The sequence below is a fragment of the Paraburkholderia sp. BL27I4N3 genome (assembly GCF_003386115.1).
Classification (GTDB): Bacteria; Pseudomonadota; Gammaproteobacteria; order Burkholderiales; family Burkholderiaceae; genus Paraburkholderia.
In genome coordinates this window covers 458,385-516,055 of sequence record NZ_QREJ01000002.1, presented here as the reverse complement: position 1 = coordinate 516,055, position 57,671 = coordinate 458,385, and the positions used below count along the sequence as shown (strand labels likewise).

Here is a 57,671-nt window from a genome sequence, read left to right as displayed (position 1 = left end):
TGCAAGCGCCGCCGATATCGACGAGGGAATGAAGCTGGGGGCGAACCATCCCATTGGTCCGCTGGCCCTCGCGGACTTAGTTGGACTCGACACCGTGCTCGCAATTATGGCCGTCCTTCATGATGAGTTCGGCGACCAGAAGTATCGGCCGGCCCTGTTGCTGCGCGAGATGGTTGCGGCGGGCGCCCTCGGCCGCAAGTCCGGCAGCGGGTTCCATAAATATTGAGGCGAAGGGCTGTCGTAGCCCTGTTCCAAACAGGAGAGCAAACGTGAAGGTTGCCTTCGCCCTTTTTCTTGCCGTTGGAAATGCGCTTGCTGTCCACGCAGCGGCAATAGGAGCTGAAATGGCCGACGCTGGCGAAGCGTGCGATGGTGCCGGTTTCGAGCATGATGGTGACGGCAAAGCTCTTTCTTGTCACATTCGAGACCTCTCGAAATGTGACCTGCTGTACGACCAGCAGTTGCCTATTCGGACGTGCGCGATTGGTAACGATCGGGTGCGAAGCTTCGGAGACAACGTACCCTTCAGTAGACGGTTCACCGTGGCGACACGGCAGGAATCGACACTGCCAGCAGCCGTGCGGTGTGGGGGCAAGGCAAGTTCCGCAAGCGTAATGCATGTGAACCGCTGTATAAACCTCGTAAGAAGTGATGAGCCAAAGCTGCTGTGAGGCTCGAACCAAAAGGTAAGTAGCCGGTTGCCTCTTTGCTGATTAGGGGTACGTCGTCGCAAGTGCTACCGGGGGAGAGGCGGACGCTAAACGGACAGGCGCACGTGTAGTATTTTGTTGCGTCGGCAAGACTGGGAACGTGGTAAGCCCGACTCACCGCCAACCTCACAGAGCATCGTGAGATGGCAGGCAAACCGCAAGGAGCGCTGTTGGTGGAGCGGGTAAGAGAATGCGGATAAAGCGAACGGCAAGCTGTAACGGCTTGCATAGGGGTTCGAACTTTGCCCTGACCTGAAAGGGTGCAGACTTCCGTGTGGTGCAGCTGTCGCAGGCCCGTGTTCGAGATTCGATAGAGGGCAGCTTGAGAGAGACCGGCAAACGCCGGTTCAGCGTCCTTGTTCCGGTAACGGAATGGATCAACGATGCGATGCTTGCGAAGGGCTTGTGGAGTTTGGCAAGGCCGGCGTTAGCGCGACGCTTAATGCTGTGCGCGAGCCTTGTGCGGTGAAAGTCGCTCGCAGGGTTCTTCGGGGGCCGTGTTCCCGAGAGGGAGTGCGGCCACCCTCTCTCCTGAAAGGGTCAGTTGAGGACTGCATCTCAACTCTAGACCCTGGCCGCCCCTTTTCTGGGGCGGCCAGGAGGCCTTTCAATGATTATCAACTTATCGAGAGCGGGGCGTAAAAGCGGGAGAAAGAGCACGCCTCAAAATGAGTAGGATGGATTTTGGGCGAGTTCGGTGAATTCGCGCCAGGCGACGAGCCGGGCAGCGAGCTGTTTGCGATAGAGTGCGGCGCGCAGCAGATGCCGCTTGAGCGCGAAATGTTGCCGGATCGGCCCGAAGCACGAGAGGAATTTCCGTGTGCGTTTCGGGTCGCGAAAGCCGCGCATGCGACGCTCGCGTTCACGCGTCGGTTGAAGTGGTGACATGCTGGCGTATGGCGGCAGGCGCGAGTGAGGGTGCTCGCCGCCATACAAGCCGCATTTTCGCGGCATAGTCCGGCGGATTCCCACCGCCCTCAACTTCAACCATGGCTACAGTCCGGTCAACGTCGTTAGCCTGAAGCCGCTTATCGCGCGCGTAAGACAGCAACGTCTCACCAACTTCTATCCGCTGGCGTATGGCCAGCCTCATCCTTTATGCGCGTTACGCCGGAGCCTGTTCCGGGAGCATGCCCCATCTGTTTGATCGGTCGCGTTAGCAACCCGCCATCAACACGGGCATCTTCACTTCAAACTCTCTATCGACAGGTATCGTTCCTCCCTTGATTGCGTTGTCGCGATACCTTTCGGGCTCAGACTGACTTCAGTTGTGCGCCTTCGGGTATCACGCCGTCCTTCAAGTAGCGCCACAGCGCGATCGCGAGGCGTCGTGCTACTGCGACGATCGCAATGCGCCGCACGCGGCGATTCGGTCCCGTGCCTTGCGTGCGCTGGTTGAACCACTGCGTCAGTGCACTGCCAGGCTGGTAACGGATCCAGCACCACGCCATCTCAATCAGCAGTGCGCGCACGCGACGGTTGCCCTGCCTGCTGATCCCCTGGTCCACCTGGCTCTCGCCACTGTCGTAGGGTTGTGGAACCAGCCCTACGCAGGCCCCAACTTCGCGCCGGTTATGGAAGTCCCGCCAGAACAGCTCGAGCGCCAGACGCGAGCCACCCACCGGGCCAATGCCATTTAGCTGCGTCAGAAGATCGATCCTTTCGCGTGCGGGTGCGGGCAGGCCAGCGTGTTGCGTTTTCTCGAGTGCCGCGAGTTGCTGCACGGCCAGCGCCAGCCGTTCGCACTCGCGCAGCAGCCGCTCCCGCAGCTCGCGCGGCAGTGGCGCACCGTCGGGACACCGCACCTGGTCACGGGCGAGGCGGGCGGCGAAGGCCTTGTGGTCAACCTCATCCCAGCAGCCGAGCGTGACAAGCAGTTTGCGCATCCGGTCACGATGCTGTAGCACCTCCTTCTGCAGTTCCCCTCGGTCGCGCATCAGATGGCGGGACGCTTCGTCCTGCGGTGACGGCACGTGCACCACGTGCATGCGGTCGCGCTCGCCGCGCAGCCACGCGCGCAGGCTGATCACCAGCCTGATTGCATCAAGCCGGTCAGTCTTGGCACGCCGCTTGTGGCGCTCGACCGGAATGCTCGCTGGATCGACCACATGACACTCGATACCGCGTGCCCGTAGCGCCCGATAGATCCAGAACGCGTCCTGGCCGGCTTCATAACTCACGACAAGGTGCACGCCCGCGGGCAGCGACCACTTCAGCTTCTGTTGTTCGATCACTTCCAGCACGGCCTGTAGGCGCGCGGGGGCTTGCGGTTGCGCTACGGTGTACACCGCCGGCTGCTCCCGCTGCCCGTCGTGCAACGCTACCTTCCACTTCGCCGCGGCGAGTTCGAGTGACACCGCCAGCGCCGGTTCCTCAGTACGCGTGTATCCCTGATCTGTACGCATGATGCTCTCCCGTGAGCAAACCTCGGTACGCCGATTTTAGGCGTTAGCCAGTCGACGACTTGGATACTTCATAGGATCTGTTCTCGGCCCGATTGTTCCGCCGGGCTGCAGCTTTGACGAACACGTGCTTCACCTTCGCAAGCTCCGGGATTTCGGCTTTGGCCGCTGGGTAGCTGCGCAACTGATCGGTGACGATCTTGCGCGGAACCGGACTGCAACGCAGCACACGCCTGAAGAAGCGTTTGGCCGCGGCTTTGTCGCGCCGCTTTTGCAGTAGGACGTCGAGCTCGGCGCCGTGCTCGTCAACCGCTCGCCATAGGAGATACGGTTCTCCACGAAGCGTGACGAACATCTCGTCGAGGTGCCACGTGCTACCTGTCTTGCGTCGCGCCGCTTTCACCCGATGCGCAAAGCCCTTGCCAAACTTGTCACACCAGCATCGAATGGTCTCATATGTCACGATCACGCCGCGCTCGAAAAGTAGCTCCTCGATGTCGCGCAGGCTCAGCTGGAAGCGGAAATACCGTAAGCGCGAATTTATCAGCACATAGCGTTCGAATTGAGAGCAAGGCAATCTGTGTCCACTGAAAATTGACGTGGACACAGCCCATGACTCAGATCGATTCAGATGCGGCGCTTCTGGCCGTTACGCTCGTAGGTCGCGACGGCAAGCGGCGCTACGACTCGCAATCCAAACGCAGGCTTGTTGAGGCCTGCTTGCAACCGGGCGTGTCGGTGGCCGGGTTGGCGCTCAAGGCCGGCGTGAACGCCAACTTGCTGCGCCGGTGGATCAAGCTGCATCAAGAACGCAACGGCGTGGCAGCGACGCCGGAAGTTCTCGAGAATGCGCCTGCGCTTGCCGTGCCGTCGGCGTTCGTGCCAGTCGTCGAGATCAGCCGTCGTGAGGTGGTTGAGCAAAAGGACGCCGTAAAGCTGGCTTGCGAGCCCACGCGCTCATCGCCCCCGCCCGTGCGCTCGCAGTTGACGGTGGAAATGCCCAACGGCGTAACGCTTCGGCTGGACTGTACCGGACAGGATGCGCCGCTGGTATCGGCGATGATCGAGACACTGGGGCGCTGCGATGTTCAGGCTCGACGCTAAACTAAAGGTGTACGTTCATCGCGAGGCAGTCGACTTCAGGAAGTCGATCAACGGCCTGGCCGCTCTGGTCGAGCAGTCCATGGGGCTGGACCCGTTTGCGCCGGCGCTCTACGCGTTACCAATCAGGTCGGATACGTTGACGTTCGAGATCGCGGCAGCGAGAGCTACGCTCGTCCTGCTTGCAAAAACAGGCCATATGAGAAATCATTCTCCAATGTCAATTGCCCGATCTTCGCGTGCAGCACCTTCACGTCGACTGGCGGCGCCGACGGCGCCGCGCTGCCCCCTTCGAACACATCGGCAACCCTCTCCTGCAACTGCTTCTTCCAGTCCGTGATCTGGTTCGGATGGACATCAAATTGCTGGGCCAGCTCTGCCAGCGTCTTGTCGCCCTTGAGCGCCGCGAGTGCCGCGAGTGCCACCTTTGCCTTGAACGCCGGTGAGTGGGTCCGTCGGTTTCGTTTCGTCACCTTCTGGTTCCTTGTCGCCGGCCATTATGACCGACTCACGCCCCAGCTTTTCCACTCAACGAACTGTCTGAATTCTCGAGGCCACCTCTCAAACGCTTTGTTCGCACTCAATTGTGAAAAAATAGCACTTGTTAGTCGATCCTCTAATCATTGAAAAGGCGGGCCCAATGCGACGCAAGATCCCTTCCACCTCTGCGCTATCAGCATTTGAATCGGCCGCGCGTCATCAGAGTTTTACGAAGGCGGCCGACGAACTGGCCGTGACGCAAAGCGCTGTATGTCGTCAGATCGGCGTACTCGAGGATTTTCTGGGCGTGAAGCTATTCCGCCGCAGCCGGCGCGGTGTCGCGCTGACCGAAGCGGGTACGGCTTACAGTCGAAAGGTCGGTTCGTTGCTCGATATGGTCGAGCGCGATACTTTGGAGTTAATGGCAAAGGGCGGGCAGGGCGGCACGCTCGAGCTGGCTGTGGTACCAACCTTCGCGACTAAATGGCTGCTGCCGCGCATGCCTTTGTTTGTGCAGGAGCATCCGGATGTGACGGTGCATCTGGCAGCGCAGACGCGGCCGTTTTTATTCGGCGATACCGTGTTCGATGCTGCCATCCATGCGGGTACCGCTGGCTGGCCCGGAACGGAAAGTGTCTTCTTGATGGGAGAAAGCCTGATCGCGGTCTGTAGTCCCGGGCTTATCGCGCCGCGCAAGACGTTGGACCGGGCGGATTGGTCGCGTTATCCCCTGCTGCAGATGAGCACGCGCCCTTACGCGTGGCGGGACTGGTTTGCTTCGCGCGACATGCAGGTCGGTGGCGACATGTCGGGACCGCGTTTCGAACTGTTCTCGATGCTGGCGGAGGCCGCAGTGCATGGCATGGGCGTTGCCTTGATTCCGCGGCTGCTGGTGGAGGACGAACTGCGGCGAGGCGTACTGGTCGAAGCCTCCCGTTACGAGCATGCGAGCGATCGCTCTTACTACCTGATTTATCCCGAGCAAAAATCGGAGAACGTGGCACTGACCGTGTTTCGCGTCTGGATTGAATCGCAGGCGCGGCAATACTGGGCAACAGCACGGTTAGATTGAGCTGGCTCAAAGGCGCGCTGGTTCGATTCTATCCAACCAAGCGCGAAATCTGTGAGGCCAAAAAAAGGTTGGTCTGAAGCAGCGTGAGATCGACGATTGGTGTTTCGCCCGGGTGCTTTGCGAAACGGTCTGCTCGATAAGGAGTGCGTAGTGCTTCGAAGTGGCCAACTGTCTGACGGAATGCGAATTCCGCCAGTATGGGCAGAGAAACATATAGATTTGGGTCGAGTCTTTCTTCCAACATATTTTCAGGCCGTCTTTTTGGAACGACGCGGGGTACCAGCTAGTGCATGTGGTACGGTCTTACCACTCGACACCCCAAGCGTTCGATCTTGAGTTCTCAGTCGCAGGATCAATTCGCCAGCAGACTCGATGTCCTCGCGCATAGCGGAACGAGCCGCTCGGGGGTTGCGATCCTTTATTGCTTGTACAATATCATAGTGATGCTCGATCATTGAGCGCCCACCTTGTTCATAGACCTCCGAGATGATTGGCCCCATCCGGATCCAAAGACGGGTCAAGATTTCCAGCAATTCTGGCGCCTTTGCAACGCGTGCCAATTCGAAGTGGAAGAGCTGATTGGTCTCAGTCCCTCGAGCGAAATCACCAGCCTTGATGGCCTCCTCATTTTCATTCACCAAAATCAACAGACGATCGATATCTGCTTCGTCGGCTCTCTGAGCCGCTTGGGCCGCGGCAAGCCCTTCCAGCTCAACGCGAATCATCCGGATCTCAAGGTATTCGTCGGCCGAAATATGAGGAACACGAATATCACGAGCGTTCTGGAAAACTAAACCCCGATCCTGCACCAGCCGCAGCAACGCATCTCGCACCGGTGTGACGCTGGTACCCATCTGTGCAGCGATGTCCCTGATTCTAAGCCGGTCTCCGGGCCGCAGACCTCCCTTGATCAGCTGCGCAGAAATGACGCTATAGACCGTCTCGCCGAGATTTGTATGTCCGACGGCTTGAAACAAATTGGTCATCAATTTACCTTTAATGCAAGTTGGGACGGATGTCATCCCGCACGGCGCCAGACTGCATAAGACTGGGCGGGCAGCGTGATCCACCAAATACTCGATTACACATTCCGCGCGAAGAAAGTGCTGCGACATACCATAAAGTGATCCTGCGCGTTCGGATAGTCTTCTGTCGGGCAAAACCTCCGAGGCCATCGAGCTGCCGATTCGATCACAGGCGGCGGCTAGTTATATAGGCACCGTCTCGCTTTAACTACCCAATTTCTGTGCAGCGCCTCCAAATGTACCACCGGTCGCTCCGAAGGCATGCCGGTCGCACCGGACACGTCTGTGGCATGCGGCCGCAACGGCCATTTCCATTCTTTGATTGGTTCAAAAATTCCTGACGCATCTCTGTGGCAATGCTCCAAATGAGGGAAAGCCCGATAGACAATGCCTATGCATGGATGCATCATACATCAAATTAGTGCAAGCTAGGCCGCGCAAATGCTAGGACGCTGGGACACTAAAAATCAATACGTGTATGTTTTCATTCGACATTTTCGCCTTAATCATGTTAACACTGATTTTATCTGACATGGCGCGTAAATTGCTTTGAGGTGGGTGTAGTGTTGATGAAGGTGCAGACGTGTCAGCCAATACAACTTTACGGCTGAAGCCCTAGTTTTTTGGAAAAACTATGACCCACTCCGACATATCAATCCGCGACCGAGCCTGTTATCTCGGCGAAGTGCTAGCGCTGTTGAGCGTATTGAATGAGCAGGGCTGCGCGACGCACGATGCCTTGACTGGCACTGATATCGAGCACCGTGCACTGCTGGACTGGCGAACCAAGATCTCGCTGTGCCAACAATTGCAGCTGCATCGCAATGGTGTCCGCATGATGTCGGCGACATCGTTAGCATTAGCCGCTGGCCGACGTTTGCGATTGTCATCGTTTGGTTTTGCTGGTGGTGCATTCGCGAGCGCAGATAGCTTAGCAACCGCCATCGAGATGACCAATCGGTTTGCGCCGCTCATGGGTGCCAAGTTCCATCTCAAGCTGCGCAAAGAAGGTTCTGAAGCGGTGCTGGGCTTCGAATTTCTCCACTCATTCGACATTCAGGAGCAGCGGTTTTGCATAGAACTAGAGATGTCGAAGATGCTTACGCTGCTGCGTGAGGCAATTTCGCCCGACTTCCGCCTTACGTCTGTCGCATTGAACACTTCTGCCGAGCTTGGCGGGACTAACAACCGCGAATATGCGATCACCTTCGGCACGTATCCCAGTTTCAACGCACCAAACTGTGAGATGCGCTTTGATTCGCGCTGGTTAAGAGCAAATCCGGTAGCGCGCTGCAATTTAATGTACGAGAGTTGCGTTGCGTCGTGCGAACGAATTATGAGTAAAGTTGAGCGCTGCGACGATGTTTGCATGCGAGTAAAAAATCGTCTCCTGTCCTACACAGACACTCTGCCAACGCTGACCGAGCTGGCGCAATGGATGAATGTGTCACCACGCACGTTGCGACGTAAGCTCGCAGACCAGGGAATGTCCTACAACCAGCTCGTTGACGAGGTCCGCAAACAACTTGCGATAAACTTTTTGTCCACCAGCCGAATGTCGGCGGAAGAAATATCTGGCCGCGTCGGTTACAGCGACGCATCTAATTTCCGGCATGCCTTCAGGCGCTGGACAGGACTTTCGCCGAGTGATTTTCGTGAGAGCATGCTTCACGGCATGAGCGTGGCGTAGTCATCGGCAGTATTGATAATCGGCAGGTTTGTGAACAGCCAGACGGACAGCGATACGAATCGATGTGATCGGCCTTTCAGGTTCATGCCGGATCCCGGACTATGCCGAATCGAGAATCGTCGCCGTGGCTGACGAGCGACGGTGAGGTCAGTCGGAATCCGTGGACGCCAACGGCTAAGCAGCGATTTTACTCAAATGGAATCGCTGCGTGAAAGCGGCCGGCGACAGATAGTCCAGGCGTTCCTGTGTTCGCTGCCGGTTGTAAAAGATTTCGATGTATTCCGTGATTTCTTTGCAGGCCTGGTCGCGGGTCGAGAACTTGCGATGATAGACGAGTTCATTTTTCAATGAGCCCCAGAACGATTCAACGGGTGCGTTATCAAAACAATTTCCACGTCTACTCATTGATGCCTGCATGCCGAACTGTTTGAGGAGCTTCTGATAGGCGTGGGCGCAGTACTGGGCCACGATCCGTGTGCTATATCAGAGCGGCCGGTGGTCGGTGCGACGCGACAGCGCGAAACAGCGCCTGCATTACCAGCTGTTTTGTCATGCGCTCGCTCATAGCATAGCCGACGATCTCTCTGCTATACAGATCCTTGAGGCCGGCCAGATACAGCCATCCCTCATCGGTTGCGATGTAGGTAATGTCACCGCACCAGGCTTGATTCGGAGCGCTTGCACTGAAGTCCTGGTCCAGAATATTGGGTGCGACTGGAAGGTCGTGCATCGAATTGGTCGTCGCTTCGAACGTATCCGTCAGCGTAACCCGTCAGAAGTTGGAATTTAGTACGGGACCAACAACACTGCGAGAGATCAGGACGAGGTGAGCGAGATCCCACTGCGACAGTGCGACGGCTTTCTGGATGTCAGAACGCGTAACCTTGATCATGCCAGTAGTGCCAGTCAGCGACGGCTACTTGTGTCGGTTCATCGCAGCTCACCGGAACGATCTGGGCCAGGGGTGCCACCACGTCACGTAGGCCCCACCGAACCCAGACGAAGATGCCAACCCGGCACAGGTCTTCATGAGCGAGTCCTGTGACCGAGACGTGTTCACCCGGGCGCAGCGGTGAAGAGGCCATTGCTTTGCGAATGCCGGCCTCGAATGGAAACGAGAGCTGTTCTTCCAGATAGCAATGCTACGACGTCGCCCGCTCTTCCTCGGTATAGGCGTCGATTTATGGAGTGAGATTTTGTCACATGTGCATGCGGATAAATCGTTTGTTTGACCGTAACGCGAAGCGTAGATTGAGCAGAAGGTCTCTCCTCAACAAAAAACAGATGAGCCGTTTGCAAAATACAACCAGTCTCCAATGGGAAGACCCGTCGCTGCACGATAGGCAGTTATTCGCGGATTGGCTTGAGGTTACCGCGGAGGAGAAACGAATTGCGTACAAGGAGCGCGATATGAAAATCCAGACGATAGGTGTTGTGGGTGCAGGCCAGATGGGACAAGGCATCGCTCAGACATGTGCGGCGTCAGGACTGAATGTTGTACTCAACGATATCGACCACGCGGCAATACAGCGCAGTCTGGAAGGTATCGCGGCTGCGTTCGAACGAATTGTATCGAAAGGGAAATTATCCAATTCCGAGGCGTCCGCTATACAGGCTCGGATTGATGGCGGCGTTGCATTGGAGCGTCTGGCGGCATGTGAGCTGGTAATCGAAGCCGTGACCGAAGATGTGCGCAACAAGCAGAATATTCTCAAACAGCTGGACTTGATCGTTGAGCCGGATACTATCGTCGCTACCAATACCTCGTCGGTATCGGTGACAAAGCTCGGCGCGACAATTTCAAATCCCGGCCGCTTCATAGGACTGCATTTCTTCAATCCTGTGCCAGTTATGGAGCTAGTCGAAGTCATCCGAGGCGCGCACACAAGTGACGCGACGTTCAATACGACGGTGGCGTTCGCAAAGCGTATTGGCAAAACACCTATCGACGTCAAAAATTCGCCAGGCTTCGCAGTGAACCGAATCTTGGTTCCCATGATCAATGAAGCGATTTGCATTTTGCACGAAGGACTCGCGAGCGCGGAAGATATAGATGCCGGCATGAGGCTGGGCGCGAATCATCCAATCGGGCCCCTCGCGTTGGCAGACCTAATCGGTCTTGACACTGTGCTGGCGATTATGGAGGTACTAAGTCGCGATTTTAACGATCCAAAATATCGGCCGGCACCATTGCTCAGAGAGCTTGTGGACGCCGGATCTCTCGGTCGAAAGACTCGTCGTGGTTTTTACGCCTATTGAATATCGCGATACAAGGATGAAATCTGGCCGGCGGAACGTTGATCGGATTCTTGTTTCATTGAAGGAGCAACATGAAAATTCTGGTGGCAGTGAAGCGTGTGGTGGACTACAACGTGAAGGTTCGTGTGAAGACGGACAATACCGGGGTCGACATTGTGAATGTTAAGATGTCGATGAACCCGTTCGACGAAATCGCCGTTGAAGAAGCCGTGCGTTTGAAAGAAGCGGGTGTAGCGACAGAAGTGATTGCAGTGTCGGCCGGTGCCGCGCAATGCCAAGAAACCCTGCGCACGGCACTGGCGATGGGCGCGGACCGCGCCATCCTGATCGAGTCGAACGAGGAGTTGCAGCCGCTGGCGGTGGCGAAACTGCTAAGGGCGCTGGTCGACAAGGAGCGGCCTTCCATCGTGATTCTTGGCAAGCAAGCAATTGACGACGACTCGAACCAGACGGGCCAGATGCTCGCTGCGCTCGCAACGCTACCCCAGGCTACATTTGCGGCCCAGATCGCTGTGGCGGATGGAAAGGTCACGGTGTCGCGTGAGGTCGATGGCGGCACGGAAACCTTGTCACTAAAACTGCCCGCGGTTGTCACGACCGACCTGCGTTTGAACGAGCCACGCTATGTGACGTTGCCGAATATTATGAAGGCGAAGAAGAAACCGCTGGAGATTGTGACATCCGGAGACTTGGGCGTCGATGTCAAGCCGCGACTAAAAACACTGAAAGTCAGCGATCCGCCGAGGCGCCTAGCTGGCGTGAAAGTGGCAGACGTGAAGACATTGATCGAAAAACTCACAACCGAAGCCAAGGTTATTTAATCAGCGTGAAATCGTAGAGACGAATGAGATGACAATTCTGGTAATTGCTGAGCACGATAACTCGTCGTTGAAGGCGGCGACACTAAACACCATCGGCGCTGGTGCGATGATAGCCACTTGCACAAATCAGGCTATTCATGTGCTCGTCGCCGGTCATGGTGCAATGGGAGTGGCGGAGGAGGTTGCCAGCGTGGCGGGAATCGAAAAGGTTCTTCTCGCAGATGCGCCTCAACTGGCAGAAGGCCTCGCGGAGAACGTTGAGGCAACAGTGCTGAGCATCGCTCACGGCTACTCGCATATCCTGGCACCAGCTACCGCATACGGTAAAAACATCGGGCCGCGTATTGCCGCAAAGCTAGACGTTGCGCAGATCAGTGAAATTACGGCTGTAAATTCCGCCGATACGTTTGAGCGACCAATATACGCATCCAATGTTATTTCGACTGTGCAGTCTAAAGATCCAATCAAGGTCATTACGGTCCGTGCAACCGGTTTTGAACCGGCCGCAATAGTAGGCGGTTGTGCATCGGTTGAGAGGATCGCAGCGGCGGCTGATGCAGGCGTCTCGCAATTCGTTAGCCGCGAGGTGACGAAGCTGGACCGTCCGGAACTGACGTCGGCGAACGTCATCGTATCGGGTGGGCGTGGTCTGGGTAGTGGCGAGAACTACACAAAGGTGCTCGAGCCTCTGGCCGACAAGCTGGGCGCTGCGATGGGCGCTTCCCGCGCAGCCGTCGATGCGGGGTACGTGCCAAACGATTATCAGGTCGGCCAGACAGGCAAGGTCGTCGCGCCGCAGCTGTACTTTGCGATTGGCATCTCCGGTGCGATACAGCATTTGGCCGGCATGAAGGACTCGAAGGTAATCGTCGCAATCAACAAAGATCCGGAAGCGCCAATTTTTAGCGTTGCGGATTATGGTCTGGTTGGAGATTTGTTTACGGTCGTTCCCGATCTCGTGAGCGAGGTTGAAAAAACCGTCTAATCCCTTGAATCTCTGCCCAAGATCGGGCTGCTGCTGCTGCGGGACTTATTCAGTCACGGTCTTTCCCGTGGACATATCTCCGCTCGCAGCAGGTAGGGCGGTGGTACGGTAGCCAAGATGGTGGGGCTACCTAAGCACGTGGATTCGCGTATTGGAGTTTGGTCACCGTTACTATTTGAGGAGTTAGGGGAAGGTTATGCCAAACATTTCCGAGAGGGATGAACGATTTGAAGCAGCGCGATTGGCAAATCGTAGCGACGCCGAACTGTGGCGCTGGTTCTGTCTAATGTACGAGGAAGGGCGCATTAGATGGTGCGCGTCCGGTCATGGCTGGCTCGTGAGCGTTGATCACAAACATCTGGCGACAGAGTCGCAGTTTGATGCAGCCATTCGAAATGCTCGACAGCGTTTCGAGTCAGGGTGCCGGTGGTCACCGAAAGCTAAACAAACATCAGGAATTGCATCTAAAGAATTGGATCGTCCAGTGCAAGTTGCAGACCGACCGACTTCGAATTCCGACGAGAAACGCCTAAAGCAAACCTCAAGGTTTCTGGCCGCACGCTGACCGGTTGACCCGTCTCAGCCGGTTGTAGTTTTCCAGGGTGGAAAATTTTTTGCAGGGTGCCTCCTAATATCAAGTCTCCGTGGTGATCCCTCCTTGCGCGATGCGAATCGCCATAGTCTGCATTAGTTTAAAGACCGAGTCAGTGTTCGCCGGCAACTGCTGTTTGCCAAACATCAAAGTCGACGTACCTTCCAGCTGCGCAGCAATCAGTGTTGCACGCGCCAGGCATTCGCGAGCGGTCGCGGATGAGTCTATCTCTCGCACTAGACCCGCATAAATCGCCCGATAGGTAGAGTACACCTTTCCCACGAGTTCGCGTGTCCTCTCCGAGTGTTGGGCCAGTGCGAACATTTCAAAGGAAAATCGACATACCCGCGGATCACGACCTTCCTCAGAGACGTCTTTGACAAGTTTGCGCAGACGATCAAGCGCAGATTTTCCGTCTGGATTCCCCAGTTCTGTATACCGGTCCAAATAGAGCTTCATTAGCGCATCAATCGTCGAATGGAGCAGATCGTCATATGTTGGAAAGTAGTTCTGAAGCGCAGATGGCAGAATGCCAAGCTCCCTGGCCACTCGCGCTTGCGTGAAGTTCCCATATCCTTCTGTGGCGAGAAGGTTCGCGGCAGAGGAGACGATCTCGTTGATCTTGACCTCCCTGCGTTTCCCCTGAACCGTTGGTCGGTAGTAGACTTCATTCTGTCCCGTTGCGCGTATAGTCAGCTCGAATAGTCGCTGCTGGAATCGATCTTCAGGGTCAATGGGCTCGATGCGTGCACTGGCGCTATCGTCCGCGCCTACCGAAGGATCGGCTAAACAATGGAAAAGAGTATCGTTCCCCGGCGTCTTTGTGGACAAACCGACGATCAATTTCACAGCCCGCTTCGTTACGCGAATGAACTCTGCGTAGTCCTTATCTGAGTCTCCGCCGTGATAAGCGAAGATCATCATCCCGGTAATTTGGGAGACAAGAATGGATGCACGTACCAGGCACTCCTCGCTGGTCAAAGCTGGGTGAATCTCGGCCAACAATTTCGCAAATATGCACCGACACTCCGCATACGTGTCGTCGACGAGCGCCGCTGCAAACGAATCGTGCTGGGAGAAAGCCCAGATTTGAAACATAAACTTCGGTAAGTCGGTTTCGTTGATATCCTGGATAATTCGCTCCACCAACACAGAGCAACGCCGCGCCGCACTGGCATCTTTCCGATTTGCTATTTCCCGGTAGCTGTCCAGTGTCTGGTTCAAGTATGCCTGCAAGGTTACACGTAGCAACTCTTCTTTCGTCCGATAGTAATACTGAAGATTTCCTAGTGTAATGCCAACGCGACTGGCTACGCGGCGCGTTGTAAACCTAGCGTACCCATCCTCCTGGAACGTTTGCTGAGCGGCATGGATGATCTGGGTAATGCGTAGCTCCCGATTTCGCCCCGTAGGCGTTCCTGTGCCGGACTTAGGCTGTCTAGCCTCATCAAGCGTCCAGTGCTTCACCGCCTTTTCCTGCATGCTGGCTCCCCCAAAAAATCTTGTACGACCCAAGCTACAACTATAGGTCGAACAAATGGTATCACGAAATATTGAAATGTTTTTTTTGATGTTAGGGTCCGCGACCGATGGTTCCTGATTTGACAAATTAGTCCGGAACGTCGGCGCCCGAGTTTGGTGACAGGGTCATATGCGCCGCCTATCAGAACGATGTCCGCGCGAACTGTACGTCTCACGAGGCAGTATTTTCCCTTACTTTAACGATCTTGCTTATAGGTCTATCAGCGACTATTATTAGGTCAAGCGTACATATCGTTAAGCGACCTGCCCCAACAAACCGGGTCAGTCAGAACCTAGGAAAGTTCGTTTTCGGAGAAGAGGACGAACATGAAGAAGCGCTTTACGGAAGAGCAAATCACCGGGTTGCTGAAGGAAGCCGAGGCCGGCATGCCGGCATGCCGGCAAAGGAGCTGTGCAGCAAGCACGGCTTCAGTGACGCGTCGTTACAAGTGGCGCGAAGTTCGGCGGCATGGAGGTGTCGGAAGCGCGCCGACTGCAGGAGCTGGAAGCCGAGAACGCGCGGCTGAAGGAACTGCTGGCCGAAGCGATGCTAGTTATGGAAGCGTTGAAGGTGGCCGTCCAGGGAAAGCCCTGAGCCCACAAGCCAAGCGCGAAGCAGTGGCGGCGATTCTGGAGAAGGTAAACATCTCCGATCGCCGGGCCTGCCGGCTTGTTGGGCTATCTCGCAGCGTGTTGCATTACGAGGCGATGGCGGACCACGAGAACGAAGCGCTGACGGCGCGCCTGGTGGAACTGGCGCATGAGGGGCGGCGCTTCGGCCACCGGCGGCTGCATCCACTCGTGGAGCGCGAAGGCATTCACGCGAATCACAAGCGCGTGCATAGCCTTTATCGTGAAGCTGGGCTGGCTGGCCGTGCGACGCCGCCGTCGGCGCCACGGTGTCGTGATTGAACGTGAGCAGTTGGCATTGATGGGCGGGCCTAACCAGGTTTGGTCAATTGATTTCGTGATGGATGCGCTGTCGAACGGGCGGCGTCTGAAGTGCCTGACTATCGTAGATGATTTCACCAAGGAGGCAGTCGATATCGTCGTGGAACACGGCATGTCCGGCTTGTACGTCGCGCGACCATTACCTTGTTCAAGTGGACGTGAGTATGCCTGCGTTCGGCGAAGTCTTATCACATTGTAAGGATTCCTATGTCTACCGCTCTTCTTACTCACGCCGTGTATTTCGCCGAATCCGACCAAAAAAATGATGAGCTGGCAACACAGTCCCGGACGTCAGGGCGGCGCCGATTTGCGGTGCTTGCAATTGAAAATCTGAAATCTCGTGCATGGGCAGGTGGCCGACAGGCACCCGGCTATGGCCTGTACGAACCTATCCTAAGAAAAATCTCGTGATTACCATCGACCTGTAGTTAAACATGGTCGGCTATGTAGGGGATGACATGAAGATGAAGCTGGAGTTGATGAAGGTAGGTGCTACTGCAATCGCGTTGGTTGCGGCGATGTCCGGGAGTTGGGCTGCCGGTCCTGAAGATCTGGGTAAAAGTCTCACTCCGTCTGGTGCGGAGATGAGTGGAAATAGTGACGGCACTATTCCCGCCTGGACGGGAGCCGAGCCGCCGCGCGCAGGATGGAGTTACGGCAAAAATCGCAAAACCTACTGGCCGCACAGTGACGACAAGCCGCTATTCATCATCGACGCGTCCAACGTCGACAAATATGCGGATCACCTTACGGTTGGCGAGATTGCACTGCTCAAGACGAAAAAGGGGTACACCATGCCGGTATATCCCACCCATCGAGACTGTGGCATCCCGGACTTTGTTGCGAAGAATACCGTGCTGAATGCCCAAGGGCGCGGGAAAATCGGCGCCGATGGCTGGTCGCTCGAAGATGCGGCGTTGCCGGGTATTCCTTTCCCGTTCCCGAAAACTGGCATCGAAGCAATCTGGAACTGGTTGACAAAATATCAGGGGGTCGGGAATGAAGAAGGGCGAGCCGTCTCGTATTTGTCGGCGCCACCGGGATCGGGGCGTGATGGCCTCGCGTATGTTAGTAACGATGTCTTCTTCTATCCGAATGCACAAAAGGGTACCTTCAGTCCCAAGGACAACGGTGGCGTGGAGATTGCCGGCCACTACAATGCTCTGGAGCCTGCTTCCCAGCTAGGGTTTGCCAGTAACCAGACCTATTACTACAATAAGGATAACGAATCCTATGCCTATTTCCCTGGTCAGCGCCGCGTGCGCCGGCAGCCATCGTATGGCTACGACGCACCTATCATCGGATTTGAAAACCAGTACCCGGTTGACGACCAGCAAGTTTTTTACGGTAATCCGGATCGTTACAACTGGAAGCTCGTCGGCAAGAAAGAACTATATGTTTCCTATAACAATTTTCTTGCATGGGACAGCACGGGCGACTACAAGCAGGACCTGGGCCCTGACTACGTGAAGCCCTCCGGACGGCGCTACGAATTGCATCGCGTTTGGGTACTCGAGGCGACGGTTAAAGATGGCGTGCGACATTCGGCACCGAAACGCACGGTGTACCTCGACGAGGATAGCTGGATGACGGTGGCAGGCGAAGACTACGACGCGAAAGGAAATCTGTGGCGAGTTCACGAAGCCAGTCCGACGCCGGCCTACGAGCTAGGTGCTTGCGTTGCAGGTACGTACGTCTTCAATGACTTGATCAGTGGACGTTACGTCTGGGACCAAATCTGGTCGGGTCAAGGCACCAAGGATACCCGGTTCTTCACGGACCGATCGCAAGACCCGCGTCTGAGCCTCGACTGGTTTTCACCGGAAAACTTGCGTGCGATTAGCGAGCGTTGAGGCTTGCGCCAAGATTTCTGGCAGGCCTTCAATAACTGCCGCTGCCGCTCCGTCTGTTCCGAAAATACACGGGGCGGCAGCATTAACGACTGCATGGGATATATGCCGCCATCACCCCGGTATAACCAGTTGGCAAGACTGGTCAGTAATGTCGGGGCCCGCTACTTGCATGGGTTCCCCCGGGCGCGGGCGAGTGGCCGAAAACTGTTGCAATCTCATCACCTCGACCTCACAAGTTTTCGAGATGTATTTCATCTGCAGCCTTGCACATTTAAGTACACCGGTTTAACACTATCCAGATGGATTGAACATAGAAGATTAGGAGCGGGGATGGCTGGGCAACTAAAAAACCTACTGATTGCATCGGCAGTGCTTTCGTCGCTGGCTGCAACACCGGTGATGGCAGTAACATTCCAAAACGATGCCGGAACGCTGACAGGAGACTTTACTACTGTGCTTGGAACGGGTTTCGGCTTGCGAGTTTCCGGCATAGACACATCGCCGGAATTCGCCGCTTCCGGCTTCGCAGTTTCAGGTGATAAGAACTACAGCAAGGGTCACTTTTTCAGCTTGTATGTGAAAGCCACGCCTGAATTCTCGTTCGCGCTACCGGAGCAGGGTATTTCATTTCTGGCGCGCGCAACAATACAGCACGACTTTGCCGCCGACTGGACCAACAGTCCGTTGTCTCAACCGGCTCGTAATCAGTTGGTCACCAACCCCCAGCTCCTCGATCTCTGGGTCAGTAAGAGTTTCGACATCAATGGTCAGACCGGGCGCGTACGGATTGGCAATCAAGTTATTAACTGGGGCGAAACGCTCTATGCCAGCGGCGGCATCAACTCAATCAATGCCTACGACTACCAGAAATATGCCATTCCCGGCACGCTGCTCAAGGAAGTGCTGCTGCCGGCGCCGATGATCAGTGTGGCAGGTGGCATTCTGCCTGGCCTGCGCTTCGAAACCTATTATCAGGTGGCATGGAATGCCGACAAATTTGCGCCGGCCGGTGGCTATTTTTCGACGAGCGATACTTTTGGCAACGGCAGCGGTTGGAATCAGATCAAACCTAGCAATAGCGGGCAGTTTGGCTTCTCGGGACATTACAAGCCGGTTGGTAGCGGTGTTGACTTCGGTTTCTATTATCTTCACTACAACGACAAGGCTCCCGTGTACCAAACTGACGGTACACCTAACGGCAGTTACCGCTATTTAGAGAATCGAAGCCTATATGGGGTGAGTTCGAACGGCGCAGTGGGTGATTGGGCGCTCGGATGGGAAGCATCTTACCGTCCTAGGGACGCCGTTGGTCTTGGTGGTTGCTACACATCTCCGCAGAGCACTTATAACCCAAGTGGGCCGTTCGCGGACACATCGGTTTGTCCGTACAGTATCGATGCTCGTAAGATCCAGACGAGCGTCAGCGCTGTATTAGGGATGACGCCAAGCGACTACCCCTTTTTGGTAAAGCACGTGCTTCATGCGGACAACGCCCAACTCTCGTTGGAAGCGGTTATGGTTCACTATAACATTGGTGCAGGCACTGTTAGTCGCAACCTGAACGGTGCTCAGGTATACCAGCCTGTTCTCGCCGGCGGATATTTTTTCCAGGATTCAAGCGGCAATCTGGTCAGTACCGCAAACAAATACTCGGGAAGCTTGAACGTCGATTTCAACTGGTCCTATGATGGCAACGTGATTCCTGGCTGGCTATTTACGCCTGACATCTTTTATTCGTATCAGTTGAACGACAATCCCAGTGCCTTGGCAGGTGCACTAGCCGGAACGCAAGCGACCACCATAAGCTTGTTTTTTGTCCAGAATGCCTCGAAAAATGTCATAACGGCTGGCTTGTCCTATACAAATTATTTCGGCGGAAAAAATAGGTATCTTACCCGGCAGTACTACAGGGATCGCGACTTCGTTGGTGGCTATCTTAATGTCACGTTCTAAAGCTTTCGCGCATCACGGCATGTCGGACTCGCAGGTCTGGCGCGCTTGTTTCTTAATCGCTGAGCGCGCAACATCATTGGCGGGTTAACTCTATGCTGAAATCCCTTGTCAAGAATCTCGAAGCTTTTCTGTTCCGCTGGCGCTCTCCGTTTTTGGTGGGACTGCTTGGAATAACGATCGTGTTAGGCTGGTTCGGAGCGCAGCTTCGCATGGAGGCGGGCTTTGACAAACAGTTGCCGACTGGCCATGAGTACATCCAGACGTTTCTCAAATACCGTGCTCAGTTGTTCGGCGCAAATCGGTTGACCTTTGTCGTCAAAGCTCGCAAGGGCACCATCTTTACAAAAAAGGGGCTTACGCGGCTATACGACGTGACCCAAGCCGTGATTTTTCTGCCCAACATCGACCGTTTGGGCGTGCAGTCGCTTTGGACCCCCAACACCTTCGTCAACGAAATCACAGAAGATGGTTTTCGCGCCGATCCTCTCATCCCTGGAACGGTGACCCCAGCAGAGCTTAACGATACAGTGATCGCCAACACCGCCCGGCTCTCCCGTGTCGGTGGCTACGTTGGTACCCTGGTGTCGCGAGATCAGACGAGCGCCATGATTGTTGCCGACCTCAACGATCGAACCGCCGATGGCGAGAAGCTCGATTACGTCATGTACAACAAACTGATCGAAAATCAAATACGCAAAAAGTTCGAGGACAAGGACTTCGAGATTCAGATCATCGGGTTTGCCAAGCAGATAGGCGATATATCGGAGGGCGCCTCGGCGGTGCTCAAGTTCTGCGCGATCGCGGTGTTCCTGACTGCCCTCGCGGTTTATTGGTATTGCCGTTCGGTACGCCTGATGTTACTTCCATTGCTTTGTTCGATGACATCGCTGGTATGGCAATTCGGCACACTGAAACTGATGGGCGTGGGATTGGACCCGCTAGGTGTACTCGTACCATTTCTAGTATTTGCCATCGGTGTCTCTCATGGCGTACAGCAGATCAATTTCATCGTACGCGGTCTTGGTCAGGGCAAGACGACAATGGAGGCTGCGCGCAATAGCTTCGCTGGGTTGTTGATCCCGGGAATGCTTGCGTTGATCACCGCGTTCGTCTCGTTCATAACGCTGCTGCTAATCCCGATCCCGATGATCCGCGAGTTGGCAATCACGGCTTCGCTCGGTGTCGGCTATAAGATCATCACGAACCTGATGATGTTGCCTCTGCTGGCGTCATATTTTCATTTTGATCAATCCTTCGCAGAGAAAACGATGCTGCGGCGTGAGAAACGCCTGCATCTGATCAAGGCATTGGCCGTCATCGCTCGACCTCGCAATGCCATCATCGTCACTGTACTGTCAATGCTTCTCCTGGCAACGTCAATCTGGCAAAGCCGGGACCGTATTGTGGGGACGCTGCAGGCTGGAGCGCCCGAGCTACGGTCCGATTCACGCTTCAATCGTGATGCGGTAGCGATCGCCAATGGCTACGACACAGGGCTGGATTGGCTCACGATCGTTTTCGAATCGCCGCCAAATTCATGTGACAACGTCGAAGTACCGCGGTATCAGGACGACTTCATTTGGCAGGTGGGGCACACGTCGGGTATTCGTGGCGTGGATGCCTTTGCTACTCGGCTGCGTAGCTATAGCGCGGGTTATAACGAAGGTAATCCGAAGATGGCGGTGATCCCGATCGATGCGGTAAATCTCGGCTCAATGGCCGCCGAGATCGCCCGTAACCGTGGCTACGTGAGCCCGGATTGCCGTATGAGCGCGGTTAACTTCTTCCTGACTGATCACAAGGCAGTCACGATCAAGCGGGTAGTCGATGCGGTTAAAAAGTTCCGCGCGGAAAATCCCAGACCCGACGTGAAAATTTTTCTTGCGTCGGGCAACGCAGGGGTCCAGGCCGCTATTGACGACGAACTGGAACGAAGTGAGTTGCCGATGTTGCTTTATGTCTATGCTGCGATTGTAGCGCTGGTACTGGTGGTTTACCGTGATATTCGCGCAACCATTGCATGTTGCCTGCCATTAACCATCGGTACTTTCATTGGTTATTGGTTCATGAAGGAATTGCAGATCGGGCTTACGGTGGCGACCTTGCCTGTCATGGTGTTGGCAGTAGGTATTGGAGTTGATTACGCACTGTACATCTATAACCGATTGCAGATGCATATGGCGGACGGAGATCCGATCGAGATTGCGATGCGGCGAGCGTTGGAGTTCGAAGGCATGGCCACCATTTTTACCGCCATTACGCTTGCCATTGGTGTCTCGACCTGGTCGTTCTCGGCCTTGAAATTCCAGGCTGATATGGGCATCTTGCTTGCCTTCATGTTTATCGTCAATTTGGTGATGGCGTTTACAGCTCTGCCTGCGCTGGCGGTTGTGCTGGAGTTGCTGATTCCGCGCCGGGGTCCAGTCCATTCTCCATCCATCCTTACTCACTGAATTATCATGAGCCATCGGTTTTTTCGACAATCACGGCGACTCGCGGGTATTTGCTTGCTGCAGGTCGGTGCTGCCTTGTTTTCGTTATTTTGGCAAATCGGCGCCGCGCAGTCCGCTGCACAGGCCAACCCCGCAGGCATTGATTTGCGCCCGGCGGTGACGAGCCCATGGGCCAGCCAGGCAATGATGCTCGGCGTCACACGGGCCGGCAAGCGCATAGTCGCGGTGGGGGACCACGGCGTTGTGCTGCTGTCCGATGACGACGGCAAGAGCTTTCGTCAGGCCAGGGCGGTGCCACGCCGCGCTACGCTCACTGCGGTGAGTTTCGTGGACGAAAACGAGGGTTGGGCCGTAGGCCACGGAGGCACGATTCTGCACAGTACCGATGGTGGGGAGACTTGGACGATTCAACGTGAAGACTACACTGTCGATCAGCCGCTCTTTGGTGTCTGGTTCAAGGATAAAAAAGTCGGTATCGCGGGCGGACTTTGGTCCTTGCTGTTGCGTACCGAAGACGGCGGAAAAACGTGGCAAAAAATAAAGTTACCTGCTGCATCCGGTGCGGCTCATGCTGACTACAGCCTGTTCTGTATCTTCGCCGGAGCGCGCGGGCAGTTGTTCATGACGGCGGAGCGAGGAACCGTCTACCGATCCGACGATGCGGGTCAATCGTGGCAGCCCCTGTTAACGATGTCGCCGGCCACGCTGTGGACTGGGTTGAGCTTGCGTGGTGGCGTGCTGTTGGTCGCCGGCGTGCGAGGCCACATATTGCGTAGCACAGACTTTGGCAGCACATGGAAGGAAGTCGATACAAGCAGCAAAGGTTCAATAACCGCGATGACTCAGCTAACGGACGGCAGCGTCATTGCAGTCGGCCTGGACGGTAGTTCGCTGCTCAGCCACGACGATGGCGCTACCTTTACCGCGACGCCTCGCGCGGACCGTAGCACCGCGACTGCCGTTATCGCGACTCACCAGGGCACCCCTCTCGTGTTTACCGAAAATGGTGTCGAGCAGCCTTGATTGAGTTCATGATGCGCAAAACGGCTATCCGTTCAGCTCAATATTGGCTGGATGAACGAAGTCGATCCCGTTTCCGATTGTGCTTGTCAGCTTAATTGCATCGTCTTGGAGACTGATTTGGTTGTGACGAGGCATGCGGGGCGTGCCTGACAAAAATTAATGGTGCCAATGGAAAATCGGCTGGATCCATATCCAATCGATGTCTGTTGGCCCAAGTATTTGGGCTCTATCGCTTCCGAAAAGCATGACATTATTTACGTTGAACCTAACAATGTTTGCTTCAATACTTGACATGACTAATTTCATGTTCGGAACCTTCGAGAGAATTGCCGGAGGCAGGGATTGGGGGTCGTTTGGGTTGCTGGGTTTGGATCGTGCAGCAGGCAATTGATCGAGGCCGATTCCAGCGTCAATGCCTGAATTGTTCATCGTTGCAGCGGCCGCCGGCTTTGTGGAAACAGTAAAAAATATATGGAAAAAGATTCTACGTTTGACCAATTGCTGAGTAAGCAGGCTCTGCATGAGCTTGTTACGCTCTACGGGCGCGCGGCCGATCGTGGCGATGCGGGGTTGTTTGCCTCTGCTTACCACCCCGACGCAACGGTCGTATCGGGCAGCTACACCGGGCCCGCATCCGAATTCGTTGACTTGGCGATCGGCTGGGTACGCGCGAAGGTACGCACCTATCACCAGTTCTCCAATGAATTATTTGCCGTTCGAGGTGATGAGGCGATAGGGGAATGCTACTGCCTGTGTGTTGCTACGCAGCTCATTGATGGCGTGCCGATGGATAACTTGTCGGGTGGTCGGTATCTGGACCGGTTCGAGCGCCGAAACGGCATTTGGAAGTTCAGTCACCGGACATTCGTGCTGGATTGGGTGATCGAGCAGCCAAGCAACAGTAAGAAATATCCGGGGCCACGCGGTGATTGGGCGCCCCATGACCCGGTCTATCAACATTGGGCGGCTTTTAGCAATATGGATGGAGAAGGAAATGAGTGAGTACACAATTCCGGCAAACGTGCCGAAGGACAACGTCATTGATCTTGACATTTACAACGTTCCCGGCGGTGAGGACGATTTCCACGAGGCATGGCTGGCAATACGACAACCTGGGAAGGATTTTTTGTGGACGCCGCAGAATGGCGGGCATTGGATTGCTACTCGCGCCGTACACATCAAGGAAGTCTGGACCGATGCACTGCGGTTCTCCAGTCGCGGCGTGATTATTCCAAAGTCGGATTCACAGCATTTCAAGCTGATCCCTTTGCAACTCGATGCGCCCGAGCACACGGAGTTCAAGCGTGCGGTCAGCCGTGGTTTAGGTCCGAAGCATGTGATGGCCATGCTGGAACCGATACGCGAGTTGGCGGCGGAACTGATCGATAAGGTAATCGATAAAGGACATTGCGAAGTACTGACCGAAATTGCAGAACCGCTGTCGATCAAATTGTTCTTGGCCTTTGCCGGGTTGCCCGTGGAGGATTGGCAGCGCCTGCGTCCGCTTGGATCGCAGATTGTTCGCAAGGACCAGAGCATGAGTGAGGAGGAGATGCTCGATATCGCGAACTCGTACCTGGAACCGTTTGTGCGGCGTTGTATGGAGTCGCCTGGCGAGGACGCGTTCAGCCGCATCTTTGCTGAACCGATTTTCGATCAGAAAATGACGTTTGACGATGCAATGGCTGTTGCGCGTGACGTGCTATTCGCGGGGCTTGATACGGTCTCCGCCAATCTTGGCTTTCTCACTTACCACCTGGCTCGTTACCCTGCGGATCGCAAAGCTCTGATTGAAAACCCTAAGCTTCTGACCACAGCCATCGACGAGGTTCTGCGGCGCTATGTGACGATCGCGGGGGGCCGTGAGCTGACACAGGATGTGGAGATGGGTGGGGTAACGCTTCTGAAAGGAGATATCGTATGCGCGCCGTTTGTTCTGCACAATTTGGACGAAGAAGTCTTTGAGAGCCCGGGAGAGGTATTGTTGGACCGCAATGGGAAAGAGCACTTGACATTTGGCGCTGGACCGCATCGCTGCCCTGGCGCCAACCTTGCCAAGCTGGAATTGATGACGTACACCCAGGTTCTGTTAAGCAAGATTCCAGACTTCGAACTGGATCCGGCGCACCCCGTGAGGATGAAGACGGGTGTCGTTGGCGCGCTCAATTCGCTGCACTTACGCTGGTAAAACTGCTATTCCTTGAGCCACCTTTTTCCGCGGCGCCGAGGGTAGGTTGTGAAAAAAAGATGACTCATCAAGATGGAGAAGAGATAATGTCCTCCAATGACGAATTGGAAATTCAAGAAAGCAATAAACGACTTGCGCGGCGCGGTTTCGAGATATTCAACGTCACACGCGAATTATCTCAAGCGGGCGAGGTTTATGCGGAAGACGTCGCGAACTACGACAACGGCGTCTTTGGCTTTAAGGGCCTGAAGGCGATGGTCAATTGGGGGAAGCTTTTCGCGGATTGCGTTCCTGACATGCAGGCTCGTATCACCGAGCAACGCGCGGGTGACGGGTTTGTAGTGTCGCATTGGGAGTCGAGCGGCACCATCACTGGCAAGCTATGCGGTGTCGATCCTCATGGCGCACAGCTCGTACTGCACGGCCTCTATGTCGATATCTGTCGTGACGGGAAGATTACTGAACATTGGGGCTACTACGACTCGGCCAGCTTCTTGCAGCAGGTTGGTGCCATCCGTATCCCGGAGAGCGCCGGACATTTGCCTGAACCCGCGTGATTCGTTTGGCCACCTGGAGTCAATGTGATGGATAAGAGTAGTAGCCGCGAAGTAGTTTTTACAAGCCGCGACACTTTGATCATGGCGCTGCTCATGGTCGTTGCTTATATGGCATTGGGTGTTGCGCCTATCCTGTATGGCGACCTCCTGATCGCTGGCAGGGTCAACGCGGTGCAGCTCAGCCATGTCGCAGCGGCAGACTACCTGTCGGTTGGTCTCGCAAGTCTGTTCGCTCCACGTTTTTTTTCTCTCAGCAATGTACGTAGAACCGCAATTATTGGTGTGTTGCTGAATACGTTTGGCAATTTCTGGAGCACGCAGCTGAGCAGCGAATGGCTCATTGCCGGGCGTCTGGTGGCTGGAGCCGGTGGCGGCATATTGATCTGGCTGCAATACGAATTTGTGGCTCGCAATGCACGTGCGGAACGGTTGAGCGGATTATATCTGGCTGCATACGTCGGGTCGGCTGTCGTGGTCTCGACACTGGCGTCGGATGTGCTGGTTCCGCGATATGGCGTGAATGCTGTATTCGCAAGTATGGGTGTTGCGGCGCTGGTAACTGGCTTCGCGGTTCTCTATGGTCCAAAGCGCATGGCCCCTATTGAGCATTCCACTGAGACGCCCGGCGACCATATTGAACGTTTGACAATGCCATTTGCAGCGATTCTGGCGTTGCTCAGTGTGTTTTTCATAAATGCGTTTACTGCCACGTTATGGATCTACTTTGAGCCCATTACCGCTGCGGCAAATATTCCGAAGAGCACCTCGGACCTCGCAGCGATCCTGTCGCTTGTTCTTCAGGGCGGGGGGGCAATCTTGGCAGCTATGATTGCGCATCGAGTACGGTTTCTGCCGGTGCTCATTGTATGCAGCGTCATTTACATTCTCCAGGCCATGTATATTTTATGGGGACATCTGACCATCCCGGGCTTCTTGATGTTTTCCTTGGTGTTCGGTGGATTAGGCTATTTCATGGTGCCGTTCCAGATTGCATTGTCGGCGCACTGTGATCCCAGGCGGCGAGCGGTGTCGATTTTTGCTGTGCCTGTCGTGTTGGGGGCTGGGTTTGGACCATTAATATCGTCGCTGACTATTTCTGATTCCGATGTCAGCGCAGGCGTGACAATCGCGTTGATTTGCAGCGTTCTGAGCTTCATGGCTCTGATCTGCGCAGCAGGATTGGGCCGAACGCGTCCGCAGCGGGTTCCCGTCGCGTGATTTAAGCCCGTTTTATGGAGTTCCGGTCCCTGCGGCGATCAACGGTCGCCGTTATTGGGCCCTTGGCAAGTGAGTGTTTGCTGGCCATTGTCGAAGATGCTTTGTGGGCGTGTTGCGCACCACCTTTTACGGTAAACATATATGAGCACTCGAACTGACTTGATCGAGGTACGCGTTACACGGAAGACCATGGAAGCTCTTGGAATAGCCTCTTTCGAACTGGCTCGCGTGGATCGATCATCGTTGCCAGCCTTCGAGCCGGGTGCACACATCGACGTTCACACGCCCGGCGGAATTGCTCGCCAGTACTCTTTATGTAATTCGCCTGATGAGACGCATCGCTATTTGATTGCTGTATTGCGCGATCCCCAGTCGCGCGGCGGCTCCGCCGCGCTCGTTGACAAGCTCTCTGAGGGGGATATGGTGCAGATCAGTGCACCACGTAATCACTTTCAGCTGGCAGCCGGGTCAAGCCATACCCTTTTGATCGGTGGTGGAATTGGTATCACGCCGTTACTGGCGATGGCCGAAAGTCTGTCCCGAGAAGGCCGGCCCTTCGAATTGCACTATTGCACTCGCTCGCCGGCTCATACCGCCTTCCATGCCGCCTTGAAAGAAGGGAACTTCAGCGACAGGGTCGAGTTTCACTTTGACGATGGTGCTGCCGAGCAGCGTTTGGATATTACAAAGAAACTATCGAGCTGCGACGCCAACACGCATTTGTACGTTTGTGGACCCAAGGGTTTCATGGACGCAGTGCTTGGAGCCGCCCGTTCAGAAGGATGGGCAGATGAACGAGTTCACTTTGAATATTTTGCCGCGGATGTGATGCGGAAGGCAGATGACGGAGCATTCGAAGTCGAAATCGCTAGTACCGGCGACGTGTATGTGGTACCGGCCGACAAGAGCATTTGCGATGTGCTAATTGCGCACGGCATCGACATTCCCATGTCTTGCGAAGAGGGTGTGTGTGGCACCTGCGCGACTGGCGTGATAGCCGGTTTGCCGGACCATCGCGACATGTATCTCACGCGTACGGAACAGGCAAAGAATGACCAGATGATGCTGTGTTGCTCACGTGCGAAGTCGGCGAGGCTGGTGTTGGAACTGTAATCGTTCAGCATGTGTTTCCAATCTGAAAGGGGCGGGCGAATGACTGGCCTATCGTTGACCCGACTACAAGGCGTCGAAGAATACGTTGAGAATCTGGTTGCAACTGACATCGTGCCTGGCATTGTGACGCTTGTGGCGCACCGCGGCGAGGTGGCGACGGTAGTCGTGGCAGGTTACCAGGACGAGGAGGGACGCAAGCCAATGCGCCGCGACTCGATCTTCCGTATCGCATCAATGACCAAACCAGTCACTGCGGTTGCCGTCTTGATGTTGATAGAGCAGGGGCGGCTTGCATTGACTGATCCCATCGAACGTTGGTTGCCTGAGTTTGGGCAGCCGTGTGTGTTGCGCACGCCCTCTGCAGAGCTTGATGACACGGTCGCGACCAATCGATCGATTACCGTTCTTGACTTGCTCAGCCACCGCGCGGGCTTGGGCTATTCCACCACCGTGCCGGGGCCGCTTGGTCGGGCATTACAGGCGGAAAGATTTCGGACTGATACCACCAGTTCCCTCGACCAATGGCTGGCCGCGCTGGCAGCCTTGCCGCTCGCTGATCAGCCGGGCGAACATTTTCGCTACGGCGTTTCGAGCGATGTGCTCGGGGTGTTGGTCGAGCGGGTCAGTAGTCGACCATTTGCCGTTTTTTTACGTGAATCCATTTTTGAACCTCTCGGCATGGGCGACACCGGTTTCTTTGTGCCCGCGGACAAACAGTCGCGCTTCACTACCGCCTATGGCGTCGGGGTCGACGGTCATCGTATGGTTTCCGATACCCCGGGGCTCAGCGTATGGAACAAGGTAGAGCGTTTCCCGGGGGGCGGCGGTGGCCTGGTTTCGACAGCAGACAATTACCTGTGCTTTGCCAACCTGCTACTCGGCCGCGGTCGCCTAGGCGACGTCCATCTGTTGTCGCCCCGTTCGGTGGCTCTGATGACGTGCAATTGGCTGACTGACCCGCAGCGCCAGGGTGAGGTGTTTGGCCACAATTTTTTCGCCGGCCAAGGGTACGGACTCGGCGTTTCGGTCGTCGATGATCTGCCTCGCCAACAGCAGGCGGTAGGCTTCGCGCAAGTTGGTAGCTATGGTTGGAGTGGACGGTTCGGCACTCACTGGCGCAACGATCCGATTGAGCAGACGACACTTCTTTACCTGACGCAGCTGCAGTCCACCGAGCTCACTGTGCGCCTGCCAGCCAGGGTCGCAGAGCGAGTGGCCGACGCGATCGATTATTGAGTGGCCGCATGTTGACGAATGATCCGGGTCGGAGCAATGACGACACATCGCACGAGGTCACTTGTTCGAACAGATTTTTGCGTCTCGCCTGGCTATATATGATGCAGCGCTCGCATCCCGTTTAATCACTGAGTTATCAGAGGAATTCCATCCGTGTCGAACCTTAAATTCCTGATCGGGGGCCGCCTGGTCGACGGCGCCAGAAAGTCTGCGGTTCTCAATCCGGCCACCGAGGAAGTGGTGGATGTGGCGCCACGCGCCTCGGCCGAGCAAATCAATGAAGCAGTGCAGGCCGCCAAGACGGCCTTTCCAGCCTGGTCGAACACGACTATTCACGAACGGCGGGAAGTCCTCCTGCGCATTGCCAAGGTCGTAGAGAACAATGTGACGGCGCTTGCGCCGCTTCTCACGCAGGAGCAGGGACAGCCGCTCGCCTACACTGAAGGGGAATTGAGGGGCTTTGCAGGTGCGCTGCGATATGCGGCCGATTCCCTGACTCTCCCGATCAAAGTACTCGAAGACAGCGCCGATCGCTACGTCAGATTGCTGCGCCGGCCGCTCGGGGTTGTGGCAGCGATCGTGCCGTGGAACTACCCGTTCGACGTGCTCGGCGCCAAATTGCCCGCGGCTTTGCTCGCGGGCAACACCGTGGTCGTCAAGCCGGCCGGTACGACGCCACTGACTACCTTGCGCCTCGGCGAGTTGCTGGCGGATGTGGTACCGCCTGGCGTGCTCAACATTGTGGCAGATGACAACGATCTGGGTGATGTGCTGACCCGGCATCCGGACGTCCGCAAAGTGTCGTTCACAGGGTCTATCGCCACGGGCAAGCGTGTCATGGCGGCGGCGTCCGAGTCACTGAAGCGCGTGACGTTGGAACTGGGAGGGAACGATCCTGCGCTGGTGCTCGAAGATGCCGATGTCGCGGCCGCTGTCGAGGGGATTTTCTTCCTCGGCTTCATCAACGTTGGGCAAGCATGTTGTGGCATCAAGCGTGTTTATGTCCATGCGTCGATTTACGATGCGGTTTGCCAAGGGCTGGCTGAAAAAGCTCGCGCGGCAAGACTTGGTAACGGGCTCGATCCCGACACGGAGTTCGGACCATTGCAGAACCGTGCTCAGTTCGAACGGGTCAAGGCGCTACTGGAAGATACGCGGCTGCATGGCAATATTATCGCTGGCGGGCGTGTCCGTGACGGTGCGGGTTATTTCATTGAGCCGACTATCGTGCGGGACATTGAAGACGGTTGCCGTATCGTCGACGAGGAACAGTTCGGCCCTATCTTGCCGGTTATCCGTTACACGGATCTTGATGACGCGATCCGCCGTGTTAACGGTACGCATTTCGGATTGGGGGCCTCGGTGTGGTCTAAAAACGCCGTGCGTGCCGGTGAAATTGCCCTGCGCATCGACTCGGGCATGGTCTGGGTTAACAAGCATGCCGACATTACCTTTGGCACCCCCTTCGTCGGTTCTGGCCAGTCCGGCATTGGCGCGGAACTTGGGGAAGAAGGGCTGTTCGAATTCACACAGATCCAGGTCGTAAACGAAGGGTCGCGTGCGGTGCAGAAAGGATAGGGCTGCAATGTCGAATAGAGCGTTTTCTTGTCTGTCTGTTCGCTGCGGAATTCCGGCTTGCGGTGTCGCTGCGTTTTGCTGCCCCTGCACGGCCAATACGCGATCCGAATCGGCACCAGTGCGAAACGGGACTAGGATCCGCAATCTGACGAAGGCACAGGTATGATTGATTGGAGATTATCCGCGGCGAGCATCCGTCGATTGCAGGCGGAACAAACGGACGGGACGTTGTCGGCACGGCAACTGGTCGATCTTTACCTGAAACGTATTACTGCTTTCGATCAATCCGCGCCAGCGATTAATGCCATTGCTACCATCAACGAACGTGCGACGGCGGAAGCAGATGCTCTTGATGCCGAACGGCGCGATGGCGTGCTGCGCGGAGCGCTGCATGGGATCCCCGTGCTGATAAAGGACAACATTGAGACGGCAGGCTTGCAGACCACGGCCGGCTGTACATTGCTCGCGGGCTGGAAGCCCGAGAATGATGCGGCAGTCGTTCGCCGGCTGCGTCAGGCGGGGGCGATCATTCTGGCCAAGACTAATATGCATGAGTTCGGCTACGGTATCCGTGGTTTTGGCTCGTATTTTGGCCAGGTACGCAACCCGTACGACCCTGAGTGTTATCCCGGCGGTTCGAGTAGCGGTTCCGCGGCCGGGCTTGCCGCTGGTTTTGGCGCGGTCGCGTTGGGCACCGACACCAGTGGCTCGATCGGCATCCCGAGCGCGTACAACGGTCTTGTGGGCCTGCGTGTCACGCAGGGACTTATCAGCTGTGAGGGGATAGTGCCCCTGTCGTCGACGCAAGACGTTGTGGGGCCGATTGCCCGCACGGTGGAGGATGCGGCCACTGTCCTGGACGTCTTGACAGGCACCGACGTCGGTGGCGTCCAAGCGCCGACGTTTCCACTTGCGATGACGTACACGGCTGCACTTGGCACGGCGGAACTACGCAACGTGCGCATAGGCAGGCTCACGGATCTATTTCGGATCGATGCTGGAGATGACGAGGTGGCGGGAATCGTCGAACGTCGTCTGGGTCTTATTGAGACCGCTGGCACGACGATTGTGGATGTTGAAATTTCAGCCTTGTCCGATTTGCTGAAAGACCGCTTGTACGGCTCTCTTGTACTGGTGCAGGATTTCAAGTTCGATCTGGATGAATACTTGGCCAGGCGCCCGACGTCGCCGCTCCGATCATTTCAGGCGCTGCTTGCTTCGGGGGTCTGCCACGCCGCGGTGATCGACAATCTGCGATTGTCCATGGCGACGGTCTCGCGAGTTACACAGGAATACTACGCGCACGTGGCCAAGCGCAGGATGCTGCGCGAAGTGATTGTCAAAGCGATGGACCAGCTCGGGCTCGATGCGTTGGTGTTTCCAACGATACGGCAGCCTGCGGGCCGAATTGGCGGACCGCAGAATGGGGCCAATAGTCAGTTAAGCGCCAATTCCGGCCTGCCGGCACTGACCTTGCCTGGCGGATATGCCGATGGCGGTGTGCCGGTCGGAATGGACATTCTCGGTCGCCCCTGGAGAGAATCCAGGCTCCTGGCGATCGGCCATGCCATTGAACAATGCACTCCGCCGCCTTCTCCCCCCGCTCTCACGTTCCGCGACGCTCCGATTGACGCTTCAACCAGCGCCGGAAGGAATTGATTCTTTATTCAATGGTTTATCGAGGAGTGCTAGATGTATATCCCTGAACTTCGCCCTGTCGTTACGTTACCGTCGAATACGTCGATTGAAACTATCTTCGAGGCAACGCAGCGAGATGGTGCGGTAATCGTAGCAAACCTGATCAGCGCAGAACGAGTGCGTCAGATCAATGCAGAACTCGATGCGACCCTCGACGGCCGCGGTGCGAGTTCGACAATCGCTTACGACAAGCAGTCCGATGGCCTGACCCGTCGCCTGTCTTCGTTGGTTGCCCGCAGCGCTGGCGTGGTCGACACGTTGCTGGAGCCGCAACTGTTGGGCTGGGCGGAGCGGACACTTGACGACAAAAGTTTGCAGCTGTGTTCTACGCAAATGTTGGAGGTCTGGCCGGGCGCGCCTGCTCAAACCCTGCACACGGACGAGGGCAATTGGCCGCCGTTTCTGCAGGGGCCTTACAACCGCGAGGTTCAATGCTGCTGTCTCGTGGCGCTGACTGACTTTACAGAAGAAAACGGGGCAACCCGCGTTCTTCCCGGTACACATCGTCATGCAATCAACTGGCTGGAGCTAACCGAGGTGCTGCCCTCGGTGCCGGCAGAAATGAAAGCGGGTAGCGCGCTTTTCTTTACTGGAAAGGTGGGGCACGGTGCTGGCGCCAATCGCTCCGGTGCGGCTCGCCGCGGGATGACGTTGACGTTTTGTCCAGGCTGGATCCGCCCCGGAGAGGCTCAGTGTCTGTCGGTCTCGAGAGAATTTGCAAAGCAGCTTCCTCAGCGTATGCGTGAGTTGATGGGGTTTCGTTCGTTTTATCAGGTTCTGGTGCCCGGGCAGGAACCGTTTGCCAGTCTTTGGCAGTACGAGATTGGCGATGCGTCGAGCGCGCTCGAAATCGGCCCGATCCGCTGATCATTGTGTAGGGATCGCCACCTGGTGCTATCTGATTTATCGAATGGCGGTGCTGTTCAAGCTGGCTGGCGCGCCGTGTATTTAATTAGGAACGCGTTTTTATGAGTCGCCTCTTTGATCCATTGGTAGTGCGCGACGTGACTATTCCTAATCGCTTGATGGTTTCGCCGATGTGCCAATACGGCGCACAAGAGGGCTATGCGACAGATTTTCACCTGGCACATCTGGGCAGATTCGCGCTCGGCGGATTTGGCCTGGTATGCGCCGAAGCGACGGCAGTACTGCCAGAAGGACGGTCCACCCCCAAAGATCTCGGCATCTGGTCCGACGCTCATATTCCGATGCTGCAACGCATTACGTCGGTCATCAAGCAATCAGGGTCGGTGCCAGGAATTCAACTTGGACATGCCGGGGCCAAGGGGGGCTTGACCGAGCCTTGGGTTGGCAGCCGCCCGTCGGACGAAGCGTTCAATACGCCCGGGCAGGACCGTTGGGATACGATTTCGCCGAGCGGTTTGCCGGTGGGCGCGGGATGGCCGGCGCCGCGATCGATGACGGATAACGATCTCGCTCTTGTGGCGGCCGCTTTTCCGGCTGCTGCACAGCGTGCCGATCAGGCCGGTTTCGAGTTCATTGAGATCCATGGAGGACATGGTTATCTGCTGAGCCAATTTCTTTCGCCGCTCACCAATCTGCGCAGTGACGGCTACGGAGGCGATCGCGCCGGGCGCATGCGCCTGTCGCTCGAAGTGGTCGAGGCTGTACGCCGGGTCTGGCCGACGTCGAAACCGTTGTGTTTCCGTGTCTCTGCGGTCGATACCGGGGGCCCGGAAGGCGTGACTATCGAGGACACCATCGTGTTCTCGCGCGAACTCAAGAGGCGGGGTGTGGATTTGGTGGATTGCTCGTCGGGTGGAGTGCGCACCCATCCTTATAGATTGCCTGTCGGTTATGGCTATCAAACCCAATTCGCCGAGCAGGTTCGACATAGCGTCGACATTGGAAGTATTGCGGTAGGTCTGATTTTGGATGCAGTGCAGGCCAACGAAGTGATCGAAACGGGGAAAGCCGATCTCGTGGCGATTGGACGTGCGGCGCTCAACGATCCGAACTGGCCTCATCATGCCTATGCCGAATTGTTCCCCGAGCACGAATTCAAAAACTGGCCGGATCGCTATCGCTGGGGCCTGGAGCATCAAGCCAGGCAACTTGCGAAGGACGAACCTTTGCGCCGTGGTTGAAGCATTGCATAGAACACGGCTTCGCGGCGTTGACGTGTAGTGAGATCGATGGGAGAGAAGCGCGTGAGGGTTACATGAAGAAAGAAAATGTGTCGATTATCGGCTTGGGCGTGCTCGGGCGCGTAGTGGCCATGGCGCTGTTGCGTGCTGGACATCGTGTGCACGTCTGGAACCGTACCCCGGGTAAAGATGCTGCGCTGCTTGCTGCTGGTGCGTATATTGCGAGCGAGCCGGTACAGGCTCTCAACGAGAGCGAAGTGATTTACGTGGTTGTCAAGAGCTATGAAGTTGCACGCGAAGTGCTGGCAGCGGCAGGAGCGGATGGAGTGCTGTCGAGTCGGGTCGTGGTGCCATTGTGTTCCGGGACGCCAGCTCAGGCCAAGGCATTCGCAGAGTTTTGTACGGCTTGCGGTGCGCGTTGTCTTGACGGCATGCCGATGTGCTACCCGGACGGCCTTGGCACGGCGGAAGGTCTGACTGTCTATGCCGGCGACGCCTCGGTTTTCCAGGCGGTCGAGCATGTGCTCGCAGCATTGGGACCTGTCCGCTACCTCGGCTCTGAGCCGGGAGCGGTCAACGCTTTAACTGCTGCACTATGCGTATTCAATCGGGGTGCGCTCGCTTCGTTCTTCGAGGCGGCTCGGCTGGTGGAAGCGTATGGCATGGAACTCGGCGCGTTTCTCGCGACGTTGCGCCACGGATATCGCTGCAATGTCGATGCAGTGCTGGAGCGCACTGTGTCCGCAGCAAGCCGGACTGGTGAGGTGCCGCCCGCAGAATACGCCACATTGGCAGCGCATGTGGATGCAGCTGCTTGTGATAGAGAGACCGTTGCCGCTTGTGGGCTTCGCTTGCCGGTGATGGAGCAGACCCAGAGATTCTTCGACGAGTTGATACGCTTTGGTGATGCCCAGGCCGATGTCGAGCATGCCTATCGGCCTTGGACAAAAGCAAACTGAGGATTTTTGCGCATCGCCACGGCGATGGAGCTGCCGATGATTAGTGCAATGTCGGCGATCGCGACGATACTGAGCGTTTCGCCCCACGGGGCATATCCGAAAAGCGTTGCCCAAATGATGCTGATATAGGTATATGGCGTCAGAACCGTGGTGGCAGTGCGTCGACCTTTCGCCCAGGCCAGGATCAAAGGGTGCGTGATCACTTCTCCCGCCGTGACGCTGCGCGCAGCGAGTCCGGTGATGCGGCAGGGTTTCTGGCCGAGCGTTACCAGTGCAGCGGCATCGGAATAACCCGATCCGGCGACACGCGCGTCGGTATAAGGCTTGAGCTCTGCCAAAAACCGGTCAAGCACCTCGCGCGAAAACAGGTTCTTGATAATGATCGCGCCATCGCGCTCGGTGACTTCAAGGGCTTGCTCTGGCGAAACGTCAGCCGATAAGGTAGTGACGGGTTTCAATGTCTGCATGGTTGCAATCACTCATTCCCGGACATTATTTACGTTGACTCTCGCATTATCGGACCCGAAGATGAATTCTTCGGTACGTTTTGACAAAGATGCTCAAATAAGGAAAGGGCTTAATCATGATCGAGCAGCAGGAGCCTGAGGAATTGAGAACGACCGTGTGCGGTTGTGACACGTACGTGCTGCGAAGCGGTAAAGGCCCGACCGTGTTGTACCTCCACGGCGATCGAGGCGGTAGCGAGTGGACCACGATCCTTCAACGGCTCGCAACAAACTTCGACGTCGTCGCCCCGGATCATCCGGGCATGGGTCACAGCAGTTCGCCAGACTGGATCGACAACATCCATGACATGGCCTACTTCTATCTTCAGTTGATCAAGGCGCTCGACCTTCGAGATGTCCATGTCATCGGATCGTCGCTTGGCGGCTGGATCGCCATGGAAATGGCGGTGCGCTCTACTGAACGTTTGCGCTCGTTGACTTTGGTTGGCACTACGGGCATTTACCTCGATGGCACCGATCTTCCCGATCAGTTCCTGATGACCAACGAGGAATTGGTCCGCACGCTGTTCGTCGATCAGTCTCACGCCGACGTTATTCTTGCGACGCCGCAGACCGACGAGCAAATGGATAGATTTTTGCGCAATCGGCACATCTCCGCCCGGCTGGGTTGGACTCCTCGCTTTCACGATCCGCATCTCGAAAAGTGGCTGCCGACCGTCGACATCCCGACGCTGATCGGCTGGGGGCGTCATGACGCACTTTTCCCAGTGACGTATGGCGAGCGGCTCGCAAAGTTGTTTCCCAATTCCGAACTCACGATCTTCGAGAACTCCGGGCACCTGCCTCAAGTTGAAGAAGCCGAACGATTCAGCATCGTATTTGAGCAATTTACGCGGGGAATTCAATCATGAGATTTGGTTTTTTCCATCTGATGCCCTATGCCGACCTGGATCTTGACTACGTCAAGAAACACAAGTCCTCATGGTTGACCCTGCCGAACTCGTACTACGACCCTGAAAAGGGCGCGGCCCTATATCACCGCTATCTGGACGAGTACGAATACGCTGCCGATCTGGGGTTTGAATTTCTCGGGTTGAACGAACATCATCAGACTGCGTATGGGATGATGCCGTCACCGAATGTGCTGGCCGGTACGCTTGCGCGTAAGCTCAAGGGCAACACGAAGATCGCGATTCTTGGACGAGCTTTGCCAGTGCTGAGCAATCCGTTGCAGGTGGCCGAAGAGTACGCAATTCTCGACAACCTTACGCGAGGCCGACTGATTGCCGGCTTCGTGCGCGGCATCGGCGCCGAGTATCACGCTTTGGCCATGAATCCGACTGAGAGTCATGCGCGCTTCCATGAAGCCCATGACCTGATCATGCAGGCATGGACGCGGCCCGGCCCATTTTCGTTTAATGGGAAATATTATAAATTTCCCTATGTAAATCTTTGGCCCCGGCCGTATGCCAAGCCGCATCCCCCGGTTTTCATTCCGTCTCAAGGCTCCAAAGAGACCATTGAATTCGCCGCGGCGGCCAATCATCGATACACATATTTGCAGACTGCCGCGCCTGCGGCCGTATTGTTCAAGTACATGCAGGCGTACCGCGACGAAGCCGAACGCCAGGGCTGGCAGGCTACACCGAACCATCTGGCATGGAACGTCAAGATCTATGTCGGTGAGACCGATGCGATTGCGCAGCGCGAAGCCAAGCCGCACATCGAGGCATTCGCAAACCGTTTCCAGAGGATGTCGATGGAAATGCTGCTGCCGCCTGGCTATACATCAATGACGGCCTTCAAGAATCTGATGCGCGAAAAAGCGAATGTCTCGCGCGAGAGGACCATGGAGGAAATGATCTCGCTCGGCACCTTCATCTGCGGTTCACCTCAGACGGTGATCGACAAATTGGCGGACTTCCAAAGCAAGGGAGGCTTCAATATCGTTGGCGCCGGTCTGCAATACGGCACGATGCCTGCTGACCTGACACGCAAAAACACCGAGATGTTTGCCCGGGAAGTGATGCCTGCGCTGATAAACGCACTACCTGGCAGCCAGTCCCTGTCGGGCGTCCACGCAAATGCCAGCGATCTGCTTCCTCAAACTGAGGGGTTCGTCAGGTAAATAAGCTAAGGGCTCCAAATAAAAGCCGCTTCGAATGACAACGGCGGCTGACTGGATAATACCGATGGTAATTGGCTGCCCATACGTATTCTCGAGGTCGGAACGCATCGTTCCCGACGTGTCTGTTTTTGCGTCAAATCCGTATCGTCGGAGTAAATGATGAAGAATCGACCTTTTGATAGAAAATACTTTTATGGAAATGCGTCAGCTCGGCGCTAACGGCCCAGCCGCGCCCGCCGTCGGTCTCGGCTGTACGGGCATGAGTGACTTCTACGCAAATCGTGATGATGCAGAATCCATCGCTACCATTCATCGTGCCCTGGAGTTAGGCATCAACTTCCTCGATACCACCGATATGTACGGACCGTATATCGACGAGGAACGCATTGCCAAGACGATCAAGGGCAAGCGCGATCAGGTTTTCATCGCCACCAAGTTCGGTACGGTATACGCTACGTCGAGGCAGGCATGAAAATGCTGAACGGCTGGTCGTGCCGTGTCAAAAATAACACGTGAAGGTTAGCACCCTGCGATTGATAGATTCGAACCCGGACACTATTTACGTTGAGCGCGGGATTGTTTGTGGCGATAGTGGTGACATCATTGATAAGAGTGATTGCAACCATGCAGACATTGAAACCTGTCACTACCTTGTCGGCTGACGTTTCGCCAGAGCAAGCCCTTGAAGTCTCCGAGCGCGATGGCGCGGTCATTATCAAGAACCTGTTTTCGCGCGAGATGCTTGGCCGGTTTTTGGTAGAGCTCAAGCCTTATACCGACGCGCGTGCCGCCGGATCGGGTTATGCCGATGCCGCTGCACTGGTAACGCTTGGCCAGAAAACCCGCCGCATCACCGGACTCGCTGCGCGCAGCGTCACGGCGGGAGAAGTGATCACGCACCCTTTGATCCTGGCCTGGGCGAAAGGTCTGTTGTCCGGCGGTGATCACGGGGATATACAGTTGTCGACCTCGACCTATATCGAGATCTGGCCGGGCGAGAAAGCCCAGCCCATCCATGCGGACGAAGGCGATTACCCGGAATTCCTTTGGGGCAAGGACATGCCCAACATCACCTGCAACGCCATCATCGCGCTGGACGATTTCACCGATGAAAATGGTGCCACGCGATGCATTCCGGGGAGCCACAAGTTGGGAAGCGACTGGGCGAGATTCGACGAACAACCCGCCTCTATCCCGGCCGAAATGACGGCGGGTAGCGCATTGTTCACGACGGGGAAGGTGCTTCACGGTGGCGGTGCGAACCGCTCTACCGCGTCGCGCCGTGGTCTGGCAATTCAGTTCGCTGCGGGCTGGCTGCGCCCGATGGCCGCGCATCAACTTGAAACGTCGCGTGAACGGGCAAAGACGATGTCGCCGGAGTTGAAGGAGTTGCTCGGCTTCACGTCGTACAAGCGACCGTTGATTGAGGGACGTGCGCCGCGAGCATTGCTCAACTTGTTCGACATGGGCGAAGCGTCCAACTATCTCGAGCGTGGCCCGCTGGCCTGAGTAACGGCAGGCGAAATACACCATGGCACGTGTTCGGGAAAGGCGCCCGGCTTCGTCGACAATGGCATCGTACTCATCTTTTGTTCAGTTTGGGCGGTTGTTACGCGGCGACTTCTTGGAATCGGCAGGACTGGTTTCCGACCACGCATATCGCATCCTCTAACTTTAAATTTGGCTGCAAATCGCCATGAATCAGTATCCGGCCTTGTTTCAACCGCTGAAGATTAAAGGCGTCACGATCCGTAATCGAGTTTTCAGCACTGGCCACGCGCCAATGTATGCTGCCAACGGTGTGCCGACTGAACGCTATCTGCGCTATCACCAGGAAAAGGCCAAAGGGGGCATCGGGCTGACCATATTCGGCGGTGCGACCTCGGTGGCGCCCGATGCGTGGGCTGCTTACTGGAGCACGCTCGTCGCCAAGGACGATTCCTGTGTCGAGCCGTTGCGCGACTTCGCCAATGGCATTCGCGAGCATGGCGCGGCCGTGATGATTCAGCTCACGCACCTGGGCCGCAAAATGAAATGGGATCAAGCCCCTTGGTTGCCGCCGATCTCATCATCATCGACACGCGAGCCGGATCACCGGTCGTTTCCCAAGGAGGCCGAGGACTGGGACATCAAGCGTGCGATCAACGACTATGCACAGGCCGTACGACGTTGTCGCGATGCCGGGCTGGATGGCTGCGAACTGCTTTTCTCGGCCCACCATCTGGTTGACCAGTTCTGGTCTCGCGCCGTGAATCGGCGGACCGACGGCTATGGCGGAACGCTGGAGAACCGCATGCGCTTTGGGTTGGAGGTGTTGGAGAAGGCACGCGAACTGGTAGGTGACGACTTTGTTATCGGCTGTCGGATGAGCGCCGACGAATTACTCCCGGATGGCAATGACCAGAGCGAGCAACTTGCAATTGCTTCGCGCTACGCAGGCACGGGCATGCTGGACTTTATCAACGTGGTCACAAGCAATGTGCAGGATTTCAATTCGCATTCGCATTATGTACCCAATATGTCCTATCCTCCCGCTCCTTACCTGGGTCTTGCCAGCGCAATCAAGCGTGAAGTGGACATCAAGGTTTTTCATGCTTCGCGCATAACGGATCTAGCGACCGCCAATCGGGCCATCGAGGAAGGGCATGTGGATATGGTCGGCATGACGCGAGCACACATTGCCGATCCCCACATCATGAAGAAGCTGGTAGAGGGCCGGCCGGAACAGATTCGTGACTGTGTGAATGCGTCTTACTGCATCGATCGCGTTTACGGGGGGGATGCAGCTTGCCTGCATAACGCCGCCACCGGACGCGAGCGTACCCTGCCGCACATCATCGTTCGCTCGTCCGAACGCAAACGGGTGGTGGTAGTGGGTGCCGGTCCGGGCGGACTGGAAGCCGCGCGCGCAGCCGGTGAACGTGGTCATACCGTGACACTGTTCGAAGCTGCGGACCGGACCGGCGGGCAAATTAACATCGCCGCACGCGGCCCTTGGCGTGAGCCGCTTTCGGGTATCGTGCGCTGGCTCGATAGCGAGGTGCGACGGCTCGGCGTGGACGTCCGGCTCAACACCCGCGCCGATGCCGAAGCGGTACTCGCGCTCGACCCGCAGGTAGTAATCGTCGCAACCGGTGGAATCCCGAACAAGGGGCGATTCAAGGGCCACGAACTCGCGGTTAGCAGCTGGGATATTTTGACCGGCAGAGTCGAACCCGCGCACAACGTGCTGCTTTGGGACGACAACGGGCAACACCAAGGTCTGTCGGTCGGTGAATTCATGGCCAAACGTGGTTCGCTGATTGAGCTTGTTACTCCGGATCGCATGCCGGCCGCGGAGGTGGGGATTACGAATTTCCCGGTACACCTGCGGGAAATTTACAAGCATGCCGGAATTTTTACGCCTGATCGGCGGCTCATTGAGGTCTACGCCGAGGCCACGCAACTTGTGGCGGTGTTACGCAATGAGTACAGCGGGCAAGAAGAGGAACGGGTCATCGATCAGGTAGTGGCCGAGCATGGCACATTGCCGGTTGACGAACTATATTTTGCGCTGCGCGAGGGTTCCGTTAACTTCGGCGAGGTCGATCTCAATGTGCTGGCGGAAGAGGATCGTGTCATCGACGTCATCCATAACCCTTCCGGGCGTTTCCGCCTCTATCGAGTCGGTGATGCCGTGGCTTCTCGCAACATTCATGCCGCAATCTACGATTCGCTGCGCATTGGTCATGACCTGTAATGCGGAGAGCATGACGTAATGAACGGCATATTGGTAGGTCTGGTACTGGCTCTGTTCATTTTGCTGCTCTCTGGTGTACGCCTGGTGAGGCGGTGGATGGTGGGCGGGGAGGCACGTATTGACTGGGTAGGAGGTTTGCTGGGTCTGCCGCGCGTCTATCTGCATGACGTGCACAACGTGGTGGCGCGTGAGCGTACCGCGGGTCCCATGCATGCATTGACGGCGGGCGGCTTGCTGTCGACCATGGCTTTGCTGGTGGCAATGGCGTTTGGATTGCAGGGCGTTTGGGCTGGCGCGCTACTGCTCGTGACCCTGAGCATCATGCTCGGCGGTACGGTGCTGGTCGTGCGGCGCCGTTACCCGGTTCGGCCGGCGCGCTTGTCCGGCGGCGTATTTCAGCGCTTGCCGCTGATACTGCTGTTCTTTATCCTTGCGGTGGCCACACTGGCTCTCGGCCAGTTTTGGCATCCGGTCGTTGCGACGCTTGGCGCATGGGCCACGGGAGCGGCATTGGTCCTTCTGACTCGGGAAATCGGCAGCGGCCCACTAAAGCATGTTCTGGCAGGTGCGCTGCACTTGGCGGCACACCCGCGGAGAGAGCGCTTCGGCGCGGCACGGCCTGTGGCCGATCTTAAACCTCTCGACCTTTCGGCGCAGACTCTGGGCAGCACTCGGGCAAGCGATTTTGCGTGGAACCGGTTGCTCGGTTTCGATGCGTGCGTTCAATGCGGGCGTTGCGAATCCGTTTGCCCAGCCTATGCGGCCGGTTTGCCGCTTAATCCCAAAGCGTTGATACAGGACTTTGTGGCCAGCATGCCGGGCGGTCCGACCTTTCCGTACCGCGGTTCCTCACACCCGCCTGCACATGAATCGCGGCAGGATACGGTATCCATCCAGCTCGATGACGATGGGCGCGCAGTGATAGACGGGCAAACGCTGTGGGCCTGCACCACTTGCCGTGCCTGCGTCGAAGAATGTCCCATGATGATCGAGCATGTCGATGCTGTGGTGGATTTGCGGCGCCATCAGACGCTAATGCTGGGTGCAACTCCGGGTCAGGCACCGGCTGTCCTAGCAGAACTGAAGGCAACCGATAATCTCGGCGGTCGCGCGGCGGTCGCGCGTGTGGACTGGGCCGCCGATCTGCGTTTGCCCTTGCTTCACGAAAACACCGAGACAGACGTGTTGCTGTGGCTGGGCGAAGGCGCGTTCGACCAGCGTCACCAACGTACCCTGCGTGCTCTAGTACAACTGCTGCGTATCGCAGGTGTCAATTTTGCGGTGCTGGGCAAAGAAGAAATCGATTGCGGCGACACCGCGCGCCGGTTAGGGGACGAAGCGTTATTCCAGAGCATCGCACGGCGCAATATTGCACTTCTGTCGACCCGTCGCTTCAATCGTATCGTGACCGCGGATCCGCATGTATTGCATAGCCTGCGCAACGAGTATCCGGCTTTGGGCGGCTACTACGAGGTGCAGCATCATTCGGCCGTGCTGGCCCGGCTGCTGGCCGAGGGTCGGCTGCAACCCAGGGTCCCGCCTGAAGAGCAAAAGATTACGTTTCATGATCCTTGCTATCTGGGCCGCTATAACGGTGAAACAGAAGCACCGCGTGCCATTCTCGATGCAATTGGTATGCAACGCATCGAGATGGAGCGATCGGGTCGCCGTTCGACCTGCTGCGGTGGCGGAGGTGGTGCACCGTTGACCGACATCAATGGTCCGCGCCGCATGCCTGATCTGCGCATGACGCAGGTGCGCTTAACCGGTGCGTCGACCGTGGCAGTGGCTTGTCCAAATTGTGCTTTTATGCTTGAAAGTGTGGCTGGTCCGCGTCCGATCGTGGCCGATCTCGCCGAATTGCTGGTGGCGGCATTATGAGTGTGGTCTCGCGCATTCGCCTGCGCCGCATCGAGGGCATCTTGGCGTCTCGTGAACGCGTGCGTCGCCATCCCCGTCGCGAGCGAGATCCAGCGGTCGCCTCGTCCGATACGGGACTTGCTGAATGGATGGGGCCAAACGGCCGCATTCGCCGCAACCCGCGAGTCGGCAGGCGAGCTGCGGCGCCAGTGGCACCTAGTCAAACCATAGGTGCGGCTGTGGTGCCCGTGGAAGTCATCGATAAGCCTTCCTGGTGGGTGCTCGTCGTGCCGGATCTTGAAGGCGGTCGGCTGTCCTCTCACGACCGCGACGTGCTGGGCGCGGCCCGATTGCTGGCAGACGCGGGGCTCGATGGCGGCCCGGGAAAAGGCGCCGTCATTGCGTTGGTGCACGGAGTCTGCTCTGACGACCTGGCTGAATCCGGTGTCGATCGAGTGCAGTTGTTCGAGTCGCCATCGCAAGAGTACATACCTGAACTGCGTACAGCGGCCGTGCTGGCTACGATACAAGCCTTTCAGCCGCGCCATGTGCTGTGGCCGGACATCGCTACCGCGGGAGGCGACGTCGGTCGCCGCGTTGCAGCCGCACTCAGATTGCGGCCAGCGGCGCGCGTGGTGCGTCTGACGGCTCGGGAAGTGGCCAGCCGGGTTCAGGGCGGATCGAAAGATCTGCTGCGGGCACCGCCGCAGTTGATGTTCATTGTGGCGGAAGCTGCCGAGCCATTCCGCGGGTCACGCCACGAAGCGCGGCAGTTGCCAGCGTTGGCATTGGCGACGCAACAAGGATCGATCGTCGACTACGGTGTGGTTGCGGCCGATCCACAGCGCCTGCCGTTAACCGAGGCCGACCTCATCGTCAGCGCGGGCAACGGCGTCACCGACTGGCCGGCCTTCCATGCGCTCTGCCACGCCCTCGGTGGCACGCCTGGTGGCAGCCGAGCGGTGTGTGACGCCGGCCACCTGCCGCGTGCCCGGCAAGTGGGTGCCTCTGGCAGCCTCGTCGAGCCACGCTGCTATCTGGCCTTCGGCATCTCCGGGGCACCGCAGCACCTGGCGGGTATTGCCCGTTGTGAGCGCGTTATCGCTGTCAATACGGATTTGCATGCCGATATGGTCAAACGTGCCGACCTGTCCATTATTGCCGACGCTCAAGTTGTCATGCCCGCGCTGACACGGTTGATGGAGGGGGTATCGCGTGTTGCGGACAATGAGGAAAGCTGCCATGCAGATTGATCTGATGTTGTTACTGTCGCTTGGTCAGCATCCTCTTTCGCTCCGTAGCCAGATGGCCAGCGTCGACGCCCGTGCCGTCGAACTAGCGTTGCGGCTCGGTGATGCGGTACGCGTGCACGCGGTCTATGCCGGCGATCCGGACGAGCCGGCATTACGTGACTATTTAGGCTTGGGGCTGGCCTCTCTGACTGTACTTCGTCAGCCAAGGGGCGCCGACGTGCTTCCTGCCCTGTGCGAATACCTTTTGGCGAAAAAGCCCGCCCTGACCTTGGCTGGAATGGCGGCGGAGGTGGGCGAGGGTAGCGGCATGTTGCCCTATCTCCTGGCTGAGGCCCTTGGCGCTACGCTGCTGGCTGGCGCGGCCTCTGTCGCGCTTGGCGACTTCCAGGACGCCGACGGACAGCATATTCGTGCAGAGCAGGCTCTTGCGCGGGGGCAACGCAGGCTGCTTCAAGCCGCTCTGCCCTGTGTGATTACCGTTGCGGCTAAGGCTCCAGTGCCGCGCCAGAGCGCGTATGCACGCGCGCGCGCGGGACGGGTGGAAATCGTCGAACCTGAAGTATTGATCCGGAATTCGGCGGAACTGCTTCACGACACACAGATACTTGGCCGGGAAGTCCCCGCACGCAAAAATCCGAAGCGCATCCCGGTAAGCTCGGGCGGTAGCCTGGCGGATCGCCTGAACGCGCTTACCGCCACCGCAACCGGTGCCGGTCGCCTCATGGTGCAGCCGCCGCCCGTTGACGCGGCTTTGGCCATCCTGGAGTACCTGAAACAGGAACAGGTAGTAATGCCACCAGCTTCTGTTCAGTCCACAGATGGCGCAATTTTATTTTCTTCTTAATTTTATATAAGGATTACATAATGTGTTCCATGAAAGATAAAGTCGCGGTGGTCACCGGTGGCGAAAGTGGCATTGGCCTGGAAATTTCCAAAGGGCTGGCACAAGCAGGGGCGCACGTAGTACTGGCCGGTATTCTCGAAGATCTTGGCACCAAGGCTGAGGCATCGATTCGCGAGGCCGGAGGTAAAGCCGAATTCATTAAAGTTGATGTACGTTCTTCCTCCGCCATCAATGCGCTTATTTCCGGTGTGCATGAGCGTTTGGGCCGCCTTGACGTGCTGGTCAATAATGCCGGTGTCTCGGACGGAGCGGCCAAATGCCTGGAGACGAGCGACGAATTGTGGGATTTAGTACTTGATATCAATCTGCGCGGCGCCTTTTTTGCGACTCGCGCGGCGCTGGCCGTCATGGTACCCCAGCGAAGCGGACGCATCGTTAACGTTGCATCGGTAGCCGCCTTGCGCGTGCAGGTTAACGGGCTGCCGTATACCGTATCCAAATTCGGCATGACGGGTCTGACGCGCCATACCGCCACGCACTATGCCGAATCGGGAGTAACGATCAACGCCATCTGCCCGGGTTTCACGGTGACGGAGATGCGCGACAACTCAGCCCGCATCGTTGGAGACGTCGCGCCACCGATGGACCGTGCCGTGGGGGCGTCGCCCGACGCCTTCAAAAAGTTCGTGCCGGCACAACGACGCGGCAGTGTAGGCGAAATCGCCGCACTTGCGCTTTTTTTCTCTTCCGACGCAGCAAGTTACATCACGGGGCAGGTCGTCGCGGTGGACGGCGGATGGTCGGCGTCTTGACACGTATGTAATGACGCCTTTTGGCTCAGATGGCCGTCGCCCACCGGCCGGTGACCGTGAGGCACCTTGGAGATCAGTACGTCCGGTCTTACCATTGCCTCGGCATATATTCCGACCATCTCCGTTGCGTTGTGGTGCACGACGCTTCATCAACGAAAAAATTGAGCATGAAAGCACTAATTAGCGACTGTATTCGTCAAGCTGCCCAGTTTCATCCTGACAAGACTGCGATCGTCGCCGATGGTCGGCGGATTAATTACAGCGAGTTGGATCAGCGAGCGCAGTCGCTGGCATGCAAGTTGGTCTGGATGGGCGTAAAGCGAGGCGAGCGTGTTGCCATCGTTTCCGAGAATTCTATCGAATACTTTATCGTGATGTTCGCGGTCTGGCGAGCTGCCGGGGTTCTAGCGACGATTTTCCCGACATTTGGTGCGACCGAGCTCACATACGCTTTTCGTAATGCGACGCCGCGGCTAATACTGGTCGAACAAGAGCGCCTCGCTGCTGTCCAGAGTGCATTGCTCGAGACGGGCCTGAACGCTGAAGTGCGGGTTATTGGGCCTGATCAATTGCTTGAAGACGTGGAGGCAGTCAATGTGGCGCTACCCGTGGCGATGCTGGGCGATCCAGGTATTATTTCCTATACCTCGGGTACGTCGGGCCGGCCCAAGCCGGTCACGCACACTCACGGAAGTTTGGCTCTTGGGCCGCAAATCTACGCCAGTATCTGGCATATGACCGAGCACGATGTTTTCTTCGTTCCCATGCCGCTTGCCTGGTTGGCTGGCGTGGTGACCACCTCGCTGGTGGCACTGAGCGTGGGTGCAACGGTGGCATTGGCGCGCCGCTTCAAGGATGCGGATGCACTGCGCGTCCTGGTTGAAGAACGGGTTACATTCTTCTTCGGTGTGACCACCATGTACGTGAAGCTCCTGCAGCACATCAAGACCCTGCCCGTGGCGCCTGAATTGCTTTTGCGGTGCTGTATCGCGGGCGGCGAACCGCGCAACGAGCCAGCCTTCGAGGAATGGCAGCGCGTGGCCGGTACCGCGGTGCTCGATTGTTATGCCAGCGCGGAATGTTTTCCGGTGGCAACCTACGATCCGAGCATCGATCCGATACCGCGCCTCGGGTCGGGAGGGAGGCTGCTGGACGGTGTGCAGTTACGCTTGCTGAAACCCGATGGCACGGAAGCTGCCGCCGGCGAGGTGGGCGAGGCCCAGGTTCGTTCGCCGGTGATGATGCATGGCTATTGGGGTGAGCCTGATCTGACCGAGGCTGCTTTCACCGATGACGGTTGGTATCGCCTTGGCGACTACCTTCGCATCGACGAAGATGGCTACGTTTTCGTCGTCGGTCGTGCGTCCGACATGATCATCCGTGGTGGAGCAAACGTGTCGCCGGCCGAGGTAGAGTCGGTGCTGGTGCGTTTTGCGGGGGTAGCTGAGGCGGCAGTGGTTGGCTTGCCTGACGCAGTCTTCGGCCAGAGCGTGGCTGCCGCGATTGTTCCGGCTGTCGGCGCCCAGGTGGATCTGAATGCGCTCAAGATCTACTGCTCGAGCGAACTGGCGCACTACAAGGTACCCGCGCTGGTCGTGTTGTTCGGCACGCTTCCGAGAAATAACGCCGGCAAGGTGGTGCGCCGCCATGTTATTCCCATGATTGAAGAGCTGCGAGAAAAAGGAACGCTTTAACTGCTTGGATCGCGGGCCAACCTTCCGTTCTGGGCTCGCGGTGGCGTCCGCGCATTGCGCCGTGTCGGGCATGGGCGGACGAAGACCGCATTCATCTGGATTCGGAAAGTCGAACGGTGTATCGGCGTTGGCCTGACCCAACCACTGAACGCCGGACAACTCCACGGTGTGCGTTAATTCCCGCTCCTGAAGAGAATTCGGTAAGCCATTCACCGCTAGTCTTTGATCAGAAAAACACATAGGAAAGAGAGCGCTGCGGCTACGGCCATCACGGCTGCCATAGGCCGCGGTGTTCCGTCCGCTAGCGCACCGACCAGCGTTGAACCAAACATGCCGCTACCATATTGAACAGCGCCAGCCAGGGCGGAAACTGAACCTGAGCTACTGGGTGCAAGTTTCATTGCACCAGTCAATGCATTGGCGACGACGAATCCGTTTGCAGCGATGTAGAAGGTAAGTGGCACCGCTAATCCCACAAGGCCGCCGAATCCGGTGATAGCCGCAGCAATGGCACCCAAGCCCGAAAGCAATGCCATGGTGGCGCCGATTTTCAGCAATTGCTTGCTACTTCGGCGACCTACCAAACGCATGTTGATTGTGCTGAATGTCATGACGCCAACCATACCAATACCAAATACGAAACCAAAAAGGGTCGGCGGTAGATGGTGATAAGTAATCAATGCGAATGGGCCGCCTGCGATATAGGCGAATATCCCGACATAGAAGAATCCAGTCGCACCAAGGTACGCCAGGAGGCGCCAGTTCCGTAACAGCGTGCAGTAACCATAAATCGCTTTGCCGATACCGGCCGCAACGCGTTCACTTGGCAGCAGCGTCTCGGGCAACGTCCTAAACGCGGCAAACGTGACAAAACCTATTCCTACCAGCGCCCAGAAAATAGCACGCCATCCTATCGCGGCAAGAATTTGACCGCCGATGATTGGCCCAATCAACGGGGCGATTGATAGAACGGTGATCAGTGCCGACATCACCTCTGCTGCCCGGTGTCCCTTGTAGAGATCGCGCACCATTGCGCGACTGAGTCCGACACCCGCCGATGCGCCCAGTGCCTGGACAAGTCGCCAGCCAATCAAACTCCATATGCTGCCGGCCAGCGCACATCCGGCGGAGCCAATTGCGAATAGCACCAAACCCAGTAGGATCGGGCGCCGTCGACCATGACGATCTCCTATCGGGCCCCAGAAGAGTAGTCCTAAGCTAAGCCCGACGAGATAGCCGGAAACGGTCCACTCAGTTGCGCCGCGCGGTGCACCAAGTTCATGTGCCATTGTGGGCATGGCTGGCAGATAAGTGTCGGTGGATATGGACGCCAACGCCATCAGGGATCCGAGTATTACCTGGACACGCCACCCGCGCGGCTCGTTAGTCCCGCGCTCAGCGGCTGTTATTTGCATTTTCAGCGCCTTATCATTGTTACACGTCGAATGCGTGGCGATTGACAGTCGTCCGAACGAGGTTGTGTCGCGCCTGCAATCGCATGGTAATCAGTAGAGTGGCGGTGCCAGCTCGGACGAACCGATTCCCCGCCCGAGCCGGCACTGTTAGGCTATCGTTTGAAATGCGCGGAAGCTGATGGTTCTACCGTAGCCGGATTTTCCGCCGGGCTGTGACACCAGCATCCTCAGGATTTCACCGTAAAGGGCTAGCCGCAAGGCACCACCATTAACGAACTCGAATCCCATTTCCTCAACAAGCGGCTGGACAGCAGTTTTGGCATCATCGCTGTCCGAAAATACGAAAATACTTGTCTTTCCGACGGTTCCGGATCCCTCACGACGACGTCATATAAGGAACTGAACGCCCCCACCACTCGGACGCCTGATAGTAAATCGCCGAGCTGCTGAGCAGAACTCTTGTTGCCATCAAAGCCCACATTCTCGTCTACCGTGACCGAGATCACTACGCAGGTGAAATCTTTCAGCAGCGCGGCGACCTGCTCGATGGCCAAAGCCGGAATTGCCACGAACGCGAAGTCGCTCTGGGTGATATCGGCTTCGGCCGCCTGTCGAACACCCAGGCGTTGCGACAATGCGGTGGCAGAGGCGTATCCAAATTTCGAACCGCGGACGAAAACGTCGTGCGATGTGCGCTTTACCAGCGCTTCCGTGATCGCGCTGCCCATGGAACCCGTCCCAACTAATGCGATGCGATTTCTCGGCATGTTCTGTGTCCTTTGTATTTCTTCTGTCGATTCATCGCTACGCTATTGCTTTTCGCATGATTCCATTGATGCTATTCCAGACAAGCATCGAGTCCAACAATGTGGAAGTCAATGTAAATAATGTCCTGGAAAAATACGAGGTGATCTGATAATCAGGTTTAGTTCGTGCGAAACCAATCACCTCGTGTCCAGTTTTCGCTGAACTCGGCCTAAAGACAATGTTTACGTTGTGGCGCCAATTGTTCGCCATTAGCCTAAGGATGTAGGCCGGGTAATTGGTGATCACCGTTGCGGACATTTACCCCCGGCAAGCTTTGGCGAGTGTCGTTGATGACCAGCCATCAGAAAGGGAAATATCATGAAAACTCGATCAGTAGTGGCCGTCTCGGCCAGCCCGTCCTCGTCGTCGAAAACCGCTTTCCTGGTGGATCATGTGCTTGACCATATCGCAAGTCCTTCGTTGTGCGTTCGCCATGACCGATTGCGTGATATTTCACCTCAGACCTTGTTGACGGGTGACTTGTCTGACGTAGTGCTTGCCGACATCGTACAAGCCATTGATCAGGCAGATGGCATCATCATCGCAACACCAATCTTCAAAGCATCGTTCACCGGATTGCTAAAAGTGTTTCTCGACGTGCTGCCGCAATTCGGTCTTGCAGGGAAGGCGGTGTTGTGCCTGGGTACTGGCGGCAGCCCGGCGCATGTATTGTCACTCGACTATGGCTTGCGTCCGGTATTGCAGTCAATGGCGGCGCGCCACGTGGTGCAAAGCCATTTCATAGTCGAGAAGGACCTGATTCGGGATGAGCGAGGCTTCAGCATCGCCGAATCAGCTGCTGGTCCTCTCTGGGAAGCTGTCCACCATTTCGAGCAGGTCTTGCGTGTCGATGAGGAATCGCGTTGGCTCGGACATCCGCGGCCACCTGGTGGCCCGCTATATTCCGTCGAGAAATATAAAACGGAAAGCAGACACGAAACCCCAATTGACTGAGGAATTTCACAGATGAACGTCTATCAACAGAGCGAGAGTCAAGGCCTGCTTGCCACGACTGAAGAGCTGATTGAAGAAGCACGGCATGGTCGTATGTTTGTCTTGGTCGATGATGAAGATCGCGAGAACGAAGGGGACCTGGTCATTCCGGCACAGTTCGCCAGCGCGGAGGCCATTGCTTTCATGGCACGACAGGCCTGCGGCTTGATCTGTCTCGCGCTGCAGCGGGCCCGAGCCGCGCAGCTAGGCCTGACGCCGATGCCGCAGCGCAACGGCAGTCAGTTCGGGACTGCGTTCACCGTGTCCATCGAGGCGCGCCAGGGTGTCACTACCGGTATATCCGCAGCCGATCGCGCGCGCACGGTGCAGGTCGCGATTGACCCATCGCTCGGCGGCGAGCATTTGACCACGCCAGGTCATATGTTTCCCCTCGTGGCTAGGGATGGCGGCGTGCTCGTTCGTCCGGGGCACACTGAGGCCGCTGTCGATTTTGCGCGTCTGGCCGGCTTGCTGCCGGCCGGCGTTATCTGCGAGATCATGAACGAAGACGGCACAATGGCAAGAATGCCGGATCTGCTGGTATTCGCGCGCAAGCACAAGCTGAAGGTCGGCACTATTGCCGACCTCATCGCATACCGCAGGTCTCACGAGAGGAATCATCAAGTTTCCGGCGAATTTATCGAAAGCTTCGAAAGCCTCGAATGTGCCGAACTATATTAATTAAGATCCAATGCGGGAATGCTAATCTTATGAGAACGGAATCCGGCATCGTTTCACCGTCTGCGAGCAACGCATCGATGAGCGAATTATTGGCGGCGTTGCGCGCGCGACTAGGCGCTTCCGGTGTGCTCGATGGTGCCGATGCGCAGCCGTATGAGATCGACTGGCGGCGTCTATATCCAGGACACAGTCTTGCCGTGCTGCGGCCCGCCAATACCGAGGAAGTGGCGGCGGCGGTGCAGTTATGCGCCGCGCATGGCGTATCAATAGTGCCGCAGGGCGGTAATACCGGAATGGTCGGTGGGGGCGTGCCCGATGACAGCGGCGCCCAGATAGTCCTTTCCCTGGCACGCATGAATCGTGTACGCGATATCGACACCCTAAATTTCAGTATTGTCGTGGACGCCGGCGTTACGCTGCAGGCGGCGCGTGAAGCAGTCGCCAAGGTGGATTGCGCGTTGCCGCTAATGATCGGATCTCAGGGTACCGCGCAGATAGGCGGAGTTTTGTCGACCAATGCTGGCGGCAATAACACGATAAAATATGGTAACGCGCGCAGCCTCGTGATGGGGCTGGAGGTGGTTCTGGCCGACGGCCGGGTTTGGCACGGTTTGCGCCGGTTACGCAAGGACAACACCGGCTATTGTCTGTCCCAGCTTTTTGTGGGTGCGGAGGGCACGCTGGGCATCATAACAGGCGCTTGTCTGAGATTGGTGCCACGCCTTCAAACGGTGGAGGTCGGTCTCGTGTCGGTCGAATCGCCGCAATCGGCGCTCGAACTGCTGGAGCGCTTTCAGCGTGCCAACGGTGACGCCCTGCAGGCCTATGAATACATCTGCGGCGATGGACTGGAGTTGGTACTGTCGCTGATCCCGGGCACTCAGCGTGCTTTGAGATCGGCCGCGGATCATTATGTGCTGATCGAACTAGGTACCAGTCAGCCCGAGTCACCCTTGCGGGAAACGCTTGAAACGGTGTTGGGTCAGGCGATCGAGGACGGCCTGGTATTTGATGCGGCGATTGCCGAAAGTGAAGGGCAGCAGGCGGCGTTGTGGCGTCTGCGCGAAGAACAGTCAGAGGCGCAGGCGCGTGCTGGCGCATCCGTCAAGAATGATATCTCCGTGTCGGTTTCGGCCACACCGCAATTGATCTCCGAAGCGACGCAAGTATGCGAGGCTCTAATGCCGGGCATAAGGGTACTGCCCTTCGGTCATCTGGGTGACGGCAACATCCATTTCAATCTGGTCGCCCCGGAAGGCATGGACGGTCCGACGTTCCTGGCACATAGCGACGAGCTGATGCATGCCGTGAACGATGTAACCCGGCGCCTCGATGGCAGCTTCTCTGCCGAACATGGTATCGGCCGCTTGAAGGTCGACATGTTGGCCGACTGGCGTGGCGGAGTGGAGCTCGACCTGATGCACAGGATCAAGAAGGCGCTGGATCCGCAGGGATTGCTTAATCCCGGCAAGATCCTTGAAAACGAATAAAAACGATGTGACTGATGCTGAGGCCATCTGCGAAGCGGTTGGCCGACCAAACATGCGTTTCGTGCCGATCAAGAACATCGAGCAACAGGCCGTGCTAGCGTTGCATCGCGTCCGTCAAGGATTTGTAAAAGCGCGGACGGCGCAAGCCAACCAGATCCGTGGACTGCTGGCAGAATTCGGGCTTGTAATTCCGCAGGGCATCGCCCACATCGCCAAACGCGTGCCGGATCTTATTGAGGATGCGAGCAATGAGTTGCCGGGTTCGTTCCGTCTGCTTGTGCAACGTCTATTGGAGCAGTTGAAGGAGTTCGATCGCCAGGTCCATGAGATTGAGAGTCAAATTATCGTCTGGCATCGCACGAACGATGGCAGCCGCAAGCTGGCCAGAGTTCCCGGCATAGGGCCGATCATAGCCAGTCCGATGGTGGCTTCTATTGGCGATGCAAAGAGTTTCAAAAATGGCCGACAGGTAGGTGCGTGGATCGGGTTAGTGCCCAAGCAAAACTCCACTGGCGGCAAGACGGTGCTATTGGGGATGAGTAAGCGAGGGGATTCATATCTTCGAACGCTACTGATCCAGGGCGCACGCTCGGTGATCTACGCGGCGCAGCGAAAGGAAACTCCCGCAACTGTTGCTAGTTTCAGTTGAAGCCGTTAGGCGGCGTTGAACGAGATCGACAGGCTGGCGAAAACAGACGCACCGAGGTCGGGGACGAAGCAGTTTTACGTTGTCGCCGATGTGTTGCAGGTGGGTGAGGACGAACGGGATCACGGCGCGCTGCGCCGTGAGATGAAGCATGGGCCCCGACTGCCCGATCAGTTACCGCAATAGTGCCGTAGGTTGATCATCGTATAGGCCATGGTCTTGAATGCGTAGTGCAACTGACTGATTCGATCAAAGCGAAGGAGCAGGCGACGGAATTTGTCTTCCCAGGCGAACACGCGCTCGATCGTACGAAACCGCTCTTTAAAAATGCCCAGATCGAAGAGCGGCTTGCGATCTTGCTTCGTGCGTTTCCTGCCACGCGGGTTCGGATTGATATTGGGCACCATCCCACGGTTGAAAATCGCCTTGCGGTTGGCGCGACAATCGTACACTCCGTCCAGGCTGACCACGGTATCATGCAGATCCAGCCTTGCTTCACGGGCAATCTGCTGGACGCAGCGGTGGCGCCTGCCATAGAACTCGCGGCGCTGTACCACCGGCGCTGGAAAATAGAAGAGATGTTTGACGAGATCAAGACACATCTGTGCGACGGCAAGAAGGTGCTGCGCAGCAAGACGCCTGATCTGGTCCGTCAGGAGTTCTATGCGTTAATGCTTACCCACGCGGCGATCCGTCGACTGATGTGCGAGGCGGCGCAGGACAGCGGGCAGCGACCTGAAGACTTATCCTTTGTCCATGCCGTGCGTGTACTGAACCGACGCCTGCCCGAGGCGGCGGCCGTTCCCCCCTGAGCAGTGGCAAAGTTGGAGGCTCAGCTTACTGCGGGAAATCGCCAGTGGGCGTGCCGTGCAAAGCCGCGGCAAGCGTAATCCCCGCGGCGTGAAGCGAAAGATGTCGAATTTTCGGATCCGGCGACGATGGGAGCCACTGAATCAGCGAATAGCACCCAAAGTGGTTATCAAGTGAACAGTATTGGGTCTAGCCCTGTCAGGCCACTCCACTGTTCCCGTAACGTATCGATCAGCATGGCAGGCAAACGGTCCGACAGCTTGGCCAAAATACCCGGTATAGCCTTGTCCAGGGCCTCGCGGCCCTTGCCCATCACTTCGCCGTACTCGGTCAGCAGGCCTCGCAGACTATTGATCTGCATCGTACGGAACTTCACCAGTTGCTGCCGCATCCGGTGCAGTGCCAGCACGGCCTGTTGCGCTTCGGTCTTGACCGCGACCGGCTTGCTGGGTATCTGCGTGGCCATCCAGATCGCTCGCACATCCGCTGGATCGCTCTTGTTGCCGATATTGAACGCCTTGACGAACTTCGGCGGCATCAGCTTCACCAGGTGACCCATCTTCGTCCAGTTGCCGTGCCCAATGCTGCGCACCGCCGCACGCTTCCATACCGATTACGCAGGGCGCACGATTCGCGAAGTATTCCAGAAATTTGTCGCGCTTCACTGCCTTGTTGACAACTTCACCTGTGTACGGGTCGACCCAGTGCACCTGAAACACGCTTTTGGCGATGTCAACTCCTATGGCTGTATGGTTCATGATGGACCTCCTCCGGTTGGATCTGAAGACCTCAATGATCTCCCATTCCGACCGTATTGATTCGGTCAGTCCGCGAGTATGCGGGTCTGTTCATCGCTTCCACCTCGCGCGGAGTGGGAGGCGTCCATTCCATTTCACGTGAGGTAAAGGGCTGGCCCTTCCACCCACTGTCGATGGCCGGATTCCGTCTTTACCCGATAGTAGGTCGGCTCTTCCTACTCGCGCTTCTGCGGTAGCAGTCACGGCGCCCTTTCCATCTCACGCCGAGACTGCCTTTACAGGCACTTGAGAGCCACTTCCGGAGACACAAGCCGATAAGACTCAGTGATCAAGCCGTTTTCTTTGAGCGCCGTACGACGAGTTTCCGCTTCGGTGCGTGTTCGATCTGAAACGTTGGCATTGAGTTCGTTCTGTCGAGGCATGAAGTCGGGGTCGCCCTCTTTGACGGGAACCGCCAACTTACCAAGTTGCACAATGCTTTGCTCGGACATCTGTGCCGGATTGATAACACGCTGAACGTCGCGTTCGCTACGACGATTGTTGCTCCTAATCGTGAAGTCCGGATTACTAACACGGCCTGTCGAGCTATACATTATCGCCGTGACAAGTCTATCCAATGCGCAATCTTCCTCTTTCCTTCGGTGCGCAATATCGCGTTGGGGGCGTTCTGGCATTGCTAGCCGAGTGATTCCGCGATCATTAATGGCACCGAGAACGTCCCGATGATCGTTCGCCACTCGGACTTCTCTTCGCGGTGGCCAAAAGTCGAAGTTGCCGTGGCCTCCCCACCAATCGCCGACCTGTATAGCAAAAATCTCTGGATAGATTTTTCGCTCCGTCCTTCGGATCGGCTTGACATCGTAGAAACACATACAAGCCATCTGGATAAGATGCGTCGCGCCAATCCCTGCAAGCGGTTCGTATATCAGGAGGCCCAACCGATCGTGCGCGTTCCAATCTTGGAACACATCCCACATGGTTGCGGGTTGCCCTGAGAACTCGACCTCATAGAAGTCGGAGCTCAATGCGTCGATTACGTGCATAACATTTCCTCTAGATCAGGGAAGGTTCAATTCGGTATCAGGCACTGCACGTCCTCACCCTCGACGCGCACTGGATACGTCTTCAGACCACACTCTGCTGGGCCTTCGATGAGTGCACCGGTTTCAATGTCGAATCGGGCTCCATGCAAGGGGCACTCTATTTCCTTGCCTCCCAGCCACCCGTCGGACAGCAAGGCATAGGCGTGAGGACAAACGTTCTCTGTCGCGAAGTAGCGATCCTCGACTAGAAAGATCGCTATCATTCTGTCACCTGTTTCAGCTGCAAAGACGGTATCCGGCTTCAATTTTGAGACGTCGCAGACTTTGATCCACGCTTCATCCATGTCAAAACTCTCCTACGTTAGGATCTGCTCTGAGAGCATCTTTGCTTCGATGGCATCGCTGTTCATGCTGGGACTTCTCCGTGCAACCGGCCGGCTGCTGAAGCGAATTGCGCCTCAGATTTGTACGCCGCGACGTCCTCGGCGACGTGGGCATCGAGCCCGAGGAGCTGGGGGATGTGTGCCATCAGTTTATGCGCGTTGATAGGCGCGCCGGCCATGTCCGCTAGTGCACCGTCCAACGTCGAGGCCCACTGCTCAGCCGGCAGCGCAAGAACCTGTTGATCAATATGGCTCACGCCAATACTCCAATTGGGTCAATCCCATGTTAATGGATGTCAAGA

Annotated in this window: 44 protein-coding genes and 11 pseudogenes (1 of these 55 only partly in view); 40 read left to right on the top strand and 15 right to left on the bottom strand. The window is 56.7% G+C overall.

Going from position 1 to position 57,671, the window contains the following annotated elements:
- Positions 1–226: the 3' end of a 3-hydroxybutyryl-CoA dehydrogenase gene (locus B0G71_RS39675; RefSeq protein WP_181916982.1), read on the top strand. The gene continues 623 nt to the left of window position 1, outside the view; only the last 226 of its 849 coding nucleotides appear in the window; its start codon lies beyond the left edge, outside the window; the stop codon is at positions 224–226.
- 43 nt (positions 227–269) lie between these two features.
- The gene (locus B0G71_RS42820) at positions 270–671 is read left to right on the top strand and encodes a hypothetical protein (RefSeq protein WP_181916981.1); all 402 of its coding nucleotides are present in this window, start codon (positions 270–272) and stop codon (positions 669–671) included.
- A gap of 702 nt (positions 672–1,373) precedes the next feature.
- On the opposite strand, the pseudogene B0G71_RS39665 reads toward B0G71_RS42820, so the two are convergent.
- The 3 genes and pseudogenes from B0G71_RS39665 to B0G71_RS39655 form a co-directional block, all read right to left on the bottom strand.
- Positions 1,374–1,586 (bottom strand): annotated as a pseudogene (locus B0G71_RS39665) (IS6 family transposase); the annotation flags it as partial.
- A gap of 377 nt (positions 1,587–1,963) precedes the next feature.
- Complete coding sequence (locus B0G71_RS39660) at positions 1,964–3,115, bottom strand: IS110 family transposase (RefSeq protein ID WP_116149884.1); 1,152 nt, start codon at positions 3,113–3,115, stop codon at positions 1,964–1,966.
- A gap of 79 nt (positions 3,116–3,194) precedes the next feature.
- Positions 3,195–3,719 (bottom strand): annotated as a pseudogene (locus B0G71_RS39655) (IS6 family transposase); the annotation flags it as partial.
- Between the two features lie 5 nt (positions 3,720–3,724).
- On the opposite strand from B0G71_RS39655, the gene tnpA reads away from it, so the two are divergent.
- Both tnpA and tnpB read left to right on the top strand, forming a co-directional pair.
- The gene (tnpA, locus tag B0G71_RS39650; protein WP_116149882.1) at positions 3,725–4,216 is read left to right on the top strand and encodes an IS66-like element accessory protein TnpA; all 492 of its coding nucleotides are present in this window, start codon (positions 3,725–3,727) and stop codon (positions 4,214–4,216) included.
- A pseudogene (gene tnpB / locus B0G71_RS42815) lies at positions 4,197–4,340 on the top strand (IS66 family insertion sequence element accessory protein TnpB); the annotation flags it as partial. The gene tnpA and the pseudogene tnpB, both read left to right, overlap by 20 nt.
- Positions 4,341–4,416: 76 nt before the next feature.
- Here the strand turns inward: tnpB and B0G71_RS39640 are convergent.
- Positions 4,417–4,686, bottom strand: a pseudogene (locus tag B0G71_RS39640) (transposase); the annotation flags it as partial.
- 167 nt (positions 4,687–4,853) lie between these two features.
- On the opposite strand from B0G71_RS39640, the gene B0G71_RS39635 reads away from it, so the two are divergent.
- The gene (locus B0G71_RS39635) at positions 4,854–5,765 is read left to right on the top strand and encodes a LysR family transcriptional regulator (protein WP_106286267.1); all 912 of its coding nucleotides are present in this window, start codon (positions 4,854–4,856) and stop codon (positions 5,763–5,765) included.
- A 248-nt stretch (positions 5,766–6,013) separates the two neighbouring features.
- On the opposite strand, the gene B0G71_RS39630 is transcribed toward B0G71_RS39635, so the two are convergent.
- The gene (locus B0G71_RS39630; RefSeq protein ID WP_116150018.1) at positions 6,014–6,751 is read right to left on the bottom strand and encodes a GntR family transcriptional regulator; all 738 of its coding nucleotides are present in this window, start codon (positions 6,749–6,751) and stop codon (positions 6,014–6,016) included.
- A gap of 673 nt (positions 6,752–7,424) precedes the next feature.
- Between B0G71_RS39630 and B0G71_RS39625 the strand changes: the two genes are divergently transcribed.
- Positions 7,425–8,480 carry an AraC family transcriptional regulator gene (locus B0G71_RS39625; protein WP_116149880.1) on the top strand — a complete coding sequence of 352 codons (1,056 nt, stop codon included), beginning with the start codon at positions 7,425–7,427 and terminating at the stop codon, positions 8,478–8,480.
- A 174-nt stretch (positions 8,481–8,654) separates the two neighbouring features.
- On the opposite strand, the pseudogene B0G71_RS39620 reads toward B0G71_RS39625, so the two are convergent.
- Together B0G71_RS39620 and B0G71_RS41655 are read right to left on the bottom strand one after the other, a co-directional pair.
- Positions 8,655–9,231 (bottom strand): annotated as a pseudogene (locus B0G71_RS39620) (IS3 family transposase); the annotation flags it as partial.
- Positions 9,131–9,613, bottom strand: a pseudogene (locus B0G71_RS41655) (calcium-binding protein). The pseudogenes B0G71_RS41655 and B0G71_RS39620, both read right to left, overlap by 101 nt.
- Positions 9,614–9,890: 277 nt before the next feature.
- Here B0G71_RS41655 and B0G71_RS39610 point away from each other — a divergent pair.
- The 3 genes from B0G71_RS39610 to B0G71_RS39600 all read left to right on the top strand — a co-directional run bounded on the left by B0G71_RS39610 (position 9,891) and on the right by B0G71_RS39600 (position 12,545).
- Positions 9,891–10,739, top strand: coding sequence for a 3-hydroxybutyryl-CoA dehydrogenase (locus B0G71_RS39610; RefSeq protein ID WP_116150017.1), 849 nt, complete (start codon positions 9,891–9,893; stop codon positions 10,737–10,739).
- A gap of 71 nt (positions 10,740–10,810) precedes the next feature.
- Positions 10,811–11,560 (top strand): electron transfer flavoprotein subunit beta/FixA family protein, encoded by a 750-nt coding sequence (locus tag B0G71_RS39605; RefSeq protein WP_116149877.1) that lies wholly within the window; start codon positions 10,811–10,813, stop codon positions 11,558–11,560.
- A 28-nt stretch (positions 11,561–11,588) separates the two neighbouring features.
- Positions 11,589–12,545: an electron transfer flavoprotein subunit alpha/FixB family protein gene (locus B0G71_RS39600; RefSeq protein ID WP_106286273.1), complete on the top strand. Its 957-nt coding sequence runs from the start codon at positions 11,589–11,591 to the stop codon at positions 12,543–12,545.
- Positions 12,546–13,179: 634 nt separating this feature from the next.
- Here the strand turns inward: B0G71_RS39600 and B0G71_RS39590 are convergent.
- The gene (locus tag B0G71_RS39590) at positions 13,180–14,619 is read right to left on the bottom strand and encodes a TetR/AcrR family transcriptional regulator (RefSeq protein ID WP_116149876.1); all 1,440 of its coding nucleotides are present in this window, start codon (positions 14,617–14,619) and stop codon (positions 13,180–13,182) included.
- Positions 14,620–14,985: 366 nt separating this feature from the next.
- On the opposite strand from B0G71_RS39590, the pseudogene B0G71_RS39585 reads away from it, so the two are divergent.
- The 16 genes and pseudogenes from B0G71_RS39585 to B0G71_RS39510 all read left to right on the top strand — a co-directional run.
- Positions 14,986–15,751, top strand: a pseudogene (locus B0G71_RS39585) (transposase); the annotation flags it as partial.
- Positions 15,752–16,067: 316 nt separating this feature from the next.
- Positions 16,068–17,462 carry a DUF1329 domain-containing protein gene (locus tag B0G71_RS39580; protein ID WP_116150015.1) on the top strand — a complete coding sequence of 465 codons (1,395 nt, stop codon included), beginning with the start codon at positions 16,068–16,070 and terminating at the stop codon, positions 17,460–17,462.
- A gap of 330 nt (positions 17,463–17,792) precedes the next feature.
- Positions 17,793–19,415 carry a DUF1302 domain-containing protein gene (locus tag B0G71_RS39575; RefSeq protein ID WP_181916980.1) on the top strand — a complete coding sequence of 541 codons (1,623 nt, stop codon included), beginning with the start codon at positions 17,793–17,795 and terminating at the stop codon, positions 19,413–19,415.
- Between the two features lie 92 nt (positions 19,416–19,507).
- A complete protein-coding gene (locus tag B0G71_RS39570; RefSeq protein ID WP_116149872.1) occupies positions 19,508–21,868 on the top strand; it encodes an RND family transporter in 2,361 nt (786 codons plus the stop codon).
- A gap of 6 nt (positions 21,869–21,874) precedes the next feature.
- The gene (locus tag B0G71_RS39565) at positions 21,875–22,891 is read left to right on the top strand and encodes a YCF48-related protein (RefSeq protein WP_116149871.1); all 1,017 of its coding nucleotides are present in this window, start codon (positions 21,875–21,877) and stop codon (positions 22,889–22,891) included.
- A 471-nt stretch (positions 22,892–23,362) separates the two neighbouring features.
- On the top strand, positions 23,363–23,893 hold the full coding sequence (locus B0G71_RS39560) for a nuclear transport factor 2 family protein (RefSeq protein WP_116149869.1): 531 nt from the start codon (positions 23,363–23,365) through the stop codon (positions 23,891–23,893).
- Positions 23,886–25,079, top strand: a complete 1,194-nt coding sequence (locus tag B0G71_RS39555; protein WP_181916979.1) for a cytochrome P450 — start codon at positions 23,886–23,888, stop codon at positions 25,077–25,079. The genes B0G71_RS39560 and B0G71_RS39555 overlap by 8 nt, the downstream gene beginning before the upstream one ends.
- 86 nt (positions 25,080–25,165) lie before the next feature.
- Positions 25,166–25,636 (top strand): ester cyclase, encoded by a 471-nt coding sequence (locus B0G71_RS39550; protein ID WP_181916978.1) that lies wholly within the window; start codon positions 25,166–25,168, stop codon positions 25,634–25,636.
- Between the two features lie 27 nt (positions 25,637–25,663).
- A complete protein-coding gene (locus tag B0G71_RS39545; RefSeq protein WP_116149864.1) occupies positions 25,664–26,854 on the top strand; it encodes an MFS transporter in 1,191 nt (396 codons plus the stop codon).
- Positions 26,855–27,043: 189 nt separating this feature from the next.
- Positions 27,044–27,967, top strand: coding sequence for a PDR/VanB family oxidoreductase (locus B0G71_RS39540; RefSeq protein ID WP_258875848.1), 924 nt, complete (start codon positions 27,044–27,046; stop codon positions 27,965–27,967).
- A 39-nt stretch (positions 27,968–28,006) separates the two neighbouring features.
- Positions 28,007–29,203: a serine hydrolase gene (locus tag B0G71_RS39535; RefSeq protein ID WP_181916977.1), complete on the top strand. Its 1,197-nt coding sequence runs from the start codon at positions 28,007–28,009 to the stop codon at positions 29,201–29,203.
- Positions 29,204–29,356: 153 nt separating this feature from the next.
- Positions 29,357–30,781 (top strand): aldehyde dehydrogenase family protein, encoded by a 1,425-nt coding sequence (locus B0G71_RS39530; RefSeq protein ID WP_116149859.1) that lies wholly within the window; start codon positions 29,357–29,359, stop codon positions 30,779–30,781.
- Positions 30,782–30,943: 162 nt separating this feature from the next.
- Positions 30,944–32,440 carry an amidase gene (locus B0G71_RS39525; protein ID WP_116149858.1) on the top strand — a complete coding sequence of 499 codons (1,497 nt, stop codon included), beginning with the start codon at positions 30,944–30,946 and terminating at the stop codon, positions 32,438–32,440.
- A gap of 33 nt (positions 32,441–32,473) precedes the next feature.
- On the top strand, positions 32,474–33,346 hold the full coding sequence (locus B0G71_RS39520) for a phytanoyl-CoA dioxygenase family protein (RefSeq protein ID WP_106286288.1): 873 nt from the start codon (positions 32,474–32,476) through the stop codon (positions 33,344–33,346).
- 101 nt (positions 33,347–33,447) lie between these two features.
- Entirely contained in the window at positions 33,448–34,587 is a 1,140-nt protein-coding gene (locus B0G71_RS39515; RefSeq protein ID WP_116149856.1) for an NADH:flavin oxidoreductase/NADH oxidase, read from the top strand.
- A gap of 74 nt (positions 34,588–34,661) precedes the next feature.
- A complete protein-coding gene (locus tag B0G71_RS39510) occupies positions 34,662–35,546 on the top strand; it encodes an NAD(P)-dependent oxidoreductase (protein WP_116149855.1) in 885 nt (294 codons plus the stop codon).
- Here the strand turns inward: B0G71_RS39510 and B0G71_RS39505 are convergent.
- Positions 35,519–36,013 carry a hypothetical protein gene (locus B0G71_RS39505; RefSeq protein ID WP_116149853.1) on the bottom strand — a complete coding sequence of 165 codons (495 nt, stop codon included), beginning with the start codon at positions 36,011–36,013 and terminating at the stop codon, positions 35,519–35,521. The two genes, B0G71_RS39510 and B0G71_RS39505, sit on opposite strands and share 28 nt — an antisense overlap.
- A gap of 116 nt (positions 36,014–36,129) precedes the next feature.
- Between B0G71_RS39505 and B0G71_RS39500 the strand changes: the two genes are divergently transcribed.
- The 10 genes from B0G71_RS39500 (at position 36,130) to B0G71_RS39455 (ending at position 48,343) form a co-directional block, all read left to right on the top strand.
- Complete coding sequence (locus B0G71_RS39500; protein ID WP_116149852.1) at positions 36,130–36,924, top strand: alpha/beta fold hydrolase; 795 nt, start codon at positions 36,130–36,132, stop codon at positions 36,922–36,924.
- Positions 36,921–38,141, top strand: a complete 1,221-nt coding sequence (locus B0G71_RS39495; protein WP_116149850.1) for an LLM class flavin-dependent oxidoreductase — start codon at positions 36,921–36,923, stop codon at positions 38,139–38,141. Before B0G71_RS39500 ends, B0G71_RS39495 begins: the two co-directional genes overlap by 4 nt.
- A gap of 193 nt (positions 38,142–38,334) precedes the next feature.
- Complete coding sequence (locus tag B0G71_RS39490; RefSeq protein ID WP_116149849.1) at positions 38,335–38,613, top strand: aldo/keto reductase; 279 nt, start codon at positions 38,335–38,337, stop codon at positions 38,611–38,613.
- Between the two features lie 152 nt (positions 38,614–38,765).
- A complete protein-coding gene (locus B0G71_RS39485) occupies positions 38,766–39,650 on the top strand; it encodes a phytanoyl-CoA dioxygenase family protein (RefSeq protein ID WP_116149847.1) in 885 nt (294 codons plus the stop codon).
- A gap of 187 nt (positions 39,651–39,837) precedes the next feature.
- On the top strand, positions 39,838–41,880 hold the full coding sequence (locus B0G71_RS39480) for an NAD(P)-binding protein (RefSeq protein ID WP_106286370.1): 2,043 nt from the start codon (positions 39,838–39,840) through the stop codon (positions 41,878–41,880).
- A gap of 18 nt (positions 41,881–41,898) precedes the next feature.
- Positions 41,899–43,761: a DUF3483 domain-containing protein gene (locus B0G71_RS39475; RefSeq protein WP_116149846.1), complete on the top strand. Its 1,863-nt coding sequence runs from the start codon at positions 41,899–41,901 to the stop codon at positions 43,759–43,761.
- Between the two features lie 227 nt (positions 43,762–43,988).
- A complete protein-coding gene (locus B0G71_RS39470; RefSeq protein WP_220377364.1) occupies positions 43,989–44,993 on the top strand; it encodes an electron transfer flavoprotein subunit alpha/FixB family protein in 1,005 nt (334 codons plus the stop codon).
- A complete protein-coding gene (locus B0G71_RS39465; protein ID WP_116149843.1) occupies positions 44,983–45,837 on the top strand; it encodes an electron transfer flavoprotein subunit beta in 855 nt (284 codons plus the stop codon). Before B0G71_RS39470 ends, B0G71_RS39465 begins: the two co-directional genes overlap by 11 nt.
- 29 nt (positions 45,838–45,866) lie before the next feature.
- Positions 45,867–46,649 (top strand): SDR family NAD(P)-dependent oxidoreductase, encoded by a 783-nt coding sequence (locus B0G71_RS39460; RefSeq protein ID WP_258194172.1) that lies wholly within the window; start codon positions 45,867–45,869, stop codon positions 46,647–46,649.
- 167 nt (positions 46,650–46,816) lie between these two features.
- Positions 46,817–48,343 (top strand): class I adenylate-forming enzyme family protein, encoded by a 1,527-nt coding sequence (locus B0G71_RS39455; protein ID WP_181916976.1) that lies wholly within the window; start codon positions 46,817–46,819, stop codon positions 48,341–48,343.
- 215 nt (positions 48,344–48,558) lie between these two features.
- On the opposite strand, the gene B0G71_RS39450 is transcribed toward B0G71_RS39455, so the two are convergent.
- On the bottom strand, positions 48,559–49,758 hold the full coding sequence (locus B0G71_RS39450) for a multidrug effflux MFS transporter (RefSeq protein WP_116149840.1): 1,200 nt from the start codon (positions 49,756–49,758) through the stop codon (positions 48,559–48,561).
- 248 nt (positions 49,759–50,006) lie between these two features.
- On the bottom strand, positions 50,007–50,525 hold the full coding sequence (locus B0G71_RS39445) for an NAD(P)-binding domain-containing protein (RefSeq protein ID WP_116149838.1): 519 nt from the start codon (positions 50,523–50,525) through the stop codon (positions 50,007–50,009).
- Positions 50,526–50,883: 358 nt separating this feature from the next.
- Here B0G71_RS39445 and ssuE point away from each other — a divergent pair, with 358 nt between their 5' ends.
- The 5 genes and pseudogenes from ssuE to B0G71_RS42400 all read left to right on the top strand — a co-directional run.
- The gene (gene ssuE, locus B0G71_RS39440; protein WP_116149837.1) at positions 50,884–51,519 is read left to right on the top strand and encodes an NADPH-dependent FMN reductase; all 636 of its coding nucleotides are present in this window, start codon (positions 50,884–50,886) and stop codon (positions 51,517–51,519) included.
- 12 nt (positions 51,520–51,531) lie between these two features.
- Positions 51,532–52,170 (top strand): annotated as a pseudogene (gene ribB / locus B0G71_RS39435) (3,4-dihydroxy-2-butanone-4-phosphate synthase); the annotation flags it as partial.
- 146 nt (positions 52,171–52,316) lie between these two features.
- Positions 52,317–53,729 carry an FAD-binding oxidoreductase gene (locus B0G71_RS39430; RefSeq protein WP_116149833.1) on the top strand — a complete coding sequence of 471 codons (1,413 nt, stop codon included), beginning with the start codon at positions 52,317–52,319 and terminating at the stop codon, positions 53,727–53,729.
- Positions 53,716–54,345: pseudogene (locus tag B0G71_RS39425) on the top strand (IS110 family transposase); the annotation flags it as partial. The gene B0G71_RS39430 and the pseudogene B0G71_RS39425, both read left to right, overlap by 14 nt.
- Before the next feature lie 533 nt (positions 54,346–54,878).
- Positions 54,879–55,187: pseudogene (locus B0G71_RS42400) on the top strand (transposase); the annotation flags it as partial.
- Between the two features lie 185 nt (positions 55,188–55,372).
- On the opposite strand, the pseudogene B0G71_RS39410 reads toward B0G71_RS42400, so the two are convergent.
- The 4 genes and pseudogenes from B0G71_RS39410 to B0G71_RS39395 all read right to left on the bottom strand — a co-directional run.
- Positions 55,373–55,943: pseudogene (locus tag B0G71_RS39410) on the bottom strand (IS110 family transposase); the annotation flags it as partial.
- 275 nt (positions 55,944–56,218) lie between these two features.
- Positions 56,219–56,986, bottom strand: a complete 768-nt coding sequence (locus tag B0G71_RS39405) for a hypothetical protein (RefSeq protein WP_116149828.1) — start codon at positions 56,984–56,986, stop codon at positions 56,219–56,221.
- A 26-nt stretch (positions 56,987–57,012) separates the two neighbouring features.
- Positions 57,013–57,330 carry a nitrite reductase small subunit NirD gene (gene nirD / locus B0G71_RS39400; RefSeq protein ID WP_116149826.1) on the bottom strand — a complete coding sequence of 106 codons (318 nt, stop codon included), beginning with the start codon at positions 57,328–57,330 and terminating at the stop codon, positions 57,013–57,015.
- Positions 57,331–57,392: 62 nt separating this feature from the next.
- Positions 57,393–57,626 carry a hypothetical protein gene (locus B0G71_RS39395; protein WP_116149825.1) on the bottom strand — a complete coding sequence of 78 codons (234 nt, stop codon included), beginning with the start codon at positions 57,624–57,626 and terminating at the stop codon, positions 57,393–57,395.
- Between the last annotated feature and the right edge of the window lie 45 nt (positions 57,627–57,671).

What these genes read in the sequence shown, in the direction of transcription:
- B0G71_RS39660 (WP_116149884.1), bottom strand. Translation starts at nt 3,115, where the DNA reads ATGCGTACAGATCAGGGATACACGCGTACTGAGGAACCGGCGCTGGCG.
- B0G71_RS39565 (WP_116149871.1), top strand. Translation starts at nt 21,875, where the DNA reads ATGAGCCATCGGTTTTTTCGACAATCACGGCGACTCGCGGGTATTTGC.
- B0G71_RS39610 (WP_116150017.1), top strand. Translation starts at nt 9,891, where the DNA reads ATGAAAATCCAGACGATAGGTGTTGTGGGTGCAGGCCAGATGGGACAA.
- B0G71_RS39535 (WP_181916977.1), top strand. Translation starts at nt 28,007, where the DNA reads ATGACTGGCCTATCGTTGACCCGACTACAAGGCGTCGAAGAATACGTT.
- ssuE (WP_116149837.1), top strand. Translation starts at nt 50,884, where the DNA reads ATGAAAACTCGATCAGTAGTGGCCGTCTCGGCCAGCCCGTCCTCGTCG.
- B0G71_RS39460 (WP_258194172.1), top strand. Translation starts at nt 45,867, where the DNA reads ATGAAAGATAAAGTCGCGGTGGTCACCGGTGGCGAAAGTGGCATTGGC.
- B0G71_RS39490 (WP_116149849.1), top strand. Translation starts at nt 38,335, where the DNA reads ATGGAAATGCGTCAGCTCGGCGCTAACGGCCCAGCCGCGCCCGCCGTC.
- B0G71_RS39630 (WP_116150018.1), bottom strand. Translation starts at nt 6,751, where the DNA reads ATGACCAATTTGTTTCAAGCCGTCGGACATACAAATCTCGGCGAGACG.
- B0G71_RS39570 (WP_116149872.1), top strand. Translation starts at nt 19,508, where the DNA reads ATGCTGAAATCCCTTGTCAAGAATCTCGAAGCTTTTCTGTTCCGCTGG.
- B0G71_RS39600 (WP_106286273.1), top strand. Translation starts at nt 11,589, where the DNA reads ATGACAATTCTGGTAATTGCTGAGCACGATAACTCGTCGTTGAAGGCG.
- B0G71_RS39475 (WP_116149846.1), top strand. Translation starts at nt 41,899, where the DNA reads ATGAACGGCATATTGGTAGGTCTGGTACTGGCTCTGTTCATTTTGCTG.
- B0G71_RS39525 (WP_116149858.1), top strand. Translation starts at nt 30,944, where the DNA reads ATGATTGATTGGAGATTATCCGCGGCGAGCATCCGTCGATTGCAGGCG.
- B0G71_RS39455 (WP_181916976.1), top strand. Translation starts at nt 46,817, where the DNA reads ATGAAAGCACTAATTAGCGACTGTATTCGTCAAGCTGCCCAGTTTCAT.
- B0G71_RS39520 (WP_106286288.1), top strand. Translation starts at nt 32,474, where the DNA reads ATGTATATCCCTGAACTTCGCCCTGTCGTTACGTTACCGTCGAATACG.
- B0G71_RS39430 (WP_116149833.1), top strand. Translation starts at nt 52,317, where the DNA reads ATGAGCGAATTATTGGCGGCGTTGCGCGCGCGACTAGGCGCTTCCGGT.
- B0G71_RS39580 (WP_116150015.1), top strand. Translation starts at nt 16,068, where the DNA reads ATGAAGATGAAGCTGGAGTTGATGAAGGTAGGTGCTACTGCAATCGCG.
- nirD (WP_116149826.1), bottom strand. Translation starts at nt 57,330, where the DNA reads ATGGATGAAGCGTGGATCAAAGTCTGCGACGTCTCAAAATTGAAGCCG.
- B0G71_RS39605 (WP_116149877.1), top strand. Translation starts at nt 10,811, where the DNA reads ATGAAAATTCTGGTGGCAGTGAAGCGTGTGGTGGACTACAACGTGAAG.
- B0G71_RS39635 (WP_106286267.1), top strand. Translation starts at nt 4,854, where the DNA reads ATGCGACGCAAGATCCCTTCCACCTCTGCGCTATCAGCATTTGAATCG.
- B0G71_RS39480 (WP_106286370.1), top strand. Translation starts at nt 39,838, where the DNA reads ATGAATCAGTATCCGGCCTTGTTTCAACCGCTGAAGATTAAAGGCGTC.
- B0G71_RS39575 (WP_181916980.1), top strand. Translation starts at nt 17,793, where the DNA reads ATGGCTGGGCAACTAAAAAACCTACTGATTGCATCGGCAGTGCTTTCG.
- B0G71_RS39495 (WP_116149850.1), top strand. Translation starts at nt 36,921, where the DNA reads ATGAGATTTGGTTTTTTCCATCTGATGCCCTATGCCGACCTGGATCTT.
- B0G71_RS39510 (WP_116149855.1), top strand. Translation starts at nt 34,662, where the DNA reads ATGAAGAAAGAAAATGTGTCGATTATCGGCTTGGGCGTGCTCGGGCGC.
- B0G71_RS39465 (WP_116149843.1), top strand. Translation starts at nt 44,983, where the DNA reads ATGCAGATTGATCTGATGTTGTTACTGTCGCTTGGTCAGCATCCTCTT.
- B0G71_RS39515 (WP_116149856.1), top strand. Translation starts at nt 33,448, where the DNA reads ATGAGTCGCCTCTTTGATCCATTGGTAGTGCGCGACGTGACTATTCCT.
- B0G71_RS39485 (WP_116149847.1), top strand. Translation starts at nt 38,766, where the DNA reads ATGCAGACATTGAAACCTGTCACTACCTTGTCGGCTGACGTTTCGCCA.
- B0G71_RS39405 (WP_116149828.1), bottom strand. Translation starts at nt 56,986, where the DNA reads ATGCACGTAATCGACGCATTGAGCTCCGACTTCTATGAGGTCGAGTTC.
- B0G71_RS39545 (WP_116149864.1), top strand. Translation starts at nt 25,664, where the DNA reads ATGGATAAGAGTAGTAGCCGCGAAGTAGTTTTTACAAGCCGCGACACT.
- B0G71_RS39550 (WP_181916978.1), top strand. Translation starts at nt 25,166, where the DNA reads ATGTCCTCCAATGACGAATTGGAAATTCAAGAAAGCAATAAACGACTT.
- B0G71_RS39445 (WP_116149838.1), bottom strand. Translation starts at nt 50,525, where the DNA reads ATGCCGAGAAATCGCATCGCATTAGTTGGGACGGGTTCCATGGGCAGC.
- B0G71_RS39540 (WP_258875848.1), top strand. Translation starts at nt 27,044, where the DNA reads ATGGAAGCTCTTGGAATAGCCTCTTTCGAACTGGCTCGCGTGGATCGA.
- B0G71_RS39555 (WP_181916979.1), top strand. Translation starts at nt 23,886, where the DNA reads ATGAGTGAGTACACAATTCCGGCAAACGTGCCGAAGGACAACGTCATT.
- B0G71_RS39590 (WP_116149876.1), bottom strand. Translation starts at nt 14,619, where the DNA reads ATGCAGGAAAAGGCGGTGAAGCACTGGACGCTTGATGAGGCTAGACAG.
- B0G71_RS39500 (WP_116149852.1), top strand. Translation starts at nt 36,130, where the DNA reads ATGATCGAGCAGCAGGAGCCTGAGGAATTGAGAACGACCGTGTGCGGT.
- B0G71_RS39560 (WP_116149869.1), top strand. Translation starts at nt 23,363, where the DNA reads ATGGAAAAAGATTCTACGTTTGACCAATTGCTGAGTAAGCAGGCTCTG.
- tnpA (WP_116149882.1), top strand. Translation starts at nt 3,725, where the DNA reads ATGACTCAGATCGATTCAGATGCGGCGCTTCTGGCCGTTACGCTCGTA.
- B0G71_RS39505 (WP_116149853.1), bottom strand. Translation starts at nt 36,013, where the DNA reads ATGCAGACATTGAAACCCGTCACTACCTTATCGGCTGACGTTTCGCCA.
- B0G71_RS39450 (WP_116149840.1), bottom strand. Translation starts at nt 49,758, where the DNA reads ATGCAAATAACAGCCGCTGAGCGCGGGACTAACGAGCCGCGCGGGTGG.
- B0G71_RS39625 (WP_116149880.1), top strand. Translation starts at nt 7,425, where the DNA reads ATGACCCACTCCGACATATCAATCCGCGACCGAGCCTGTTATCTCGGC.